Origin of the sequence: Shewanella sp. BF02_Schw, assembly GCF_014596695.2 — a bacterium.
Taxonomy (GTDB): Bacteria; Pseudomonadota; Gammaproteobacteria; order Enterobacterales; family Shewanellaceae; genus Shewanella.
This window is the reverse complement of record NZ_JABKAW020000005.1, coordinates 56,709-114,379: the sequence shown is the minus strand read 5'-3', so window position 1 is coordinate 114,379 and position 57,671 is coordinate 56,709. Positions and strand designations below refer to the sequence as shown.

Genomic DNA, 57,671 nt, shown 5'->3' with positions numbered 1-57,671 from the left:
CATCTTTCAGTAATTCTTTATACTGTAATAGAAGATGGACAGATAGCGAACAGAGCAACTATGTTCAGAAGAGATAGAATAACAATGGATGAAACAGGTGTCTTGCCAAACATAGTAGTGGCAAGATATCCAGAAGTAGACATTCAGTTACCTAGTTACATTCTATAAAAAAGAAAAAATAACAGGCATAGCTTGTTATTTTTTTATAATACATTGATAATGTACTTAACATGTACTTGATAGGTTAATTATGCTTAGTGTATATTTTGTTGGAATCAATATTGATAAGTTCAGTGCTAAAAGAAAATGTGACAAAGGAGATATTCTTCGTTATCAATCAGGCATTTATTTTGATAATGAGCTTAAAAATTCAAAATCAGATGTTGAACTATCAAGAAATATAAAAACACTTCATTCTAGTGTCAAGTTCTATGCGCCTTGGATTGTCTCCTATATAAACCCCAATAGTACCCTAGTTGCATCAAGTGCCTATTTTAAATCTGCTTCAGAAGATAATACCATTTTCATTGATGGTGTTACTAATGGAAGAAAGTCCATTATCGGCTCTAAAATCCTAGATGACTACCCACATCATGATGTTGATTTAAGTATCAAGGTTGAGCGACTGAGGCTTCCTGACCAGCTACTTGGAGATGAGGTTGAGACCTCTACATTGTCTGATGACAATTTAAATGAGTTAGTTGATGTCGCTGGTGGGTCGGTTGATAAAATCGCCCTTCGTGAGAGTCTTGAGTCATTTACAATAAAATTCACGAATTTTGATAGAACATTCTCGGATATTGTTCGTTGGGACAATTCAGACCCAAGATCATTGAACGATTTAGATCTGATTGCTTACCTAAGTGAAAATGACGTTGACATTACTACACCGGAAGGCAGTCAAAAATTTAAAGCTCATTTAGAAAATATATATACCAGATGCTCATCCAAGCAGATACTTCAAATCAAAGATAGACTGAATGGCATTATGGCCTTAATGAATGAGCCTTCTGTAAACGCTGCCCTCAAAAGGATGAATTTTAAAGAAGCATCAAAAAACTCAAAGCAAACTTATGACGTATATCACTTCAATGATAAAAAATTTAAGTTGTATAATATTGATGGCACACGATGGGCCGCAAGTGGTGATAACTGGATTATCCCTTTGGAAAATGGAACTATCGGTACAGGTTTGCCAAAAGCAATATCAGGCATGCTCCCAGAAATCCACAAAATCGATAATAACAATTTCGAAGCTTTTTTTAATAAAGCTTCAAGGTTCATGTCCAACATCCAAGTCGTCGATATTAAAAAACACATCGGGTATTTCGACTACCACACACATTATCTAAATGATTCACAGGTTTTTAATGGGAAAGTCATAGATGTGCCAGATCTATCTGATAAGTTCGCATTTAATATAGCAGCGCTTTCAATGCAAGAAGGTTTACCAAAAATTTCAGGTGTTCAAATGAAATTGCCAATGAATTTGGATTTGGTTGATGACCGGTTTGTACTGAGTGTGGCCCTGAATAAACCTTTCACTCATATTTTAAAAGTCCCTGGTATTGACCAGCAAAATTTCGTTATGGGTGAGTGGTTTGGCTTGAAAGCTGTAGAGCATGCTGGAGTTACTAGCGTTGCAAAAAATCAAATTGCAGAAATTATGCAGGGTGACATTACCACCTACGGACTAATATCTGAAAGATTTGATATCTCAAGTGAAAAGAGCGTTAAGCTGCGTGCCATTGATTTGCTATCTATTATGGATATGGGTCCAAAGGATAAATACGGGAAATCATCTGAGATCGTAATGCAATGTGTTAATCATTTAAACCATAATAAAATCACAGCTAAAACTGACGTTTATACTCTCATGGCAGCAAGTGTTATTTGTGCGAATACAGATTTGCATTTAAAGAATATGTCACTGATTAAGGATGAACGATTTGGCCCGCTCACAGAAAACAGCACAGCTAATATTGCTCCAATTTATGACGTGGTTGTTTCGACTGTAATGCCTGGCTATGAACATGAAAAGCAGGCTCTGAGTATTAACGGCACATTTAAGCCTCAAATGGTCGACTTAATCGAATTTGGTCAAAAAGTTTTGAACATAACCAAAGAAGAGTCAATCAAGAGGCTGGAAAAAATATGCTGGGAAATGTTTAAGTTTACCAAAAATTGTCAGCAACTATATCCTGACGTTGCGGCTATAAAGCCATTGAATCATGCGTTAAATGTTTGTGGTGAAACAGTCCTAAATAATATAGTTAAATATGCTCCAAGTTTATCTACTGGTGAATGGCTTGATGTTGGAGTTGAGTACAAAGAGATTTCGCATACTGACCTGATTGGGTACAAAAAACTTCCTTCATTAGTTAACGATGCAAAGTTAAAAGAAAGCCAAAAGCAAGAGTTAACAGACAAACCGGTTCCATACGAGTTTCAACCATTCTAATTTTCCAATTCTATCCAGCCCTATAACTAGGGCTGTCATGTTTCATAGTTTATCTCTAAAAACCATCACTATTTCATTACCAAAAATCTGACCTCGCTGCGAACCATAAAACTCTTTAATTGAGTTAAGATCCCTAATCGTTTTGGGTTTTTTTTCTATTAATTCATGCATTGTCTTGTTGCTGAATACGGTTAGTTCAGGAATTTTTAATCTTTCCGCTACCTTGGTTCGTATTAAGGAAAGCTTAGATTCGAGTGGGTTACCTAAATCAACCCTTTGATTATTGAATATGGGAGCATCATTTAATTCAGCTGGCTCGTATGTTGTTGTGGATTTAGAAAGGCTCAATGACTGGTATGGATTGCGATACATTTCATGGCTTCTTTCATTGGTAATATTATGTGTACCTTCACTATTGATAGGCGAATTGATCATGGATGGAATTCGATTATTCCAGTGGCCTCCTGCCTTGATGTGATGGCAAACTGAACATTTTCCACATTTTGCTTCTGAAACTACACCAATATGCTTATTCAATAAGTCGGTTTTGCAACCATGAGTAGATAACATCTCGACTAGTTCTGTAAGTTGCTTTGAAACTTCAACATTAATAGAGTCAATTTCAGGTGGTAGAGTTCTGTTTAAATTTAGAACTTCAAAATTAGCCTGGAACCCTTTTTTGAAAAAGACTTGTTTACTAAGGAATAGCATACTGGCCAAATTTTCTAATGCCCTAAATACCGTTTTGGCCACCATTGGAATTTCGTTAGACATTTTAAACACGAGATTTTTGTCAAACTTGGTATGGTCTAATTTTTTTAGGTAATCGATGATTTCTTGATGATCTTCTATAGTCGGGAATTTGCTGTTTAGTTCATAAGTCGCTTGGTTGAATGCGGTAAACTCCGGGTAAATGATATGACATGAGTTAATGACGTTATCTAGATTGCTGGTGGCTCCAAGAAGCGTACATAAATGAGTGACTGACAAAGGTAGTTGGCAAATGATTACTGTGTCTGCATTAGTCTCTGTAATATGAGAATGCTTGTTAGAAATGAATATACCTGTTTTCAATTTATCGAATTGCTTTATTGCTTCTATGCCATTATTTTCTGGATAGTCAAACACATTTATAGTTTTGTTTTGCTTATTCATTTCATTGAAGAATAGCTCTGATTGCTTTTTGTCTTTTACGATAACGATGCACTTTTTCCGCGTGTTGGCGCATACATTTGCGCACTCTCGTAAAATAGCAGATGTGTTTTTAACGCAAATGGACTCAAGAACTATCCCAGGGGAGTAGTTGAATATAAAGTGTTCAACATTATGAATGCGTTGCTTTTGTACGATAGCAGTAATTTGCTTTTTTGATAACGCATAACCGATGTACACCCTATTGAATACAAACGACACTTTTCTTGTTTTAGTTAATTCAGACTGAACAGAGTTAAGCTGCAGATAAAGAAGATCATAAACTGGGGAGTAATGAAGGTGGTCTTTAGCAAATTTCTCAGCGTTGACAATAACAACGGTAATTTTATTGTCTAAATCCATAATAGACATTAAAACACTGTCTTTGGATGCTTGATCTGGTGTGATGAATAAAAAACGGAAGTCTTTTGCTCTAAAGCCATCTACCCGTTGCTTCACTTCATCTGTACTCAATTGACCGTGAATATAGGTAGTAAACACGCCTACCACAGCAAACTGTTTGCAAATATGCATCATTTCGTCAATCGAATTTATAATAATTAAAGCCTGCGTAACTTTGCTTGCTAACTGAGCTAGTACAAGTCGTTCAATATTCTGATTTTTTGGGCCTGAAATTATAAACTGAGAAAATGAACCGGTACCATCTAAAACAGTCCTTTGGGCTACGTTGATATCCTTGATGTTAAAGCATTTATTTAAAATATTTCGCGCACTAAGTATCTGCTGCATTTCTCATCTCACTTTACTTATCAGGTTGCAATAGAGTATATTACAGCAAGTACAAAAAAACACCTGGATTATCACTATGCCCCTAGAACACGCAAATTTATTAAAGCTTTGGCTAGCTCATCACAGAAGGGTATCTAGACTACAAGATGTGCAAAAAAGCCTAAATTCATTGATGGTTCACTACAAATTAGAATGTATCCAAAAAAATAGTAAATCCATTACCACTCTTTCATTGATTAATGATGCAGTAGCGGAGATGGAAACGCTCCTTGACCAAAAGTTAACATCAGAAGATGTAAATGTTCCTGATTATTCAAATCAGGAACAGGAAAAATTGGCAGATGTTGTTAATCAGCAAGAGGTCAAAGGTAGACCGGTAACGTTAGCTGAGAGACTTGAATCGCTTAACTCGAACCATGATGCGATGCAAGTTAACGCAAACACAATGAGTAAAAGTATGGCTGTTAACCATAACCTGCCCGATGATTTGACGAACTATCGTAAATCAGCATTTTAAAGTTACTTTAAGGGGAAGTATGTTGCGACTTAATGATAATTATGGGCTTGATGACAGAATCGCCAGGATAAATGAAATGATGAAAGCCGAAGAGCGCACATTGGCCTTAATAGATAAGGCTGTTTTGGTTAAAGATCAAGAGATGTATAGATCCTTTGCAGCGCTTAACTTACAGTTAGATGATTATAAAAGATCTATTGATGGCATATTTCAAAAGCTTTAAATTGGCTCCAAACACAATGCGGAATGAACAATAATATCGCAGGTAGGTATTGATTCTCTCAATATAATTACTCCAAACGGTTAGATCATTGGTTGGGAGAATGAACATCCTATCAGCAGCCTTTAGCAATAAATGTAATTCATACTTTTATTGTTGATAAATCAAATCAGGATTTACCTTACTCACAATCTAGCTTATAAAGATTTAAACTAGAATCGATAACAGCATATTTAGAATTTATTTTGTATGATTTTGGCATAAATTCTTTAAGGCCTGTTACCTCAATCTCATCACTGATCAGAATAAAAGGGATTGGGCATGTGAAGTTAATTGGTTTGTCATTAGCCCGCCTAATATTAACTGATGGTTGAGGTGGTATTGGGCGCCTAAGCCTCAGTTCGACATTGGCAGGTAACATAGATAGAAGTTTATAAGTCATGCCAAGGGACTTAACCTTTAAATCGATGTTAGCCGAAAAATCTGCAGATTTATTTAACCTTTCCGTCATACGATCAATTTTTTGCATCATGTCAGTAACGTTGGTTTTGTCAGATAGGGTTTTTGATGACCAATGAAAATCGATGCTACTGATGCTGCCCTCATTAATGAGTCTAATTTGTCTCGTAACTTGAAGTTTGATTAGGTGGGGAAAGTAAGTAATAAAAAATTTTTCCCTGTCAAAAAAAAGGTCATCATCTAACGTTACAACTGCTTTGAACAGATCCGCAATTACCTTCTTCTGTGTATTTACTTGACTGCATAGGTTAATCAGAACTGTGAGGTTGTCATCAATATTATCTTTAATTGAAATCTGGATGAAACCAGCTGCCCTATAGGTGTTCTTTGATGTGGTGCCGGGATGGTTGTAAAAATCGAGATATGACTTTTTAGCTTCTGTATAAGCTATAAAATCATCGAAATATGTAACTTTAATTGCCTCTTGCGGGGCATTAGTCAGCTTTGCATTATTCTGATTTTCTAACAAAGCCTCTTCAATTTGATACACCCTGCTTGATTTGATTTTTAAGTTGTCTAAATGCCCATTTAGTTGCTCAACAAGACCCTTAAGTGTGGCTAAGTTGAACTCAATACATTGTGAGTAGGTTTTTTCTGAAGTGAAGGTGTTGGGTATATGCATGAGAAACCTCTGATTTGTTCCAATCAAGCTTAAACTATCTGGTAAAGAAATAAAAATATGCTATCATGCAATATACTTGTTGTATACATGATAAGTAATCGAGTATCTTAATTGAATAAACTGAATTTCCACATTGGTGATTACATTGAATCTTTTAAAAACTGCGTCACTAGCGCTTTTGGGGTTTGTTGCCACAGCAAACGCAATGCCAAACAGAACTGAGCTGGAAGTGTTTGACAACTGGAAGGTTGCATACTTAGAGCCAGAAAATGAGTATTGGGCTTACACCGAACTAAATAATGGTTTTAATGTGGCGCTGGTGGCCAGTAATGATGTCGTAGGCCCAGGTTGTAGAGTAACTAATGTAGCTGTCTTCTCCGATGTTAGAACGCTAACTAGAGATGACATTACTTCAAGGTTGATGTTTGGCGAGTCTGGTGAGCACTTCATTGAAGGACGGTTAATTCAAACTTCCCGACCTTGGGCCTCTCTCTATAGCGTTGTAAATACACAAACAAAATATATCGATGATTTTATTGAAAGTGTTTATTTATCAAGTGATCGAGCGATAACTATAACCATTAATAATGAAAATGAATTTATTGCAAAAGATGTTGCAAACATGGCGGGTCTCAATAGTGCGTATATCCGAATGATAGAACGTTGTCAGCTTGGAGAAACGAGAAGGTTCAGACCCACAGTTGGATTTAAATAAATGAGCGAATCAATTGATGCGATGCTCCTAGCTTTTAGTGCCAGCCTGCCTGAAAACGCAGACGAAAAATTCAATGAAGCAATTGATGATTACTCATTAAGTGATTTAACAAAACTTGATGAATGTGACGAAGATTCAATAGTTAGCCTTATAGGTTGGTTTAATGGTGACAATGATTCGATTCGTTTAATTTTAGAATCGTGCCAACAAAATAACACTTTGAAAAATTATCAGAATCTTTTGGTCCGAATTGCGTTTAGTTCCGCGATTTTGCATGAATCGGTCATCTTGATGTTAATAAAATATTGCCCTGATTGGAAAATCATTGTTACTAAAAGCAGTAAAGGGTTTTGCCCAATAACATTTCTTTTTGCACGAAATCGAAATGAACTGATAAACCTGTTGTTAGAACATGGTTTGAGTAAGAGTGATTTGATTGGTACCAGTGAAGGGAGCAAAGTATGACATCAGCAGAATTCATAACATCAAAAAAATGGATGACAGTTACAGTATTGTTTTACTCTGATGACGATTTATTTGTTTTAAAAAGCAAGGTGCTGATTGACCAACCATTGTCAGAGGTTGGACGACCCATTTTTGAAGAACGATTTAGAAAAGAAAAAATTATTATTGCTGTATTGAAAGGTGAGGTTGAAGTGATAAATACACTTGGACAACGATTTGAACAACAAAATGAAGTCTTACAAAAGGTGGTTAACTATGAATAAAAATAACGATCATTTAGAGCAGAAAGATGTGAGTGAAGTTGTTAATTCAACCTTATCTGTTGAGGATGAAATGGCAATGACCTGCCGGAGTGAAGATGTTGCCGAACAATCCGAAGCTGATGAATCACAGAAAGATTTTAATGCCAAAAGTGACGAGTACAGTAATAGAATGCCTTTTGATAAAAGCGAAGTAGACGACCACTTTTAGGGAAATAAACCTAACAGCCACTAATAAACTAGTGGCTGTTTTTTTATATGTTAATGGTGGGCATTGTATTTCGAGAACAAATGATTGGGTCAACACGGTCTGATGCTGACCATTTTTGACATTGCAATTGGATGCATCGGTTTATGAATGATGTAGGTTTAATTGTAGATGCTAGCCAGCGCACGTAAGAGGGGTCTGAAAGGTATACTTCTTCGAGTAATAACCCTTTATACTTACCAAACGAAAGTTTGATGTCTTCAGCGTTGAATACATGATTATCATAAACATGAATTGTATCCGTTTTGCTATTCAACGACATGCGCTTAAGACGCTCAATTGCAAGCTCATTTGATACATCTTCGCTATATGATAAGTAAGATAGCATTTGTGTGTCAGGCATAACACGGCGGCCATTTGCTTGCGGTCTGGTCAAGTAGCGCATTAGTTTGTAACTGCCAGTATTGCGACAAGTTTTATTACAGACGTATGATGCAACGGGAATGTGTGTGAAGTAACTCATAAGGCCTCTTAACGATAGTCGAATAACTTAGGCTTGATAGTAGGCTTAAAGCCTGCTATTGTCAATACTCAATACACTTATTATGTATCCAAAAGGTAAATATGAAAAAGTTAACTATTGCACTTATTGCCATTGCGCTGTCATTCACTTCAAGTGTTTATGCTAGTGGGAATATCCAAAATGAGTCATTCAGTAAATCAAAAAAGATATTGATGAAGGTGTATATTGACGCGCCCTATACTTTTTATTGTGGATCGAAATTTGACCAAAGAAAGAACATAACTTTGCAGCCTGGTATCAAGGTAACAAAGTACGCGAACCGTAAAAAAGTCGAATTCGAGCACGTGGTCCCGGCACAGAACCTAGGGCAAGCGTTCCCTGAGTGGCGAAGTGGTCATAAAGAGTGTGTAGATAGCAAAGGTAAATCATTTAAAGGCCGAAATTGTGCAGAGAAAATGAATCAGGAATACCGTTATATGGCTGCTGATATGTTTAATTTGAAAGCTTCAATAGGTTCAGTAAATGCCGCTAGGAAAAATTACAATTTCGAGATGTTGCCAACTACGCCGTCGAGTTTTGGTACTTGTGACTTTAGAATTGAAAATCGAAAGGTTCAGCCTCCTGAGTCAGCAAGAGGTGAGATCGCTAGAACATACATTTACATGGATGAAAGCTATACAAAGTTCAATATGAGTAAATCACAAACTCAATTGATGGGTGCATGGAGTAAGCAGTTCCCTGTAACAGCTAACGAATGCTTAAGAGCTAAGCGTATAACTAAAATACAAGGTAACCACAACTTGATAGTTGAGCAGAGTTGTAAACAGTCAAACCTATGGTAAGTAACTTTAAATTAATAAATAGGAAATCAGCCATGTCATTAATACATAAAGTGGCCAATATATTTTTCTTGATGGTAATCACTATTTCAGCGGCCCAAGCCACCAGTGAAGGTAGATTAGAACCATTATCATTAAAGTCTATCAGTGGTATTTATACCGCAGAGGTTTATGAATTAGATCCCGCCAGAGTTAGCAAGTGGTCTAAGGCAGTGGGGGATTTCGAGTCAGCTTTAAATGCAATCAAAAAAGAAAGTAATTCAGAAATCCAGCTATCAAAAGCAATTGTGTTAATGAAAGGTAAAAACTTTTCTAAGATAATAGTTGATGCTAAAGATTTCAACGAGGATAGAGTTAAAGCCAAGTTGAAAGAGCATTATCAAAGACAATTAAGTGCCGCAGAAGTGAACAGATTTGCAGCTAAAAAAAGACTAGCTGAATACCTACCCACATACACAAGAATTGCGGAAGGATACCGCAGAAGTGTTCAAGAACGAGCAGACCTAAGTGATAAAGCTGCCGGTTTAACGGCAGACTTTGATGCGGCAAAAAGAAAAGCAATTAATTCTTTAAATGAAATCGGCTACAAGTCTGACGCTAAAAATGCTCTAGCGACAATTATCGGTGATAATCGGTTTTACAAGACTAAATCATATCCTGAAAAACGCTTTGGGAAAGTAAAATCCTGTTATGCGTCAGCCAAAGCAAATCCATCAGACACAGATGTTATATATTCAGAACCCGTCTATATAGGTGGTAAGTCATACTGTGCTTCGTTGGATTTAAGGGCTCAAACAATTAAAAAACAGGTAGACAAATTAGGACCAAATCAAATTGCAAATATCCAGATGGCACTGAATAAATACATAATAAACCGTAAGTTAGGCGGTAAGTTAAAACGTAACCGAGATGGCTATTTTAATGATCATCCAGAATTGATAAATATTGCCAGAAGATTTAAAAGTGCAGAAGTAGATAAAAAAAGGTTTGAAAAAGCGTTGCTGTCATTTGACAAAGAAGTTGCCCAAGTAATGCAGCCTTCAGAAAGCGAATTGTCTGGGTTACTTGCTTCATTATTGATAAAATTAGTAGATGATACTGTTGAAAACTATAAATTGAGCATTTTAACCTCCAATTTAGTTCATGTTTCAACCATGGCAAATGATGGGAAATTTGAACTTAGTGATGATTATCCGTTCAACTTAATGGTGCTTGAAGGGCGTGGGGTTGCAGGGGTCAAACCGTTTGTAAAGATAATACCTACCACAGATAGCAGTTCATCTTCTGTAAAGCTCCTAATGTCGGATTTGTTGACACTAGATCAACTTCAGCATTTTAATACTGAAAGTAACAAATTATAAACAACCAGATTATATAAGGGGTCAATTAAATATGAATAGAATTGGAATTATAATACTAGTCATTGCATCATATTTAATCTCTTTCTGTTGTTTAGCCAAAGAAGAAGTCATGGATGTTTATGGCAATGGGGATTTGCCGCCAATAACTTACCTTGAAAATGGCAGGATGCAAGGGCTTGGCTACGAGTTAACAAAAGCCATATTATTTGAAGCGGGAATACCTAGTAGGATCAACTTTGTACCATGGGCTAGAGCCTATTATAGAGGGAAAAAAGGGACTGGTATGATTTTTGGTATCTATAAAACTGCTGAACGAGAAATGATATTTGATTACTCTGCAGAGTTGTGGACCGAATCAGTGTTACTAGTCACGGCAAAAGGAAAAGAGTTTTATTTTAATTCGATAGATGACCTTAAAGGCCGCATCATTGTAATGCAACAAGGGACTGCGCCCAGTAATCAGTTTGTTAAATATCTAGAGGATGGCGCTTTAAATGTGGTTTTCAATCGCTCTCCACAAACCCGGTTAAAATTTTTATTAGCTGGCAGAGCCGATGTAGGTATATTCAATCCAGGTTTGCAGGCAGTGGAAATGAATGTGTTGGCAGCTGGTCTCAGCATGGATCAGTTTAGTGTATTACCAATGCCTTTGGCAGTGTCAAAAAAATATATTGCCATAAAAAAAAGTGAAACATCGAAACAGACAATCAGTGACATAAATGAAGCGATAGAAAGGCTGCATAAAAATGGTCAGATTGACAAGATAAAAACAAAATACAATATCAAAGCATAATAGGTCCAACTTTAATGCCTGAACAATAAAGTGTGCAGACACAGTATTGATTGAGTGGAATACGATGAGTTAATCCTTAACAATGGAAAGTTGGCCATAGCTATTACTAAAACTATTCTAATTTAGCTCGTAGAAAATGGAACTTTAAAAGAGAAGTATATGAATAACTATTTGAATAGGTCATTAGATCATCTTTGCGTAAATGACGACAAAACAGCAGTATTCACTACATTTAAAGCGGTGCAAGATTTATTTTCCTCAGATTGGCTAAATAGATCCGATGGCCACAGGCTTCAAATATTATGGGCTAGAAATGACTACCTATCTTCAGCGGAATTATATTCATTTGGAAAGTCGATAAATAGATTGCTACCTAATTGTTTTACATGGCTTCAGTCTACAGCTATAGAGATAAAGAAAAACAAGGAGACCTCTCATGGACCTCTCATGGACTTATCACGGAGATTATTACTATAGGCTCTTTATCCTCAGAGGACGGCATCATTACCCCTTGCACCAAATCTTATGAGACTTATGATTATACAATTGAGAGCAAGTCTGGTTATAAGTATAAAGTATCGATTAAGAATTTTGACATATCAGTACATGAAAGAGCTTTTATTGAAGAAAGTAAGATCATTAATAAGATGTTTCAAAACCTCCTTCAACATTACCAAATGTCAGGTTCATTACGATTAGTATGTGAGATTTCACTAACTCGAAAGATGACTTTAGATATCTGCATTTTTATAGCTTCCAGTATCAAAAGCTATGGCCATTTCTACCCAATATATGGTTGTATGGTTAGCTTTGTTCCGCTTTACGGATACGATAGCAGCCTTTTAGTGAACGGCTCAGGTACCGTAACTGTGCTATCAAAACAACATAGGAATGAGCAGCGAAATATAGAAAGCAAGATAAAGTCTGCTAATGACAAAATGTTGAAAGATCCTGTTGACGCAAATTCCATCAAGCAATTGGTGATAAGGCTGGGAGAAACAACCGACATCAACAGAATCAAATCATTTATACAGGATATTGCAGATGATTATGAACGATGTGGGTTTGATATGTGCTTAATATTTCAGTCTTCGGTAGTTGCGGATTTAAAAGATAATACCTCAAATATAAATACAACAATTGCCCCAATAGGCCGTTCATTTTATCCGGAAACTGAAAGCATAAAAGAAAAATTAAAGAACATCGGTTTTATAACGATGTCGTTGGGTATAGGAACTGTATCGACTGGAAGTATGCCATTAAAACTAGTGGTCGATGGTCAGTTGGACGAGGGTGACGTATCAAATTATTATGTACTTCAACAGGGCGACATCTACTTAAAAATGAAGAAAGACGCGAGTGGGCTTTCAGCAGTGCTTTCGCATCCAGCCCCAGGGATAGCCGTTCATGCAGTGCATGAGAACTTCACCATTAAAGGCGCAGTTTTTCCCGTAAATAACAAGCTGCTAATTGTATAGTTTCATGTGTAGGTCTTTTACAATCAAGGCCTGAGAAGTCCTATCCACTTGTCCAGTATCCATCAAAGATAAGGCCTCTTGCCAGAGGCCTTTGACGCTATCAAACCCCTATCTTAATAAGTTCTTAGATCATTTAAACCGGTACACGTTTTAATTCAATAATCAGCCATTAATCCGATTCAATATAATAGCGATACCAACTGCAGTTTTGCCGGTGGGCATTGTAAAGCCTAAGCAGCAAACGCTTTACCCTTTACAAGCACGAGTAGGGTGGTTGAGTGGAGAGTTTGAAGTGAGTCTTGATAAAAGAGCTGTTGTGGAATGGGTTATAGGAAATAGCTGCCAGTTTTACATCGGGAATACTGTCATTCTCTATGGTACCAGCCGCCCACGCATGGACATAACGGACCTTTTCTTTGCAAGCTCTTAAGCGAGAGGGCTCACTGATCTTGAATGTCACATAATTAAGGCATATGGAATCGGCATGAGCGACAGAATTGTTTTTGAATATACCGGTTGTGGCCACAACACTGAATATTGAGTTATTGAGGTTTCGATAAACCTTCAAGGTTTGGCCAAACTCAATTTCACGGTCCCGAAATAGATAAAGCATGATAGTAGGTTTTTTGACAAAGAGAAGACAACATTCCCATATGGGGGGAGTCAATTAAGACCATGGCTGAGGATGTGTTCCGACTCAGGTACATGAGACCATGACATATAAAGGAAATTAAAAGACAACATTCCAAACTAGAGTATGACTAAGGCACAATGGTAACCGAATAGCTGATCTCTTCGTTGCTGACGTTTTTAACAGCTTTTTCTTCCTGACATCAAATGCATCATGATGGCTGTGTTCTCGGGCGCAAAATGGACCTAATAAGAGGTAATGAAGAGAAGGGTATTGTCTTGCTCTTAAAATAATTGTTTTGCTGTTAATTTAAGCGCTTGGGTTTTAGATTAAATCTTGGTTTTGAATTCGATTCTACCTATATAATTTTATTATTCATTTAAACCAGGTACTTAATTTAAGTGTGATAATTTAATCGTTTAAATATAAACAGAATTAATTTAAACGATTAAATTAACATCAACATACCAATTAAAAACTAAAGTTACTTTAAATTGGTTTCAATAAATTAGAATTAATTTAAGAGCCCTGTGGCCCTTATCTATCCATTTTTTCTTATAAAATTATTTTAAAAGAATACGCGGGGGCGGGTTCGAACTACGGCAAGGGTAAGGGTAGACGATGAAGCCAAAAGCTAAAGCAAAAAGAGCGTCTATCACAATAACGGCTTGAGTCGAAGAGATCATCCACCAGCTACAAGCCCTTGATGTTATACACCAGATGGGAATGTTGTCTTTTGACTAATAGTTTATATGAGGTTGCTCCGACTATTCAGTCTCATTAGTAATGATGACGTTAAGTATCATACTCAAACGAGTGCCATTAGATAGTCTTACATTGATGTACCTGTATTCACAACTCAGGTAGCACTGGCCTCAACGACTCAATCAATAATGGTTGAATTCATGATCGATGTCTGTAGTATTAGTGCCAGTGTTACAGAGCGCTCGTTAGCCGACCTTTGGCGAAGATCACAACGCATCATCTGGCAAATTTACACCAACCTCAATCCTGTATTTCATTAAGTAAATTCTGTGAGTCGGTAACGGTATTACTTGTTAATGAGGTACATCATGTCAAAAGACCTACTGCGGTTTCCATCCGGCAGAACTGTTCATAAAGTGAAGCAAGAAGCCAAAAAAATTAAAAGTGCCTATCTAACCAATACCGATGCGTTAAATGCTTTAGCTGTTCAGCATGGGCTCGATATGCCATGGGATAAAGCAATCACCTACTTAAATAAATATTGGAACTCTTGGTTTGGCGTCCATATTTACCAAGAGCAACCTGAATGGCAAATCGATGTAAGGTATGGACGCTTTGATAATGAGGGTGATGCCCAATCCTTTTCGAAATCATTCAATGGGTCATTAAAATGGGTCGGTGGTGACAACCCTCTTATAATGATTGATGACAAGACTAGTGTCACATATGTAGTTAACAATTCAGATGTAAAGCTTTGGCGAACTAAGCCACAATCAATGAATAAGATTATGATATCTCAAGATGATTTAGAGCGTGTGTATGCTCCCATTAGTAAATGGCCAGAACTGTTCCATAATGAAAAACCGACTTTTGGCTCATTGGCATATGCTGCTGAATTTGGTGATGACAATGGCTCAGAAAAGGGCAGTGTTAATGCTGATGCCCCAAACAAATACGGCCAAATTGAAAAGATTGGATTCAGAATAAGAGGTGAGCAATCAGGTGGGTCGCTTATACAAATCACACATACTCATGACCAGTTAAACAGTAGCTATTACATCGTTACTCTGTTTTCAGTTGATGAAATTTCATCAATCATTGCGGCATTATCGGAACTAGTCCGATTCAATGACTTTATACCTGGTGATGACAGTCCTGCTCCCTTATCGCCAATGCTCGTAAGTAAAGTGCTAGAGCTTTGTTTTGAACAGATCGTGATAAGTTGTGAGGATTTTGTTTACTCATCAACAGAAGACACTGACATTGATGTGAAGGTGGTAAATATATTTGAAATCGAAGATGCGTTTAACCCGGCTGACGAGAACTCTTCGATCTTTCGAAAAGCCATCAAAGATAATAAGCAAAATGTAATATCGGCATTAGGGCAATCGGAATGGCTTTCAGTTGATATTTTGGCTAGCTAATATCAACCAGACTTACAATTAAGCGTTAATAACCAGAGCACAGTTGAAGCCTAGGTGTAGGGTTATATAGAGGTCTAACATGATATAAGCGTCAATAAATATCCTGTATAACCCATGCTAGCGCACTTCACAGCTCCACTAATTTACACAGTTGACAGCATAAGTTTTTGGGCTTATAGTTTATTTACTTTTCAAGTACCTTTATAAGTAAATGCCTATGCAAGACCTTGTAAATGGAATATCAATACTCTAATATTGATATCAAAAGCCCTGACTCGAATCAGGGCTTTTTTTTTGGTTTTTTATTTACTTATCAAATACTTTTCCTATAGTGCATTGGTTAAAGAGGGTATTCAGACATTGTGAACTCCTTTGAATCCAGAGCTGACGCAAGTATTGCTCAGTAAGTTCTATCTCAGGAGTCTCATTAGATGAGTTATTTCTGTCAACCTTCCTCCAATTGTTCTATCTGGTACAGAGACCGCTTTTGTGGAAGTAGACTGTGTTTAAAAGGCAATATACAGCACGATTAAGATGTGCAACAATAAGCATAATAAACACTCTCTGCTAAGGATATGTTAAGTGAAACAAATATTTTTGATTACTGCCTGCATGGTATTTTCAGGCTCAGTATTGGCAGAAAATTTGCCTTCATACCTATATAACTACACAGTCTCCCAAAAATTCGCCTCTCTCAATGAGTTTGTCATTACTGACGATAATGGAGGTTTACTTAAGCCATCCAAGGGGAACACCGTTTTCTCTGTTAATGGGGTTGAGGTTAAAACAAAGTACGACGCCGTAATGACTACCAGTTCTTACGTGAAAGAAGGGAAATCAATGTTAAGTGGTAACTCGGTTGTGTATATAACCACTGAAGACCTTCTGGTTGTATACCTCAATTCGGTAGCGTGTGGCCAAGTAGAATTCTCAGAAAAAGATTTACCTTTATCTTCTCCAATGAATTTAACTAGTCCCAACGGTTGTTTAATCAAGTTTTCAATGTCTATTAAAAAACAGTAGACAAACTAAATTAGAGTGGGAGATGGCTCAATTAACGCAAGGTGTTAGTCGGCCTATTGGGGGCTCTTTATACGTTAGATTTGGCAGTTTCAATGCTGGAAACTTGTAGAGTTGGAAAAAGCTATGTCAAAATTTTATTCTAAGGATTTGGAATTAAAATAGGTAGTTACTATAACTTCAGTTGCATATGGGTATTCATTTAATGATGCCAAAATTAACTGATTTGGTTGATATGATTAAGGCTTAGGCCGAAAGGGATTTGATATGATTTCTATTTGGAAAAATACACTCTCGAAAATTTTGATTTCTGATCCCATTGAGTTCAAAAGTAGAAAAGCATTTACTGCATTATGGGATTGGATGTATAAAGCTAAATATAATGGTGCCTGCCATGATTCATCGGTTGTGCTGTTTATATTATTTAATGAACTAGATATCACTAGTGAGTTATGTATTGGTGAGATACAGCTTGAATCAGGTGTCGTTACTGATCACTCGTGGGTTGAGTCTGAAGGCTTGATTACTGATATAGCGATTTCTATGCCCAATAATCCAAACCATTATCACGCCCCTTTATTTTTCGGGAAAAGCTTAGCTGGTGGTCGAGTTACCTGTACCTATGGAAAGAGATTTGAAGGCTTGTCTATTGATAGTTTGTATATTTCAAATCAAAATATTGGGCAATATCTCTCGATGCATCCGTGGGGGGAGGATTTTATCTTTAAAAAAGCCAAAGATATAGGCAAAACCATTGGGTTGAATCTAACTATGCCTAAGTTGAGACTAAAATATTCCGAAGTTAAAAGATCATTTAGATCCGCATAGGGATTGGATTATCCAGAGGTGTTAGATGGGCGAGGCAATACAAACGATAAGTGGCTATAGCTATGGACTTAACATGATGAGAAAACTGAACTCAGTAATAAACAAAGGGCACGACCTTGAGAATCTATTAATTAATAATAAGAAAAAGTTAAGAATAAGTTCAGACGGTTTTGTGTCTGTAAATATGCAATCCGAGGAAGCAAAACAAGCTTTCATCATGCAGATTAGGTTGATGAACAGACTTCGCCCATAGTTCTAGCTATCTAAACACTTACTGTTTGATTTATCCTTCGAAGCTAGTTTGAACTATGTTTAAATAAAGACCTTTTCTGTTATTAACAAATTCTTGGGGTTGATCACAAGCATTGTTTTACCATGGTACGCTGCATCGCTAAAATTCAACTCATAATCAAAAATGGCAGATATGCCTACTGTATACAGCAATTGATTGATTGCCCTATCTCTTTGACTCTGGCGTACTAAAGCATCGGCGCCTGGAGCATACCTAAGCATGGCAAACTCCATTAAATTATACCAATCTCTATCACAAGAATGGGCAGAGTAAACCAAACTTAATTGTTGAAAGGCTTGAATTACAGCGTCACCTTGTAAATCTATCGGTATTCCTCTTGTGGCCACTATTGCTGAGTTTGATAATTGGCACCCATAAATAACGCCCTTATTGGAACCGCGGCATCGGTTAATATGGTATCGAGCACCTTGAAACTGTTCTGTAAAATAAAGGCCCGACACATCATCAGTCCCCTCACCATACGAGGCAAACTTAAGGTCAAATTCATCAAAATCATGTCTAGAGCCATGAAAAATCATAGATCCTGGTTCATATAACATACACAGTCACCTCATTTTGCCGCTGGTGGTTGTTGTGAGCATAAATTCAGCTATAAACTTCGTCCAATATGAATTTTTACTTTTTACACTATGATATTACAACACCTACATTGTGTGCTACAATATTTTACGATTCATTAATTAATTATATTTACTGACAGTCAGTGTAAGGGTTTCTCATGATTTCATTAGTAATAATTTTGTCATCATTATTAATGGTGAGTGTTATGTATATTTTGCATTTAAGAAAGGGAAAGCTGAAAGAAGCCAGCGTAATCAGTGAAAACACTATTTTTGAGTATTATTTCGACAAAGACAAACAAAACCTGGTTCTAAATTTAAGGGATCTCAGTTTTACTAAAGTAGAGCTTTCAAAGTTTGTTAATGTGCTTAATGAGCTAAACCTTGAGATGAGCCAAGAGGAATTGCCAAGTGAATAGCTTTATTTGGGAAGTGCATCTCAGCGGAAAGAGAAAAAAAACAAACCTAAAAAATAACGGTTCAGCGGGTCAGGATAAATCGATTACAAAGCCACCAGCATTACTTCTAAATGCAAAACTCCCTGCTATTTACTGGAATAATGAAAATTATTCATTGATACTCAAAGAAATAGACGAAAAAGGCGATAGTGTTACTTTTCAAAATAAAACCATTACCGGTATGCAGCAAAGCGCATTCGCAGATAAGGTCAGAACTAACACTAGAGTAATCCCAGAAAGATATTTTGATGTGATTGATTCAGTAAAATTGTTATTTAAAATTGTGTTAAAAAAATCAATTTCAAACTGGAGTCAATTAGAAGCAATACCATTCTGGGTGGTTATTATGCTTCTCATGTATTATTTGGGTAACTCCGACATACGAAAAATTGCTTCGCTATTAATTGATATGAATGCCAGCGTTTATACTCTGTGTATGGGTGTGTTCGGGTTTGTTATCGCCAGAGTTTTCCATTTACTGTTTCCTGCAAATTTGGAAAACCAGGTTGCCAAGGCCATAGATAAATTTGCATTGCTTTGTTACAGCTTAACCATAGGCGCTTCATCTTTTGTTATATGCCAATCAATCATCGACCAAGATAAAAGCATTCTGACCCTGTTAGCGTTATGTCTACTATGTCATTTTACACAATATTTTTATCTAGAACTTAAGGAAAGGTTATCGCGATGCTATCAAATTGGCTTGATAACACTCATAGGGCTGATAGCTGTATTGGTTTGGAATAAGGACCGAATATTGGCTTTCTTGTAGTAGGAAAGAGTTATATCAAGCGTTGTTAAGCTCTTTTAATTTTACATAACGGGTTTTAAAAGACTTATAGGTAAGCTTGCTTATCACGCGGGATGCCTCAAGAACCAAACTGTTGTATGCGTCCACTTCCTCCGCGTATTCTCTATAATGGACTGATACTTTCACCGGGTTCAACTTAAGCATACGATTTAACATTGGCAATAGTAACGCTTCATCATCTGTAGTCCTAGCGGTTTTAAAGCCTGTACCTTTTGATGGTATCAGTGAAGATAAGGAGCCATTTGATTCCAAATATTGCTGTCGCCAGCGGCAAATAGTCCTCCAATTTACAGCGTTATCCATCTGCAGTTCAGCGGGTAAACTCTGTAATAGTGGGGTAATATTCTTATCGGTCCAGCCTTTGTCTATATTTCTGTCTAAATAGGCTATAAGCCGATAGCGTCTAACTGCAATGGCCTCTTCTAACATATTCATATCAGCTGTCTCATTTGTAACTTTATTCACATTAGGCATACAAAGGTATGTATTTCCACCCAATTAAAATCACATTTCAGCATAAATAATACATCCTTTAGCTTGTTTCGTGCAAGATAGCGTATGAAATTAGAAAATTATTTTCACTCCTATTTTAATCTAATTGACATTTTACCTTTCAATATTTTGATTGTGGCTGAAGACATTAGAATAAGAATATTACGTATGACTTTAGTCGCTTTTATCACTGGTAATTAGGCCTGCGATATCGCATAGTTGGTTGCTCATGGAGTAACCCATTAAGGCACAAGTTATGATGCTAGAAAGGTATGCAGACGTTTTGGCCCAATGTAACGCCATTATTACTGAACAGTTTCAAGACGTAGAAATTTTTGTGCCTCAATTCATGTCCTTTGCCTCAAGTATTGCTGATGATTTTAAGCGCAATTATATTAAGAATCCGTCTGCAGCAAGTAAGTTCCGAATGTTGAATGATATAAATTCTAATGAACCTATTTCCTTATACCTCGACCAGAAGAATTTTGAAGATTCAAGTATCGCTAAGCTCATGTCTTACGAGGATTTTACCGATTTATGTGTAAAGTATTTTTGTTTTTCCGAAATAGAGAGTAAGCAACCTACAATTCAACTTCACAAACAAATTGATTCTGCTGGACATTCATTTTCTCTGCACTTTAACTGGCAAGGCTGTGAGGTTGAATTTAATGCCGATGCTGAGACTGATGAGCACAACGCCCTACAATTCGATTCGTCATTTGTAATGGCTAAAATTTACCATCAAAAAAATTCCTTTTCACAACTTCTTCCACCTACGGACATAAAGGCACCTATTGTTGGTGTTAGTAGCGGTTTTATTGATAGCTTTGGCTTTAAACAAAACATTACTACGCAAGCTAGGGGGGAGTTTCACCATAACTCAATCGAGGACCGAATTAGAGGTTACCAAACACTTGGCGCAATGAAGCATTTATTAAATAACTATTTTAATGCCAGCTTTATAAATGAAGCTGATGACTTTGCGCCTATGATCCCTTTAATTGGGAGTTACATTGCTAAATATCAAACAGAACGCTGCAAACTAATTGATTTAGAGTTCGTCAATGCAGACTATACGGGAACAGTTGATAATTGGATTGAGCTATTTAAGAAAATTGAGACTCTTGGGTCAGCTGTTTATCAACCGGCCATGTATGAGCATTCGGACTTTAAACCAAATGAAAATGACCTAAACACCTTTAAAAAGCATATGTACAGGATGGCATTAAGTAAAGGTAATGACCTGATCAATCCAATAGCCCTTTACGCGCTAACCATGGCCATCGATGTTAAGTCGCTTTATTCAGAAGCAAGCAGCACTGTTGCCCGCAGTTTGGCTAAATACGATTTAGACATTGATGAAGTCAGGAACAGCATAGAACTTGCCAACACAATTGACATCGCAGTAGAAGGGCTTACATTCCGTTTTCGTGAGGATATTGCAACATTGAATGACAATCTTGACCGCTCTTTATAGGCACAGGAAAAGTCCGTAAACAGACTAAATCCTATTCAGGTAAGCAACGTGAGATGTAAGCTAGGCTGTTAACTAGGATTAGTGGCTATGGTCATGATGGTTTGAATGTCGGTCATCAGGCAATGCTTATTGCTGCACTAAGTGATAGTAAGCAAAGCGTTGAGAAAGTTCAGATACCATCATTTGAATTTGAAGCTTTTTCCGTTAGACGTGTAGAATAATTTAGAGAGTGACATTAGCTGCTGTAAATAATTACTAAGTATAGGAACATGTATGCCAACATTTAATGTAATCCTCTTTAAAGGCAAAGACAAAAGGGAAGATGTTTTATCAGCTAAAAGTAGGCAGGATGCTAATGATAAAGCTGAAAAAAAGTACCCTGGGTTTATTGCCGACACTTCATTAACTGCTAAAATCGGCTAGTTAACACATAGATAACATAAGTTGGAATGAACGCACTATTAATTTATTAGCTGCGCTAGGCATCAGTAAAATGCGCTGGTGGATTAAAAGGGTGAAACAAAATATACTTAACAGATAATGAATAAGTATATGGCGGTTAGGGTGCATAACTTCAATGGTATCGAATCAATGTTTTCATTTAACCCTATGCCTAATAGGTATGATGAAATCATGGCTGGTGGCCAATCTATAGAAGATGCGATCAATGACAGATTGCAGCTATTAACGCAATCTGAGATACCATTAATGATTGCTGAAATGAGACTACGCTTCAGACAAGATCATGAATCAGTAATTGGCCCACTCCTCAATAGCGCTATTTTTAACAGACTTGCAATGGAACGGTTTGCAAAATCTCAAGCCTATCTTAACTTAGAAGATATTAAGCAAATAGCACGACAATCCAGAATAGAAAACCTCTCATTTGTAAATAGAACATTCAACTTAGAAACATTGAACCGTTGGTTGCTGCTCAACTCCATAAATGACAACTGTATAATCAATATTGATGGCTTTAACAATATGGATTTAAAATCCTTCACAGCTGTTTTTACAATCCAGCATCCTGACTTTTCAGCGCATATAAATGGGGAATTACTACTAGCGGAAGGGGATATTTCATTTAACACAAAAAGAGTATCGCTGTCTTGGAAGACATTAAGCGAGCAAGCTTTGATGAGTGTTTCAGGCGGGTCATTATCAGACCGCACAGACCAACCTTTTACGGACTTCAGTGACGGTGAGCTTGCGCCATTTAAAAATGATGTTGACTACTCAAAAGCGAGACTATTGTGTCTCAGAAGCTATTGATATCTTTAAGGTGAATTACCAAGCTTTTGCTTGTGCTCGTGCAATTCTTATCAACCCCAAAAATGAAGATAAGCAATTGATAAATGCTTTCCTAGATAGCATAGAGGGTAGTATCAATTACGGTTTAACCACCACGCCAACATACATTATTAATGACCAATCAGTTAAAGCATTGTCAAATGCAGACTTCGTTTCTAATGCTGTAAAGTTTTATTGCACTGATGCCAGTAATTTTACGAACGAAGACAGCTTTTCATTGGTTAAAGCCGTTTTAACGAAGATCATACTTAAATCTAGAATGCCTTTCGATGGAAGTGATAATAAGTTAGATATTGGATACCTCAAGCTGATTCGGGATTTAATGAACACAGCTGAGTCAGAAAGCCTCGTATCTGACACTATTTTTGACCGCTCAATAATCAGAAAACTCAATCAACACGCCTCTGAAATTGATGACATTGACTCATGCATTGCATTGGGGGATTTCATTGATACCTATATCACTGACTGCTTCACGCCACCAGCTGCCAATGAAAACGACACCGGACTTATTGATCAGCCCAGCAATTTCATGAATTCACTTTAATTTCAACTTCAACGATAGCGTATCGATTAACAAAATATTAATTCAAGAGTGATAAACATATGTCTAAAGTTACTTTAAATGAATTGTGGGATTTGACTCTAAAGCAATCAATCGGCCTTAGTGGGCAATACGAAGCGTTATTGAGGCAGACACAGATACTTATGCGTAATACTGCTAGGGAGGCATTAGAGGCTTACCCTGATAGTGTTACAGGCTACTTTGAAACAAAACTAGCAGGGGCATCTCTTGATAAAGCCTTTAGTATCCCAAGCATCAAGTTTATGGATATGTCGAGAGAAGTAATTATATCGTTTAATGAATTTAAGGAACTAAATGAAGGAAAATTCAACAATTATTTTGATGTGGAATTTCAGAGGTGGGTCACGTTAAAGCAAGTGATAAATGACTGCGAGTTAAGCGCTATTGATGCAACGTATAACTTCGCTAGCCCGGACTCTCAAATAGTCACATTTACAGATAAACGGTTCAGTGAGAAAAACTTTAGTGCAAGAGTTGTTTTCAACCACCAGGGAAACGAGGCAATCGTTAAATATAGTGCAAACTTTTCCTATTGTCCTGCTCAACATTTTGAGATGGAAACGACAGATGTCGCTGAACCCATACATTGACATAATGTACCCATAGTTTGACAAATCTAACCCATTCAATGACATAAAAATGGCTTTTGTAATTATATTACAAAAGCCATTTTCTTTAATATCAGTATCTTGAGTGATTAATAACCCATACATTGACAAATTTTTGCATGTTAGTACGCTAAACATACTGTATTTGTGCGAATTTAACTCATGTCCATTTTCAAGTTAGCTTTGCTAACACAGAACTGCCCCTTTATTCGCTAGAGTAAAAGCTCATTCACTATCTATTAATGTGCGTTTGCCCTAACAAATGTAATCCGAATTAAGTTCATCTAGAAATTATGCAGCACTGAGCAATCCAACCTCTCAACACTGTCGCTAACTTATTGATTATAAGTTAAAGTAATAAATTAATGGCGGCATTGTGTGAGGAACATAAACAGCAGCTAGCCGTCTATGTAGCGTTAGACATTTTGGAGGACAAATGAAAGTATCAGTGTCGAATGAGCAGCAAGAGAGTTTCTTGTATGTAAGTGGTCTATCGGTTACCGAAACAATTAAATTATGTGAAAATGTCGAAATTTTACCTGCTTGCTGTGATCCGTCATCAGACTTAATAATTGAACAAAGTGGTAGTGAAGTTGACTTGGGCATCATGGCTATTTTTCTTCGTAGAGTTGGTGCTCAAGTAAAAGTATCGGGTGCTACAGGAAAAGAGTTAGCTTCAAGGGCATGGAATGCTCAGTGGGACGTGGTTATTCTCAGTGCTTTATTTGACTGTGACGCTGTAGTAAATTTTCAAAGTGATACACCTGCTGAACTACTCACTAGCGATAGTCGTCTTGCTGTAACTAATCACCATATGAGAGGAAGTATAAACTCTCATTACCCAGTAGGGGCTGAAGATATTGACTGGCTAAATGTGCATTTCCATAATGCTAGACATCTTCTAGGTGTTGATAGATTCAGTGATGCTGTAAGTGCTCGCTCAAGTTACAGATGGCATCCAAACCCAAGGGCACAACTAGCGGTGTTGTGGTCAGGTATTGAGGGGCTGTTTGATATCCAAGGTGAAACGGTTTTTAAACTAAGCTTGTATGTTGCCAAATTCTTGGAACCTAACGATAAAGAGCAAGCAAAGCTTCTCTTATCTGATGTTAAAAAACTATACAAAAGTCGCTCTTCCGCTATCCATGGTTCAAAAATTAAAGGTGATCGAAATCTTCTGGTTTCAGAGTCTTCAAAATTACTTGAGCGTCTATTGCGTAGGTGTATAGAGGTCGGCTCTATACCAAATATTGAAGAACTTACCTTGTAATAAGCACATGCCAAACAGGCCGTTATAGGAAGAAAATTACGGGGCATTTTTGCCCGTAAACGGCGCATTATAAGAGGGGGGGAAATGAAGAATAAGAACAAATCTAAAAGTTCAATAGTAGTAGGATTGACTCCTGACGGTTACAAAGTTTCTGATGTGAGAATGACCAAGCCAACATTTCACTATGCTAAAGACGGTAATGGTTCAATGTTGGTTCAAGATATCGATACCGTAAAACTTAACCGCACCCGCCAGATTAGCTACTTTGTACCAAACAACATTGGTATGCTGATGAGTGTCAGCTCAAAGGCTTCAAATCGGGCTAAAGAAATCTTTGATCGTAAGTTTAAAAGTACTGACTATGAGCTAGATGTAACTAAACTTTTTGGAAACAAAAATGAGGCCATAAGTACTATTTCTACAGATGTTTATGACTATATCGAAGAGATTCAATCTGCGATTGTTTTTGCATACACAGCATTAGAAGCCTTTGCTAATCTTAGTATCCCCAAAAATCATGTTTACCAAGCTAAGAAAAACTCAAAAGGTATCATCGAATCATACGATAAAGCTGCTATTGAACGCTGGCTTAGCCTAAAAACAAAGATCAAACATATACTTCCAGAAGAATATGAAACAACAACGGTTGAAAAGCAAAAATGGTGGGGGCAATTTGTAACCCTTGAAGAGTACCGAAATGAGATCATTCATCAAAAGTCTATTGGTGCAACGGAGTTCTACAAGGTGTACTTTAAAGATTCAATCTTTAATATCATTAAATGTATTGAACCAGTTATATCTTTTTTCTATGTAACTCATCAAAAAAACGGTAAGACCAACGAAGTTTGGCCATGGTTAACTGAGCACACTGATATTCCATCAATGGGGTTTGAACAAAATCGATTTGAAGTTGTTGGGAATGTGCATCAAGGCTTTAAGAAATCGTTATAACAAGGCTCTCAGATTTCAAGCAACTTTTTCTAATCTTAGAACAGCGTGTTAGAGAAACAAAAAAATACAGAGACCAAACAGTACAAATCTATGAGCTTCCTGATGGTCAGGCATTCGATATCACGTGGGGCAAACCTGATCTAATACCAATTGTATTAAGTATTTGACCAATTCAGAGCGCCTCAGACTTTTCAATTCAAGGCGCATTTATGAAAAAAGGGTTATTCCCTTTTGAACCATTGCAAAGCAGAAGTGGAAAATCTGATGCGCTCACGTAGTGTGGGTTTCAAAGCCCTTTATGCTTCGTTGTGGGCTTTAGATATAGAATAACTATTATCTTCAATCCCCCATCTCGCCTAAAGGGCTTTGAATTCTCGCTGACTGGTCAAACTTTTAATGCAATTGGTATAAAAAGGCTTTAAGATTGTTTTTCGTTAATTGGAAAAGGTTTGTATAAGTACAAGTACGATAAAGCATTTGATGGCCAGATTATTTGTGAAGTGATTTACATAGATACCACTGATAGAGGGTGGAAAGGGTACAGAGAGTTTGCAGTAAAGAAAATGGCTAAAGAGTTATCTGGCACTAAGGTCGAAGGCGAAAACCCTAGTGTTTTTCAGTGGGTATTAGGTTCGGAAGACCCTTCCGGTGCGAGTTGTGGACAGTTGATCTTTTACGGAAATCTCGTTGTGTATTTGGCATTCGTTCCTAAGTCGTTTAATGTAAAAAATTACGTTAACTTATTTGATATTGCACAAACGGTCTCAAAGACCGTATATATAAAAAAAGACGGCCAACAATACCGGATAAACTAAATCCCAAACAAGGTATTGAAACGAGATTTAAAGCGGGAAGATTTCGGGTGAATCCAATTTCGCTATTACTGTACTCAATTTGCGACTTAGGTAAGTATTTCCCCCTTAATACAACATTTTCAATTAGGAGGTAATTGTTGGAAAAGTGTAATTTGTGTCGTATTAAATCAGAGTTATGTAATTCACATGCAATACCTGATTCTGTGTTTAGATCCTTGTTTAAAAAAGGGAATGGTCAGGCCATTAAACTATCCTCAAATGAACGTTCTCCAAACTGTAAATCACAGGATAGTTGGGCGACCGAACAACTATGTAATAGATGCGAAACTAAGCTAAACATCAATTATGACCAATATGGATTGAACTTGTTGCGGGGTAAAGTTGGAGAAATTGAAAAGGGTAGTGAAGGTGTTTACTTCTTAAATATTGATACTTTAAAGTTCAGAAGCTTTGTTCTGTCTGTTTTTTGGCGTGGTGCAGTCTCTGAACATGAAAACTATAAAACCATTGAAGTTTCATCAGGGTTCTTAGAACTTATTAGGTCTAGCTTGGTTAGATCTGCTAAAGTCTCAAAGAATTCATGTACAGTTTTCGTTCAAAGGTTAGTAGACACTACAGAAGGTGGATTCAGCGAGTCCAACCTTAGAGAATTGGTTGTATCTCCATTTCCAAGAACTTATGAGGTTAGAGGACATCTGTATAGTTCTATTACAATGATATTTTTAGGTTTTTGTTTCGAGATATTTCCTAGTCCCATACATAGCAGTGAGAAGATATCTCAGTTTGCACTTGGTAGCTGTAAATCAAGCTATACCTTTCCATATCTCGAGATCACTGAAATACCGGAGGTATTGGATTTAATGGTTAGTAGCTTACGGAAAGTGAATCAAGGCTTAAGCAATGTGTGAAGGATGCTAAGTCTAGTCTCCCGTCCTTATATCACTCTGCATTCGGCTACGCACACGACTGAATAATTGAATAGATTGCTGTGGTAGGTTATTTTTGGCCTCCCAATTATAGGCCGGCCATAGCAGGACCTAGTGTTTCCGAGCTTCGACATACTTATAGTAATGTGATAACGAAATAATAAAGCATTAGCTCTAAGCAGTTTCTGTCCAGATACGTCTTGGAGTGATCAGCCTAAGACGTTATTGCCCCTTTAAGTGTCAGCGCCAGCAATTCGTTCAATACAGGACTAACCTCTTTGCAATACTTTCTCTCATCAGCCGGAAAGGTAAGTGTTTCTGTTAAGCGACAACTGTTCGATATAATAATTTTTATAGAAGTTTAATAAGCCTATGATTATTAAAGAGTGATAATTGTATTTTTTCAGTTAAACCACTATAATGGCTTGGTTAAAAACCAGAAATAAGGATATTTGCATTCCATGAAAAACCTCATAATTATATTAACCATTACTCTATTAGCAGCATGTGCATCTACTAAAATTAATTATGCTCAAGAAGCATCAAAAATTGAGTTAGGGATGACTAAACAACAGGTTATATCATTACTTGGAACACCTAAAAAAACTTCATTAAGAAAGCGAAATGATTCAGTTGTTGAAGAGATGTCTTATTGGTCAGAAAAATCTATTGGATTTAGCACTTTTGATAATGAAATGATGGCAGACGATAGAGTTATGGTGGTTGTTGTTGATGGAAAAGTAACCGAATATGGCGATCTTATCATGAATATGAATCGTGCCATGGAAAAAGCAATGGATAACAATCTTAAAATGATGAAAGCAATGCCTCAGCCAGAAGTCAAAGTTACAGTAGAATCAAACTAACTAAACTATCTCATTACTTAGATTTTTTTGAGCTTATTTGATTCAGTTAATCATTGTGCATGGCTCGCTTACTGACTCTTTTATGCCCCATTGTTAGCCAGCAGCAATGTCGTTAGTATCAAGGCCAACGCTTACATATGTCACCTAATCCACTTAAAAACTAAACCTTGTAAAATATCAATAGGTTAAAGTAGTATAACCCTTATTAATCACCCACTATAAACGATAGCTATGAGTGAAAAAGAAAAACCTTGGGTGCTGTATTTTTTGTTCGTAGTATTTTTTTGGGCAGGAACTGAATCCCAAAACCCAGATATTAACCCTTGGCTTTATGTCAAAGACCTAGCTGGTTTAGCTCTATCTATGTCTGCTCTATATTTAGCAAATAAAGCACTATTTACTTGGAAAGCTCAACATGCCTATTGCGAACGCTATCGCACCATTGTTGAATTAATTAACTTGGCTACAGAATGCAAAGAGAATATTGACACTTTGCGTCACAGAAATATTTCTATTGTAGAGTATGTTAATACTAAAAACTCAGAATGGAAACCTATAGCCGAAGCATGGCCTTCTGCTTCGCATGACCTGCACCACTCTTCAATCCAGCTACAATCCAAAGTAAACAGGGCAAAATTTTTTCTATCGGAGGAAGACTTCAAGCAGGTTAAGAGTTTCCAGCAAAAATTATTATTAGAACTAGTGCCTTACAGAAGAACTTCACAAGATATATATAAGACATTTACAGATATTGAAAACGAAGTAGATCATCGAGCAACTAGCGATGCATACAGAAGTTCAGAAAGAATTGCTCCAAAGGTGCATAGCCCACTAGGTGAGTTACTAAATTACTTAGGGACCCTCATAGAGGAACAAAAGGTTAAAAGTTAAAAGGTTCGGGGTGAATTAGGGGGGAGGTTGATGTACTTTATCTCATCTCAATTAACCGCATTAGAGCAATTAACCTAACCCACTTTTGTCCAGGTTCTTGACAGATAAGCGTATCTGAGTATCTCGCATTATTAATCAACCTCATGATAATGTTTAATAACATGGTATTAGAACTGCGTACACCCTAGGGAGAACTTAATGAAAAATTCAGGCACGCCTTTAGAGAACCATCAGAAGAAGATGCCAGTTAGGTGTGTTTGGGTCGCGGTAGTTTAGTTAGGGTGGGAAGACGTCGCTAACTCAACAACCACAGTTGAAGCTCAATTACCTGATAATAAGTAATAGAGAACCGAACATGCGATACATAATAATCCGATAATTGCCAAAATCAGGCCAAGATCTATGTGTTCCATTCTGTCCCTTAACAATCCTTGTTAATGATGCTGAAAGTATAGCAACGGTAGCAAGTTAATGGTAACCACAATTATCACGGTTTTATTTACTGGAGCAGTTTTGGGCATTACCACATGGCCAAATTGAGACTCTGGGTTTTAGCTTCGCTCAACTAATATATGGCCATATCCTACTAACTACAATCGTGATGACCAAGCAACTAAAGAAGGAGGTCATCATGGTGATGTTAAACCGAGGACAGCGAAGCGGCGTCAAAAAGCCTTTTCGACTTGAAGAAATTTGGCGTATTTGAACCAGACTCGAGATTGAGAATAGTTTGATGCAACTAGCGCTGCTCAACTTGGCAATTGATAGTAAACTGAGAGCAAGTGACTTAATCCCTCTCAAGCTTTGCGATGTATCCTCACAAGATAGGATATTTAATCGAGTTAAGCATATTCAGAAGAAAACAGACATTGAAGTTCAATTTGAAATAACGACAAGAACTCAACAAAGTCTGATGAAATGGATTTTGATTGCATCGTTAAACGCAAGCGATTTTCTTTTTCCAAGCCAAAGACGAAAGCAACAACCAATTAGCTACTCGTACTATAGATATCTTGTCAGAAAGTGGGCATCAGATCTTGGACTAGATCCTAACCTGTATGGAACTCATTCGATGAGGCGAACTAAAGCGACACTAGTCTAAGCAAAAACGAAGAATATTCGTGCTGTACAGCTGCTACTGGGGCACACAAAGGTAGACAATACGATTCGCTACCTTGGCGTTGAACTGGAAGATGCACTCTTACTTTCAGAGGGAACTGATTGCTAGCTTTAAGGAACCCTAGATCTTAGGGTTTCCTTGGCACCAAGTGCCCACTTTAACAAGTTGCTGCCCCAAAATTTGTTTCGAGCAATCAGAATGTCGGTTCATACGTTTGTCCGTTGGCCAAATTTTAGTAATGTGTTACTAAAACAAGATACTAACATTGGTTCCAGTGTTTAACTATTGACCAGAATGCAATAATACTACAAAGTGTCTATATAAATCAGTCGCTTTTAGGTTTAGTTAGTTCAGCATCATATGATAAAAATAATCACTTTCTGTAGACATTTGCTTTCAAGTTGGCTCAGTTATATTGTTTCATGGCTTGAAAGTTTTGACCATTCGGATATAGAACAATCCAAATTCGTGGATCTCGCACCAACTGATGAGGCAGACAAGGCTGGTGTATATACCGAAGCGATTCTGTTTGCTACGAACAATGCCAAGGTCTCCAACATTGCCCTAACTGGCCCCTATGGTTCGGGAAAGAGCAGCATCATCCAATCCTTCTTGAAGATGTATCGGCGACCTGTGCTTCAAATCTCTCTAGCTTCCTTCGTTCCCGAGGCTGATTCGGGGGGGGATAAGGTGAGCCGTCAAGAGATTGAGAGAAGCATCCTGCAGCAAATATTGTACGGTGCTGATGCAAACAAACTTCCTCTGTCGCGCTTCAAAAGAATTCAGTCGCCCGGCGTTTGGTCGTTTCTTAAATCTCTTTACATAATGCTTGGAATTCTCGCGCTTTGGTACGTATTTCGTCAGCGAGAAGATATCATCAGTGGTAAATTTCTTGTTCCGTTCGAGCCCAGCAATTGGTTCCATCTGGGGATATTCTTGCTCGCGGCAACATTCCTCTGGGCGACACTACATCACTTTTATGTGGCGAGTTTTGGTCTGTCACTCAAGAGCATTTCGTTAAAGGACGTTGAGATTAAACCAGCATCTGATGATCAGGCGTCCATATTAAACCGCCATCTAGACGAAATAGTCTACTTCTTCCAATCAACCAAATATGATCTTGTAATCATTGAGGATTTAGACCGATTTAATAATGCAGATATTTTCGTCACACTCCGCGAAATTAATAGTCTCGTGAACGAGAACGCAGGTGTTAAACGTACTATCAGGTTCCTCTACGCCATGCGTGACGATATGTTTGTCAACACCGAGCGAACCAAGTTCTTTGAATTCATCATTCCCGTCATACCTATCATCAACACATCGAATTCGATCGACATGGTATTGGATCAGGGAAGTAGACTTGAGCTCGACGGACGCCTTGAACGGCAGTTTCTGAGAGAGGTCTCACGTTACCTGAACGACCTGAGATTGATTCGAAACATCTTTAATGAATACGCTATTTATGTGGCTCAATTGGAAACAACTGGAGAGAATCTGCTTGATGCCAACAAGCTTCTTGCGATCCTGATCTATAAAAACGTTTATCCAAGTGACTTTGAGCAACTGCACTGCGGCGCGGGTAATCTCGCGAAAATATTGAACTTAAAAGACGAACTAATTAGGCATGGTGAAGCAACGTATAGGGGCGACATCGAGAAAATTGAAAAACAGCTTGAAGTCGCAGAACAACAAATCCCTCTTGACTTGAAAGAGTTACGGCAAATTTACGCTATGGTTCTGATTGAAAAGCTTCCAGAGAATTTTAATAAAGTTTCTATTGATGGGACAGGTTGGATCTCCTTTCCACAGCTAGTTAGTCACGATGCATTCGATCAACTGATTGAATCTAAACACCTATCTTGCTATAGCGCCAATGGTTATCAACAGAATGTAAATATTTCCAAATTGCAAAGCGAGGTTGATACTAAAAGATCTTACCAGCAACGCAAAGTAGAGATAGAAAGCAAGGCTACTGATAATAAAAACAATAGCTTGCGTAAAATAAATGAGCTGAGATCAAAGATTGCAACGCTACGCACGACTAAGCTCAACGAGCTGTTGCGTTTTAACGCCAACAGCATGCAGGATCATTTTGAAACCTTCGCTGAAAATGGAGCACTTGCCCGTTTTCTGCTCCTAGAAGGCCATATTGATGATACTTACTATCAATACACCTCACTCTTTCACTCGGGCCGTTTGTCGCCGAATGACAACAAGTTTTTGATCCAGATAAGGGCATTTATCACACCAGAGCCAGGTTTCCCTATCGATAATCCACAAGAAGTTATTGCCGCTATGCGAGATGAGGACTTCCGACAAAGCTATATCTTGAACGTCAAGCTTATCGATAGCCTCCTGAGTGACCGTAGCAGTTACCGCGCCCAATTGCAGAAGCTTTTCCAGTACCTCTCGTCGAAGTTTGAGAACTGCGAGGGCTTTTTCGATTCCTATTACACCAGTGGCATCGATGTTGCCGGACTTCTTTCAGGTTTAGCCAATGCATGGGATGGTCTTATTCCAAAAGTCATAACCAGCCCTAACAATATCTCCCACGTCACACAATTGGTCGCGTGCCTACCTGAAAACTCGCTCAAAATGCTCGCAAAGGATTTTGACGAGCTACCAGAATTTGTTTCGGCGAACCTTCCAGAGATTCTGATTAATTTACCTGAACTAGCACCGGAACGCCTTGCATGCCTCGACTTTGAAGTCAAAGATCTGGCTGCAATCAAAGAACAACCTGAAATTGTACGCTTCATGTTCGAGGAGGGACTTTTCGAACTTACGATCGCAAACTTGGAATACGTCTACCAAGTTATTTTAAAAGAGAACGATCTCGAGCCACTACGGACGAGGAACTTCACTACTATACGTTCGACGAATAACACAGCCTTATTGGAGCGGGTAGAACGCGATTTCGAGCGCTACCTGTGTGATATCCTTTTGGAGCTTGAAGGAAATTCTGAAGAGGATACCCCCGCTATTTTAGCTGTTGTTTGCCAAGATACGCTTGAGCAAGATGATCTTCGGGAGTTTCTTGAACGGCAAATGATCCTGTTGCCAACCCTAGAGGATGTGCCTGAGAGATTGCACCCGATGCTGTTCCGGTTAGGTAAGATTGAAGCAACTTGGGAGAACTGTCTTGCTTTCATGGAAGATAACGTGTTCGAGGCAGATAGCCTGATTGGATATCTTGATCGAGATGTTGTTCGTGAAGTTATCTTGGAACACCCTATTCCTAGTGATTCTGCTTCGCTGAAGCTGCGTCAGTTCCTCCTCAATGCGGGCTCGCTGTCTGATGCAGCCTACAGAGAATATGCTCACGCCCTGCCGAATTCGTTCAAGAACCCCCCAAAAGAAGTCGAACCAAACAAGCTTCAAATCCTGATTAATGAAGGAAAAATCACATTCACTAAGGAAAGTCTCGATGCGCTCGCTGATCACTGTGATTTGCAGGTTTTATTCGTCGCGGCCAACATCGATTCATATCTTGCGGACTCTGACAGCTTTGCACTCGACGATGACTTTCTAGAGGATCTTCTTCGATCTGAAATTGATAATACAGCCAAGCTTGGGATAATTGAATTGATGGACCTAGAATCGCTCGTCGGCCTACCTGAGCGATCTGCACTAATCGGACCGATTATTGACAACACCGACGCCAATATATCCAACCTTAATGCAAGTGTTGCGCAATCCCTGATAAGGTATTCTTCGCCCAAAGCAACGCAAATTTCACTTTTTAACAAATTTAGCTCTCTTATGACGGATGACGAAGTACGTCATGTCTTGGCCAATCTACCTAAACCATTTTCCGAAATAAAAACTGGATACAATTCGCCTAAATTGAAAATTACACCCGAGAATCATGGTTTGGTTAGATGGCTTAAATCAAGAAATATTATTTCGTCATGGAGTGAGAGTTTCCTCACTGACGATATAAGAGTGAATCTTTATAGACGCTGATAAGAGAACACTACATAGATAGATATTCACACTTAACAACTAGTTTTATACGAGTTCTCGTACTGACATAGTATAGCGTAACAAGCCACACCATTATTGTGGCTGTACCAATGGATCCGCTTCGCTCGCCTATGTGCTTAACGTTAACCCATATAAATATTAATCCGAAGCTTTAGAATTAGAGCTAAGAATCTAGCGCATTTATGTCCAGAAATAATTTAAGCAAGCTTTAATGTAGTGGGTCAGTCTTCATTGACCCACTTCGCCCTATATTGTAATAAAAGTACATGGAAAAGTTGTAGTTCTAGAGGTTTTCATAATTTGTCAGTTTATGGTTATATTTTATGTCAGGATATGGTTGTAAATTTTAGCTAAGCAATTGAAAATAGTTTATTGCTTATGTCAGGTTATGCTTGCAGCGACAACAGAATCGGCCGTGAAAAACCCAATACCTTTAGTGCTCATTAAATATTTGAGTGATTCAAATAGCAAAGCGACACCGAGTTTTGACGAAATTCAAAACAATAATGATACACGGTTAGCCTTATCTAAATGCTTGTTAATGGCCAACATAAATAATACGTATTTATTGGGCGGTAGCATTCATGAAAGTGATCACGCTATTACCAATAAATTTTATAACAATATCAACAGTATTAGAATCATCAATGCCGCAACCAAGATGAGTAGCCAAAGCATAAACGACCAGCCACCAAGAAAAGTGGAACCTAGACAAGTACAGGCGCTTAACGACTTCATGGATAAATGCTGCGGGGATAATTATTATCATTTCGAAAGTTACGCTTTTTTGAGCTCTCAAATGATCAAGTTAGAAGACATTGAAAAGCTGCAATACCTCTATCAAATTATGACAGAACTCAGTGATGAAGCTCTGGAAAATCCAAACCTACAATCCCAGTTAACTTTAAACAAAGAAAGCCTAGAAGAACTTAAACAGTCATTTCTGCTCAGCGCTGACATTGAGAATGTGTTAATCCATCAAATCGTAAGGCCTGACGTAACAGAAAATATACCAGAATTAGAATTGCCAAACTTAAACTCACTATAAATGGAAGTGCATATGGCTAAGATAAATTTAGACGAATTAACATCTCAAGCTGTTACACACTCAAACAGCATTAGAGGCCGTTACCGTCAATATGAGATTGATACCCAAATGTTGCTTCACAAGCTAGCGGAACGATACTCTCAAAATCACAAGCCTGCACTATTAGGCGACAATTAACTTGGCCGGTTCGCGACAACTAGCTTGTCCGGTTTTGGTAAGCTCTAGGCATACATAATTATTGAGAGATTTATATGCCTGGAAAAACCATAAATCAATCACAGGTTAACCTATATATGTCTTATCGTAATCAACCTAAACAGACTCAATCATCTGCAGCGGCTAAAGCAGGATTTTCATCCCGCACAGCCAGACGTATTGATTCAGGGCAGCACAACCCCCCTCCATTACCGCGTCAATACGCTACTCGAAAAGATCCGTTTAATGGTCTTTTTGAACAACATATTGTCCCACTGCTTGAAAAAGAACCCACATTACAACCCATTACATTATTTGAAAAACTCGAAGAAATCGCACCGGGGCAATTTGATCGCGCGCAACTTAGGACTTTACAACGCCGTATCAAGACATGGCGAGTCAAATACGGACCAGAAAAAGAGGTGATTTTCAGGCAACAGCATACACCTGGAGCGATGGGGATTTCCGATTACACTTGGGCTAATGAATTGAATATCACCCTCGCTGGCAGTGCATTTAAACACAAACTTTATCATTACCGCTTGGTTTTCAGTGGCTGGACTTACGTCGAAGTCATCTTGGGTGGCGAAAGCTTTGAGTCATTGTCATCCGGGCTGCAGAATGCCTTTTGGCAAAGTGGGGGTGTACCCAAAACCCACCGCACAGATAGCTTAAGCGCTGCCTTTAAAAACCACACACAAGCAGAAGTCCTCACAGAGCGCTACACCAAGTTATGTCAGCATTACGGTGTAAAAGCCACTCGAAACAATAAAGGTATAGCCCATGAAAATGGCGCAATTGAAGGCCCTAATGGGCATCTAAAGCGAAAGATAGCGCAGCAATTGCTATTGCGCGAAAGCCGTGACTTCCTGGATTTAAAGCAATACCGAGCATTCATCGATGCCATCGTCGCTAAAATAAATCGTCAATGTCACACGCGTTACATTGAGGAGTGCGCGTACTTGTCCGCCTTACCCGTCCGTCGAACGAATGACTTTTGTGAGCAGTACGTCAAAGTGACATCCAGCAGCACGATTTCCATTAAGCGTGTGACGTATTCCGTGCCATCACGGCTCATTGGCGTGACCTTACTGGCGCACATTTATGATGACCGCATCGTCCTCTTCTATGGACATGAAATCACATTAACCTTAGCGCGAATACACACGCAAGGCGCAGCACGTGGCCGCTCAATAGACTATCAGCACCTTATCCACGCATTGGCTAAGAAGCGCAATGCGTTTAAAGCATCACAACTTAGAGACGACCTTATACCTAAAGGCGATTTTTGGCAGTTATGGCAGGCACTCACCCGTGATGGTGTGACTGATACAGATTGTCATTATATGGTCGATTTACTGGTCATCGCTGCCAACTATGATTGTGAGGCTGCATTGGGCCGCTTCGTTCTCAGCGCATTTGAAGCAGGAAAAGCGGTAACGATAGATGAATGTCGACGCGTTTTCAGGCCTGATACGCTATTTACCCCCATGATTAATCGTCAACAACATAGCGTTTCAAGTTACGACGTACTGTTAGGAGGGCGCAATGGCTAACCCACTGAGCTTACCTATATTATTACAAGAGTTACGATTACCCGCGATAGCAAAAGCTTGGCCTGATATCGCGCTAAAAGCGGTGAAGGAGCAATGGGGGCCTGAGCTATTTCTCGCTCAGTTATGTGAAATAGAGGCCTCACACCGACAAGAAATACGCCTAAAGCGCTTACTGAAAGACAGCCAATTACCCATAGGGAAACAACTATCACAGTACGATTTTAGTGAAGTGACAGGGATTAGTGCCGTTCAAATCAAGCATAAAGCCAGTGAGCTCGGGTGGTTGAGGCAAGGCCACAACATACTGTTATTTGGTGCAAGCGGTCTGGGGAAAACACACCTAGCCGCCGCGTTAGGCTATGCCCTTATAGAGCAATCTGTTCGAGTTAAATTCACAACAGGAACCGCCATGGTGCAGCATCTACAGAAAGCGCGACAAGGTTTAGGACTAGAAGATGCGCTTAAAAAACTCGATAAATATGAGCTACTGATTTTGGATGACATTGGCTATGTAAAAAAGAGCGACAGTGAAAGTCAGGTTCTATTTGAACTCATCGCACATCGATATGAGCGCAATAGCTTGGTGATAACGACGAACCAGGTATTTAGTGACTGGGACAGTATCTTTGGCGACAATATGATGACGGTAGCTGTGATAGACAGGCTGGTGCATCATGCTGAAATTTACCGACTTGAAGGAGATAGTTACCGTAAAAAACAAGCTATGAAATTAAACGACAAAAGCGGCCAACTTAATTGACGCGCATAGGACAAGCTAGTTGACGTCTAACACTGCACTTAACCGCTATTTTAATGATAAGTTGGCTAATTCTGGGTCTGTGTCTGATGCACTAAAAATACAAAACGAAAACGTCTTAGATGTGCCTAATGAGTGCTATATCGAACTTGTGCAGATGGGTTATGCCACAGTAGATAATAAAAAGGAGATTGGTTACGTAGTTAATACTAATTATGAACTGCTTTTTCCGGTTGGCTTTTTGAAACTCAACTTCTTAAATCAAATAATGTGAGGCTTACAGACACTTCTAACGTGGGTGGTAAATCAATAATATTCGAAGGCAAGCTACCTTGCGGGTTAGAAACGAAATTCTCATTCCTACTCATTAATCAAGATGAAAGCACAAAAATAGCAATAGGAACGAGCAATCAGAACCCTGTGATTATAAGCGGCACCGCATTTAATATTTATAGGGATCTGGTACCGGATGATATTAAGCATAACGTGCCACTTTCATGTGCCGATATTATTATTGACGAGCATGACAAGGTGATTGGCTCTTTCTCTGACCTAACTTCGAATACCCACGGATATAAAAGGCTTGAAGAAATATCAATTATGCCACTACTACTGGAAGCTTTTGCAAATGAAGGGGCTCTAGGGTCTGCAGATAAGAAATTAGTAAGCCGTTTTTTCTCTCAACTAAGCCTGGACCATGACCATTGTATTTCAGAGTTAATCAATGAGAGCCCAGTCTTCACAGATGGCACTACGTTAGTAGACTGCATAAATACATTGCTAAATACTTTTCAGCCTTTCTCCGGTAATACAACCCTCATCCAAGCGTTGTCATACTCGATTATAGATCGACACAAGGAGTATGGCCTAAGTCGAGATGGTGAGTTTGCCCAATTGAACTTCCTAAATTATGTAGAAGATACGATGAATCCTTATCTTACAAGTGCTAAAAAAGTCGCCCAGATGAACAATGTTAAAAGCTTATTGAATACTACACAAAATGAACGCAATGAAGTTCGACATTGCCACCAGCTAAGCCAAATTGTCGACATAAGCATATCTAATCAAATCGACACAAAAACCACAGATGGCGAAACAAACGAACTTTTCATGAATAATTCACTGTAGTTAGCAGGTTGGTAGATAAATGAATCAAATGAATATTTTAGAAAAAGTCTTATTTCAAGCTGGTGCGACAAGCGATGAGCTAAATTCACTACTTGCATCGACAACAAACAGCCAGATAAATACTATTTTCACCGAATTCTTACGAGATGTTTTCAATGATAAGCATGAGCATTTTTACGATGCTAAGCAGTATTCGAGCGGAATTGGAATGCTGGTGGGATGCGCTGTTGAGGCTGGTAAAAGTCAAGACTATTTAGATGAATTGGATTTCTTTTGTACACGGAGTTATGGCGCGACAAAAGATAACGATTTATCAACCGAATTACTTGTAGAGCTTTATCACTTGGTAAATGCCGACAATACAAACTTTGAAACATTTACTCAATTAAAGCTTTTAATTGATATGCAGCAAAATATCATTCAACCCATTGTAGAAAAAGCAGCTTGTATGAGCTTCAGCATGGACCTGGATGCCTTTATCGTCAACTCAGCATCACCAATAAGTGCCAGTGACAATGGGCATGAGCCCGATACCTATAATGAAATGCCATCTAATGCAATTTAGTATTAAAAACTAGACTATTAGACCTATGTGGAGAGTTTTAAATACTCAGTTTCAAAACCCATAATGAATATTTACAGCACATAATACATGTGTTAATCTTTTCGATATCAACATAATATCATTATGTTCATTACATTGAGGTGATATGTATGGCAATTACGTTTTATAACGTTAAAGAAGGCGAGTTCGTGCGATTAATCGAGTCCCAATCTATTAGCAAGATTATTGCGCAAGAAAGTGCCGATTCACCACTTAAATTTCATGTAGTGGGCATAAATCCGAAGGCTGAAACAGCTTATGCTGTAAGGCATGGCCGTACAAACGTCCTGAGAACATGGAGGCTAGATAATCTGGGGATGTTCTTGAAGGAGTTGCACGTAACCTCATGGGAAGTCCAATATAAATATTAATAAAAAGTAGGTGCAAAATGGCTAATTAATATGGTTTGGATGTCAATTATTTTTCTGGAAAGCTCGAAATTATACTAAGGGATATCTCTAGGTACACGCCGGACGAGCTATCAAGGGCGCTTGCTAGATTGAGTGTATCGGCCGATGAGGAAGTGCTTTCAGAGCCAGAGTTCATGCACCTTATTAAAGTGCAAACTGTCAAAGGCGATTTTAATTTAAATACATAATATTAAAGAACTCAGTTTAGGTAGCCATAAATGCTAACAAATCTAAGTTCATCCATATAATTAAGTTGGTGATCTATGGGACAGATTAAGTGTAATTACGAACAAATTGCGGCTAAAACAATCACAGCGATTGATCGAGAGGTTATGATCTACAACCAATGGACCAATGCTTTTTCATGCGCCATTGCTGAATATCGAACTAAATATCTCGAAGAATACCCTCCAAATCTAGCATCAGCATTTCATGAGTTTACTAATAAAATCATTTTAAAACCGGCAAAGCCTGGGTTTGCTAAGGTTAGTAACGCAAAAAATTTCAACATTTTGGATTTGACGCTTTGCTTTAATGCTGATGCATTTATGGAAGTTGAAAAGCTAGGGATTGACCTAGTAACGTCGATTAAGAAAACATATCAAGAATGGTATACGATTGAACATTATCTTAATGATATTGAATTAACTAAACTAAAGCTTACAAAAAATATTAGTGATTCATCCTATTTGCTCACTATTACAGATAGTGATGACAATATCTCATTCATCTCAACATTCAATGCTGACGGTTCGCTCAGTAACAACCCAACGTTAACATGCTATGAGTTCTCCTTAGTGACCAGTCCAGAATTAAAGTTAGAAGCAATAGCGTCTATTCCCTTATTTAACCACGAGCAAAGATTTGAACCTGTAACTCAGCTAGCGCTTAAGGAGCATATTGATAATTGCCATCAAAAAACACCAAATGTTGAAGTAAAGCTTTTCATCTTAGAAATGTTTGAGCAGATTTTAAAAGGTGAGAAAGTGGATTTAGTTGATATGGCAAAGCTTATCACTAATGTTCCGGCTTCTGTGATGGCTTTCTGTGCTGAGAATTACAGCAACACACGAGTAATTGCAATCGAAAATACGAAGCAGTGGCCTGAATCGCTAAGGCATTTACATCAGTTACTTCTAAATGCCGATACTAGTGAAAATTACAATTATGTCGTCGACGATTTAATTGCAGGTGTAATTGGACATCTAGCTCAAGATGAACCTAAAATAGAAATACTGTTAAATTTGAACAAAATTAAGCATGACGGAAGCATATTTGGAAATTATCTCAATGATGACGCGCCTAAATTTCTTATGTTAACCGGTGCTTGGCAGAATAAAATGAGTGAGTACGAAGAAAAGCGAGCATGCTTTGATCTCAGTAATACAATAAATCATATTTTAGACCAGGAAATTTATTTATCTAACAGTGAGGACCATGAGATTGAAAGTGCTTCCTACATACCCAATTCAATATAATTGCTCAGTAATCTAAGAATGTACTGATTACAATATGTTAATTTTTTCTATTAAAATCTAAATGAAGATATCTGACTTGGGGAGTCCGTCAATACGTATGTTCAAGCCCATTAAGCTTGCGTGAACTATAATCTCTTCTCCAGGCTCAGCATCGTGAAGGTCGCGCAGCAGAGATCAATCAAGCACCTCCAGTTTAATAAAAATGTTCTTCGTGAAAGCTTAGGCAACGACACCTACTAACAAATTGTGCGTTCGTATTAAAGTTTGATAAATCATAATTAATTCTGATCATTTATAATATAGTTTGATAATTTCTGGATTTTTGCAGGCATAAACGGGTTAGGAGTAACATATTTCTGCCCCATTATTTGTTTCGACTGGATGAGGAATCAATTTGCCTAATCGTGATTCGACCTACTTTTATTAATTTATAAATGGAGCTAGCATGTGATTTTGTTTAGTTCATCTTATCTTTATGATTCTTTCAAAAGTTCGCACTCGCTTTTCACCTAGAATTATTATAATCAATAACAATCAAATGATTACACCTTGAGTGTTAGGCTTTGAAATAAAGGCTGGTTACACCAATGGTCTTAAAATTTAAGAAAAATCGTAAAATTGCGTCCTTAATCAGCTACTGCACAAATAAATGAAACCATCGATAGCTTTTCAGCTTAAGATGACAATGCATATGAGGGACACTAAACAGTATGTACTTTCCGGTCTATAATAGAAAAGAAACAATAATGTTATCTAATAAAGTATTGGAATGGATGAATAAAAGAGATTTTCCGATTGAGATGAAAACAGCCCTTTTTCCTTAATAGAGAACCGAAATAAATGACCGTTTTATACCACCCCCCTTATGACAGCCCAATAGAAAATCGTTTTGCAATGTGGTTCGCCAAGTATGCTGACGACAGCATAACGTTAACGTCGCAAGTGAACGCGAGTACATTATGTGGCCTGTTTGTGCTGGATTTCGTTTTAGAGGACGACAACGGCTACCGAGTTGGAATAGAGTGTGACGGAAAAGAGTACCATTGCGAAAACCGTGACGAATGGCGCGATGCTATGATACTGGGCGGTGGACATATCGACGTTATATACCGATTACGTGGTGTAGATATCAACTATCGAATCGAAGACTGTCTCTATTTGCTGGCTAAATTAGAACCATCTTTTTTCTCCGAACGCAGGCTTCATGGGCTTGTAGATCTAGCCAGTGATGAAGTTTTGCGAAGATCGCCAATTCATAAAGAAAGCATGCATGTCATTCGTTATCAAAATGGTCCAGATATAGAGAGTTTAATCATTGAGGTAAGACGAACGGCTATAAGTAAGGACTTTAGATGGTTTTGGCGTTCACTTTATGAGTACGGGTTAAGTGTTGGCGGTGGGCACTTGGATGATGTAATGCTGAGCTATAGGGAGAAGCAAGATCAACGAGGCGATGACTTTATTTAGTTACTCATAAGAATCTAGTATCGGCAGGCTATATTGTTTGATCATTTACATTAAAGTTTGTCACTTTTTTCAGCTAAACGCCACTTGGTGGTGAGATACTTACTTATTTTGTCAAAATATGTGTCAGTTAGCATCGCTTGCACGAATCTTCTTATTTATGGGTTACAGGCCATAAGACTGATTATCTAGCTATGTATATTTGATGTAACTAATTGTATCATTTATATAAACACGGAAAAAGTCATAGTTCAGCAACATGTGCGAAAACTCTAACCATGACAGCAAAATATAATACAGCCCATTTTGGAATAAATGTGCATACTTAACTCTCAGTGATACAATTTACCAAATTCTAGGGCTAGAAATTGACGTAAATAATCCAAAAGCGGCTCCATATGAAAGTGAGTGTGAAGCGGAGAATTCTCTTTAATTGCTCCCATCCTTCAAATAGAACTGGTTGGTTTATGCTAAATTTCTTACTAAATAAAGTCAGTCTAGGTATCACAGGTTTCGAAAGCGCTGCGGCCACATACTCTCAATTACCTTTATCTTTGCAAATGCTATTAATTGATGCGCCAAGTTCAACATCAATTTCTATTATGGAAGACGGTTCCCTGACAAAAATTGGGATCTATTCCGGTGATTTACTGATAGTAAATCAGTCATTAACACCCCAAACAGGGGATGTTGTATTGTGTAACTTAAATGGCGACATTATATGCCGCTTACTCGATATTGAACGAAAATCACTATTTAAAATTGAGTTGGTACCGGACCTAATTATTGAAACAAAAATTCAAGATACTGATGATTTTACTGTTATGGGTGTTGTGCCATCTTCCATACGAATCCACGTTAAAAATGACAACAGATTCAGGGATTTTACGCTTAACGGGTTAACTGTTGCTGATGCTCTGTTTGACCTGGATGAACTATTAAACATTAATCCACAAGCCACATTCTTCGCAAAAGCAAGCGGAAACTCAATGCAAGGCTCAGGCATATTCAATAACGACCTTATTATCGTAGACAGAGCATTAGAAGTAACTAATGAGGCTGTGATTGTTTGTAATTACAATGGCGAGTTTGCATGCAAGGTCATAGACACTATAAATCAAACGTTACTCTCAACATCATGCGTACACGAACCCAAACCAGTTAGGGAAATTGATACATTTAATGTGGAGGGCGTTGTGCCAGTTTCCATTCGAATTTTAAGGCCTCTACCACAGTTAATTTAACTAGATTTAGGTTATTTTGAATGACTATATTTAACTTTAGTCATTTACATAAAGTCAGGACATTTAGAATCTCTAACAGGTAACAAAAAAAATTGACATATCTTACTTGACCGTTTCCGATTGTTGGTTTCTCCGTTTGACGTATCCACTATAAAAAGTTCTATTTCCGCTATGTCTTGAGCTCGATAAGACAAGAGTGCTGAAAGCTATAGTGTAAAATGGCACTCCCTGAACTGACAGCATTCACAAAAAAACATCTCAGGATGCTGTTTTTTGCCAGTTTTCCACATTAGGATTTCCTATATGGCCTCGAAAATTATTTTTTAATATATTGACTTAATTTTCAGTTCACGATAATTTGAAATTGCGCTTTCACTTGCGCGTGTATTCACGCCTACATTGGCGAAGTCTGGATTTGGACAAAGTGATGTTTACCACCATGTAGAACCTCTTACAACATGCATTGCATGATTGTGATGATAGGCGTGATCATAGTTATGACGGAGAAATGTATGTCTGTTCAAATGTTTCCATCTGGAATATCAGTAACCCAAGCAAAAAAAGATGCTAAGAAATTAGCTAAATCAAGTGGTTTACAGTTATCTGAAGCCCAAAACTTAACTGCATTCAAGCATGGCCGTACATCATGGGCTGCTTTGGTTAACCAATTGTCTACTCAGAACTCATTGTCGCTACATTTTAATCAGGGTGAAAAAAAGCTTAATTTTCCCAAAGAAAAATCATTTACAATTGTAGAAGGAGTATCGGGATCGGGCAAAAGTGTGATCTTGATTGAAGCCGCAGCTCAAATGAACAAAGCTGGATACCCAGTCGTCTATCTCACTTGCGACTTATCAAAGGTCTCACCGTCGGACTTGGCAGGGCAAGCTGTCATCCAGCAACAGAAAACTAATCCTGACCTATTTCTAGTTTACGACTTTTTAGATGAAGACCTTGATTTAGCATCATTTTGGTTAAATGGCTCCATACTGATTATTGATGAAATTGCAGCTTTTTTTGAGAAATATTCATCTGATTTAGTCAATGACTTGCTTAAGGCTTCAAAGCATACAATCGTAGCTTGCCAAGAAATTAGAGACATAGATCGTCACTTAAGTAATTGCAATATCTCTAATGAGTGCATTCAAATGTTATTTTTAAATGATGTTAAAGCAACTCACTTCGGACAAAAAATAGAGCGTGAACGAGGCAAGTTTGTCGAGTTCCTAGCTGTGAACGATGAATTGACTCATAAATTTTCTCTTAGCTTAAATGAACATCAAATTATCGGTATTTTTAACCAATAAAATTAAACGATTGAAGCATTACTTCAGCTAATGCTTCTTTTCCTACCTTTATGGTGCTAGCCAATAGTAATTATGGCCTCTAGCACTTCACCTTGTCTTGAATTCATTTAACTGACACTATAAGCGCACCAATTTTGCTTATGGTGCGTTTATAGTGAAGGGAAGACCAATTAGCAACAGCGAGCTTTGGGACTATTTGATCGGTAAGAATTGCGGTCGTAAATCAGAGTTTAAAGAATGTAAGAGTTGGCAACAATGCAGTTGAGACCTTTAACACTGATTTTCAAACTGAATGGCTCTATTAGTAAATAATTAATCTGGGAAAATGTCTTCTTATTATTTTCTTACCAGTGTTTGAAATGGTCAAAACAGCAGTGAGTATGAAGTAATGCCCCTTATATTACTAAGGCGCATTACTGATAATAATAGGGTTGGATATCGTATTGGTATTGGTTTTGGTTCGAGTTAAATCAGTTAAATCAAGATACGCCTTTACGGTAGAATGACTTGGTAGTGGCCATTGATTAATTAGCAAAAGCATGGCATTTTTCACACGTTGATCAGACATTGGTAACCAATGGTTTAGAAATGCAAATTCAATATTTTTTGAATCTATTGTTGAATCTGATGGGTTATCTGTCTTAGGGATTAAATAGCGACAGCCTGATGACTTTTGTGTCAAATCCTGATAATGGTTTGCATCTATAAGTATCGGGTCATGTTTGTTAAATCGGGCCATTACTGCAACGCCCATTTCACCACTTGCATATATTGAAGTTGTTAATTTATGAACCGGGTCTGATAAATTGTCGTAAAAGTAAAAAGCATTGAATACCCCACATTGGTGAGCATTAGCAATTGGTTGGTTAGTATGGATATCAGGATTAAAACCGTTCGATTTTCGAGAGGTTAACATGAAGTCCTCCCTAAATAGTTGCTGCCAGCCTTTTTTATCGCTATCCGAACTTCTGTTGTAACCGGTATACGTTTCAGTCCGATAGAAATAGTTGTTTTCATTTGGACTTTGAGAATAATAAGATTCAAATCCATTGCTAACAGCAAGATTTTTCAAGTAATCAAATATATCTTGCGGGTTCACGTTAGCTAAAAAACCATGCATTCCCTCTGCCTTTAAATCCAACTCACCATTACAAACATCAACTACACTAAAGGCTTCCCAAGGTTTATTGTTTTGGCCAAAGCGTTGATTTATAGATTTCTTAAAAATCCCTGATATATCTTGAAGAAAACCCATATAACCTCACCTCTAAAAAATGAAAAGGAAAAATGAAATATACTTATGGGGTACCTGATAGTCAAATATATTTATTTTTTGTAAAATGATAAATTTGCTAACTACCACGCTTAATATAATTTTGAAGCGTTCTTGGGTCTTGATGGCCAGTTCTGCCCATTATATAAATATCGTTCTTATCATTCTCGGCCAGTTGAGTAACACAACCTGAACGTAAGGAATGAGCGCCAATCTTCGATGCAGGCAAACCGGCTTTAAGAGCATAATGTTTTATTAAACGATAAATGTCATTTCCACTCATTAAGCCAGTGGCCTGTTTAATTTCGGGATCTTCTTTATAAGTTCGAATTGATTTCTTGTCCCTTGTTAGTGTTCTAAATACATTACCTTCAGTTAATTCTGCTTCTGAAAGCCATTTTTTTACATAATAATAGGCAGAAAAAGGCTCATTTATAGGCAGTTCTTTCCACTCTAACTTATTATCTTGGTTGGCTTTTGAATGCAACAGGTGAATACGAAGGGCATCACGGCGAAAGGAAATATCTTTAATCAAAAGCGAACATAATTCAGAGCGACGAAACCCCCCCTGGAGACCGAGAGTAACAATCGCTTTATCTCGAATTGCTTTTAAATTTACGTCTGGCCCAATAGCTTTGATGATCATTTCTAACTCGTGATACATGATTGGGTCTTGCCTTGTATCCTTTATATCGCGACCTTTTAACCGCTTCAAACCATCGAATGCATCGACATTCATTTTGTGATCAGTAGGAGACATATAACCATTCTGATTATGGAAAAATTTGATTGCGGCTAATCTAGTCGCAATAGTGTTTACGGCAAACTGCTTTCCATCTCTACTAAGACAGTGTTCTGATTGAAATGAGATAAAAGCAAGGACTGTTCTAGGATCTGCTGGTATAGCCCTAACATTGTTTTTATCGCAAAAATCGTAGAAAGATACAATATTAGACTCGTAAGTTTCAATCGTTTTAGATGTCCGGTTATTAGCTATCAGGGCTTTTGCTGTATCTGAAAATGCATTAAAGGAAGAGGGCATTTGGTCCTCATACACAAATTCATCATCCTTAGTTAAAGCAACTTTACCTCTATACTTAGTTAACTTCGACATATAACCCTCAATAGCTGATAACTCAATGGCTTAAGTTTACCTCTACGTATCATAAATACAAGAGCCCGCGGTGAAATATACTGAATATTGCTAAAACAAAAAAACCTATGTAGTATTTAAAAAGTGCATTTGCTAACGTTTAAAGATACATTTTTGTGAGGCGCTTATGATCAGATTTAATACACAGGATATTGCCGAAATAATGCTGAAGGAAGGGGGTTATTATACAGCGGCTTCATTGGCTATTCTTCTTGATATTTCATCGAAGAAAGCATCTTGGTACCTTTTCAATGTTAGGACATCTCGAAAATATAAAACCATTGATACCGGATTACCCCTTCGAAAAGTTAAAGTTATATCAATTGACGGTAGAAGATTAACAAAAACTGATTTATGGAAAATAGCACTTGGGAAAAAGCAAGTAAATTAATGCCATGGAAGTTGATATGAACAATCGCGCCGCAGTAGCAGATATTCAATATGCACTTAGTACAGAAGAAGGTTTAGTCTTTTTACGCATATGGAAGTGAAGGGTCGTTCCAAACTATCCGTGATGAATTGCCTAATGTGCCTGATGAAGAGTTCATTTATGCTGACCCACTGTGGAAATCACAAAATGGTGATTCAATATCCTCCAAGTGATCTTCACAATAACTCATGGGAAGAAGCACGAAAATATTTAGGCTGGAATGATGGTTTTTTCCATGCGCCACATATTGAAAAGGGCGTAGAATAGATAAAAAGGTATCTTGAGGTGTTCAGCATGGAAATGTTCTACTCGTTAATACATAAGCAAGATTGGGGGGGGATATTGAGATTAACTACAAAAACCCAGGAAAGGGCTAAACAAAATCCATTGGAATGGAAGGGCATTTGCAACACACTGGGTGAAGAGTTTGTAAGGTATGCAGCTAATGAAAAGCCAATATTGGTGAGCAAATTGTGCTCAAAGTATTTACTAATGGCGTCTGAGAAATACCTATTTTTAACCGATGAACAACAGATAAAAATTGAAGAAATGGGCCTTGAAGCAATGAAGGTCGACAACTTTAATGGCATACCAAACTACTTGAAATTATGTTCAAAAAGTCAGGTTGCGCTAAACTACAAATGGCACAGAAAAGGGAAAGACCAGGTTGCTAAGACTGTTAAAATTCAAAATTCACCAATGCTTCATTGGTTAACGCCATTGTTTAAAAGTAAGCAAGGACAGTTTTTTTATCAAGCACTTAGAGATATATATCCAACTTTATTTACATATCCAAACGTTGCCTTAAAAAACATCTTTGACTACGAACAGATTGAAAATTCATTAACAAAATCTCAACAGGATTTCTATTTCAAGGGGGTAGTCGACTTTGTAGTTTATGAGCCAGATGGGTTGCAAAATCCGCTTTATTTCTTCGAGTTAGATAGTGCCTACCATGATAATGAAAAAGCCATTCGCAATGATTTATTAAAAGATGCAATCTTTGAATCGGCAGGTATTAAATTGCATAGGGTTAGATTAAATGGAAGGACGCTTACTGCAAAACACGACTTTAAGCTAATCATTCAAAACCTATTACGACCAGTGGGGTCATCATAATATGCAAACAGTCAATAAAAAAGAATTAGATCTTGCAATCAGAACTAAAGATTCCCAGACATTAAAAACCTTAATTAACGATCATGTGATCAGCCGTTATGATGTTAATCGAATTGCATCCAAGATGTGTAGTATCGGTAATTTAGAGGTTTTCAAGCTTGCTGAAAAAAAAGGGGTAGATCTTTCTTTCGATAATGGTGACTTTCTGACCGAGGCTGTAATGTCCCAAAATATTGAATTGGTTATGTATTTATGCCAACTTGGGGTCGATGTTAATGCGAACAAATCAGCTGCAATAAGATTTTCTGCGGGGAATGACAACTCAGCCATCTTGACTTATCTTATAGAACAAGGTTCTAACATACACGCACAAGATGATTGTGCGCTGTATTGGGCGATTAAAGACAAGAAAAAGCCCAACATTGAAATACTGGCTATGGCCGGAAAATTAAAAGACTCAAACGGAAAGCCTTTGGACGTTTTGAGTTGGTCCAAAAGCGAGGAAATCTTATGCCTTTTAACTGCCCTGCAAATCGATATTCATGTTGCTAACGAACTGCACAACAACAAGCCTAATATTGAGCCCAAGCTAGATGATAAACTGTTTGCCATAAAAGAATTGCAAAATTCCTTATAATATGGTTCATTTGAAACCTGCTCGAATCCACACTGCAGTAAATGTTCTAGATTGACTTGCCATAAAACACCGAATGTAAAATGAAATCATGAATTATTAGAACTAATTTATTTTGACATATTCTACGTATCATAATGACAGTTATGATACGTAGCAATTTATGTGCACACATTTTATTGCCGTTACTTAGCCTACCCGATTAAAATGTTTAGACATATTATTGGTTGTCGATATAATGTGTAGACACATAATCATACAATTACTAAACACCTAATGTTATACTGCAGAAATCGCATAAAGCACGATTTGAAATATCCCCACTTTAGAGGTCAAAATGAACAAAAAAAAGAAGCCATTGTGGAATTACCAATATTCAGCTCCCACAGCTGGCAAGCGATTACTGCTTCTAACACCTGAAGAGTTGCCTATAGCTGCGCCATTGATCAAGAAAACCTTAAAGTTAAAATATGATAGTGATTTTATACCACTAAAGTTTTTTAGGCCATTGAACCAGGGTGAGTATTCAGTTAAGGCATTAGAATTAAGTCGAGCATTGCGACAGTTCAACTCAGAAATAAAGGCTGGTACTTATAAAGATAATGTTGAGGATGAAATCCACCTTGAACTTCATATAGTCAGTTTAGTTAATATGTATTGCAACCAGGTGTTTTCTGATAATGGTTGGAAATATATTAGAAAGTTAATATCTCAAGCTGTAAAACGTGCAAAGTCAAAAACAGTATACTTAGACTCTAATACATTTAATCTTTTAAGTGACTATATTTTAATACATAAACTTGACTCACCAAATGAAGCTATATCTCAACTTTTGATAGATTCAAAGGTAATAAATATTAATTTTGATGATGATTAGTTTTTAAACTATTAAAATATTTTTTTAATTCTTTAGTAATTTTGTGTTAATTATTAAATTAAATAATAACTTGATTCCTGATGTTACTCTTATTGTTTAGTTAAATAAAGCCTACTGAAAACTATATGCTACTAGGCTTAATTTGCTTTATATAGAGTAACTTAGGTCGCTCTCCCGCTCTTCCCTAGTTGATAATGAAGGAGTATTGACTAACTCTTGTTTTATTATAACATTGCAAATGTCATCAGCTAGAGACAAGCAAGAAATTAAATCATCGACTTCATCTTTGTTTTCCTCATAGTATTGTTCCATTTCATAGCTTTCATCGAAAACGTTTTGAGCTATCAAATCGGGATGTCTTATTAAGCTGGCAACAAAAAGTATGGGGTTATCTTAATTATTATAGAATGAGTCAGTAATTGAATACATCATTTTATAATTATTTTCAAAGTCGAAATCTTTCAATGCTAGTGATATATTAAAAATTTCATCTAAACCTAAATTTATTGAAGAATTACCACCTTTGAAAAATTCAACAGCCAGAGTATCGAAATAACCATTAAGCTCTTTATCTACAATGAAACATTTTAAATCATCTAGTGTAAATGATGTTAATGGTTCAATAGCTAGTGCTATGGCGTTGAACACACACAGCGTTTCTAGTTGCGACGGCAATACCTTAGCGTTTCTTACAGGTGGGGCAAGCTCCTTAGAGATCAGATTATATCGGTACATACTTAGCATGGAAAAGCTTAGAGCATTTAATCGACTTATGTTGTCGTTCAAATTGCTTTCTACTTCACGGCTTGATTCGGTTGAAACGAAATCTAAAGAAACAACTTTTTCATGAAAATAAATTTTTGATGATTTTTGTTTAAAATTTGAATTAAAAACCAAATAGTCAACGGGTTCATTTATGTTTGTGGTCAATCTGATGCTAATACTTTCCCTCCGCATTCTCGAACGCAGAGATGAGTCAGTTATGGCCGATTTTAGTAAAATTTGCTCAGAATCGTTGTAAGTTTTTTGTAGGTGCCAACGTAAAAAGTCTTCGGTCAACTCCCTTGGTTCTGGGATTTTTGATTGATCTAGTAAGAGTAATGAGGTTTTATTTAGCAAGTCACTATTGAGCTCGACCATATTAGATAAATGGGAGAATTTTGTATTTCCGATTAGATAAACCTTATTCATGTATTCATTATAAGCAATGTCTAATTCTGGCGCATTTAATCTAACTAACTGTTCTTTAATACTTAATAATTTATTAGATAATACACTTTCAAGCGCCTCGTAATAAGAGTGACATTCCAATAAGTCTGAAACTGCCCTACCGGCGTTTTTCAAGACAGTTGTCGCCTAAATTGTTAAGCAGCTTCTTTGTGTTGCTCTGGATTTAACTCCACAGCGCCTATTGGCTGCCAGTTTCGCTCTTCTTTTGACCATCGCTCTGGATGTTCATTTCTTTTTGTCTGATACAACGCTTTTCGCTTCGCCAGTATTCCCACATCAAGACCATCATGCCTCTGGTTTGGTGTCACAAACTTAATCCTGCTATGGCGATGCTCGTTGTTGTACCAATAAACAAATTCATTGACCCATTTACGCGCGGCTTCTAACGACTTAAACCCTTCACTCGGCCAACGTGGATGATACTTTACCGTTCTAAATAGCGATTCTGAGTATGGATTATCATTGCTCACCCTTGGACGGCTTCGTGAGGTCACAACGCCTAAATCGTACATCTTAGCTCGCATCGTCAGGCTCTTCATGGGCGCGCCATTATCTGAGTGCAACACAACGTTTTTCTTTAAGCATTTCTCTGACCAGACCGTACGCTCTAGTAGTGCTGCAGCTTGCTCACCTGTTTCACTGTCGTGAACTTCCCAACCGACGATTTTTCGACTGTAAATATCTTCTATCATGTACAGATAATAGTGCTTTCCTATCACCGTTGTAGGCAGGTAACTGATATCCCAACTCCACACTTCGTTCGCTTTTTTAGCCGTATAACTGGTTGGCTTTTGATGAACATTTCTCGGCTTAGCTTTGCCTCGGTGGTGCAACATGTTTTCTGCATGCAAGATACGGTAAAAACTCGACTCAGAAGCAATATACTCACCTCTGTCGGCGAGTATAGGTACAATTTGGCTTGGTGGTAATGAAGCAAACTCTTCACGGTTACACACATCAATCACGCCTTGTCTTTCAGCCTGACTCAGTTTATTCCCAGGCTCTGGCCGCGTAACTGTAGGCCTTTTATCTGCGCCAATCTCACCGTCTATTCGCCAACGCTGTAAGGTTCTTGTTGATAATCCAATCACGTCACAGGCCTTATCTTGCCTCGCGCCTGATGCTACTGCGGTGATGACCCATTGCGCGTATTTCTGCCTATCGGTCAGCGAAATCAGTCTTCCTCTTTTTCTTTCCAATAGGCATCGAACTTTTTTCCGAGGACGAGTAAAGCTGCCGCTTCTGCTAACGCTTTATCCTTTCTACGTAACTCTCGCTCGAGCTCATTAATGCGTTTTTTATCGGTCTTCTCCTCAGGTGTTATCTTGGCTTTTCTCGTGAGTGTTGTGCTTGGATTGCCGGCAATACAAGCTTGCTTCCATTCGTTAACTTGCTCAGGGTATAACCCTTTAGCTCGGCAATATTCACTTAACTCAACTGCCGACAAAGAGGCGGTTTCCAATACCACTGAAAACTTTTCCTCACTTGACCACTTATCTGATGAACTGACTTTTGGCACGTTTAACCCTGAGGTATTAAATTGCTTTTGCCAACTATACAGGGTTGAAAGCTTAATGCCTTCTTGCTCTGCAAACTGACGAACCGACAAATCACTTTGACTAAGCTTGTTTAATATCGCTTCTTTAAATTGAACTGAATGCCTTTGATAATTCACTTGCTGTAACTTACCGCGCCCTGTGTATTTGTAAATTAATTGAGGCGACAACTATCCTGACACCTGACTCTTATACACAAATAAATTAGGCTTCAATTGAACTTTATTTATATCAGTCGATCAGATCAGTTATAACGAAAACACCGATTGAATTTAATTATGATGCTGATAAAAGACACTGAAGAATGGGCTAGTCATTTGTTTAAACATGCTGAATTAGGTGATGTACGGCGCACTAAACGCCTGATAAAAATAAGTCATCAAATGGCGAGTAACATAGGAAGTTCTATTGTGAACGCGTCTGGCTCACAGGCCTCTATTGAAGGCGCATATCGCTTTCTTCGTAATGATAAAGTTGACGCTGATAACATCGCTACCGCCGGTTTGAATTCGCTGTTACCTGCACTAACACTGTCAAATACAATCCTTGCGCTAGAAGATACATCAACATTGTGTTACCGACACAATGTGACTAAAGAGCTCGGACATACTGGCGCATATAAACAAAGCTCTTCTAAAGGGATGTTAGCGCACACTGTCCTTATGGTCGATGCAGAAACAGAGCATACTATTGGCTTGGGTGCACAGCATCGTTGGTGCAGAAAAGATGAAAACTTTGGTACTGCTAACGACAGAAAACGCCGCAAGTACGAAACGAAAGAAAGTTATAAATGGCAACGCTCGTCGGAAGAAATGAGTACCCGATTTGCAGATGTGATGGATAATATCATAAGCGTTTGTGATCGAGAATCTGATATGTTTGAGTATATTGATTATAAAACAACAAATAATCAACGGTTTGTAGTGAGAGCCAAGCATGAGCGGGTTGTGAATACAGACGGCGATAAACTAAGTCCCTACATTGAAAATCAATCTAGTGAAGCTTCATATTCGGTTAAGATAAAGCAAAAAGGAGGCCGAAAAGCACGCATTGCAAAAGTAGCCGTACGTTATGCTTACATTACTATTTATCCGCCTAAAAAACACAAGAAACTTGGTGGTATGAATTTAACAGTGATAAGTTGCAACGAGATTGAACCACCAAGTGGAGCAAGTCCATTGTCGTGGAAATTGTATACAGGCGAACCAATAAATAGTGCTTCTGATGCACTAAGGATAGTTAGATTTTATGAACTAAGATGGCGAGTTGAAGAGTTCCATAAAGCGTGGAAGTCAGCGGGCACTCAAGTTGAGTCGTTTCGCATGCAAACGCGAAATAACCTAGAAAAGATCATTGTAATAACAGCATTTATTGCAGTGAGACTTCTCCAGTTACGCGAGCTTGTTGTCGATAAAGATAATGCAAAATCAATTGGTTGCGACAAATTTTTCAATCTTCTTGAATGGAAGTTGTTGTGGTCAAAGACTGAAACCAAAAAAGCACCTAACACAACACCTTCATTACATTGGGCTTATTATGCACTTGCCAAATTAGGCGGATGGCACGACAGTAAGCAAACTGGTGTTGTTGGTTGGGAAGCTCTATGGAAAGGTTGGTTTTCACTGAGCCAACTGCTAGAAGGTGCTCGATTTATGCAAGCGCAACAACAGGAGATGTGATCAAGAGACAGATCCTGACACAGGGGGCTACTCTCGACTATTATACTGAATTCAGAAGTCATAATCATTTGGTCCTAAATTGAATTTGTAAGCGATGAAGTAGAATCATTAGAATTTTCTAGATTTTGAATAGTAATGTCACTTTGGAGTTCGCAATCTATGGCCGCTGCTAGCACCAAGCATTGATGATATTCATCAAGCGCAAATTGATTTGTTTTGGCGAAACTTGAGAATAAATGATGGGCATCTAACATCGTCTTAGGAAAAACCGGGTGATTGGATATTTTGTTATACGCGATTAAACGGTCAGTAAAACCTAATTCTGCGAAATAATGTGCCAACATTTGAGTTACTGCAGACTCAGTTGATGAGACTAATCCACGGCCAATAGCTTTATTACATTCAATATAAATAGCTAAGTTCTCCAGTGGCCCAGTTAAACCATTACCAAATACCCTTTGCACCCGAGATGAATGATAATCCAATAGGGTAAATGAGCCAATAAATCCGCGTATAGAATAATCTTCATCGCTTTCACATAATTGAAGAACTCTTATTAGCTGATTTTTATCGATAATTTTATCACCGCTAAATCCACCAGCAAAGAAGTCAGACATGACTGACCCAAAAAATGCTATTTGTACTTCGATAGGCAATGATTCATCACCGACGGTCAAACCTGAATTGAGCAATATGGTTTTTGTAAATGTTGGATCATGAATTTGGCTTAGATTATGAAAATCTTCCGCGGTCAAAGAGTGTATAGCATCAGACAGTGGCTTTATCACATCAAATACATTGTTACTCATATTGAGTGAGCTACTGCCATTAGATGTATTGAGGATGACTGAGATACTTCGAGGTTCATCGCATGCTACAGCGATCTTAAGATTTGCATTTTTGGCTATGTTTATAACAGCGCTTAAAAGTCTAGCTTTACCAGTGGCCATGAATTCTTCTGAAATGTTAATTCTGCAGTTAGTGTCGGGTAACAAAACCTTCAGACTATCAGAATATTTCAATTTTTCGGCGCCATACCACTGTAAGTAGGATGCTTTTATGGAATGAATAGAATTGTAATTATTAGTGTCGCATCCTTTTTCGAACAAAAAAGTGCATAGGTCTGACGACGGAATATTAATTATCGAATCATCTGGAGCTGATATCGATTTTAGGTCCACATAAATTTGTTCAAAGCCCACAGTTAAGGCTGAATCTTTTGGTTTCCCTATGCATTGTATAATTTCGTTGAAGCAATCATTAAGCTTCGTGTTAATGCTCATGTAATCTGTTTGGATTTTGTTGTACTTAACAACAGCCTTTGATAGCTCCGTTGCAATGTAATCACTCATGATTATTGATCCACTTATCACTTACCTATAAAGTAGATTAATATTAACACTGCAATTTCCATTATTAAAGGCATTTACAATGAACTATGAGCAAAGAATGATTTCCTCTGTTTTGGATATGTCATCAAAACTTGAGTTTTATAGTGAAGATAAAGTAGCTCAGCTCGTTCATGACTTGAACGTGCTCGGGTTACTTAGGGTA

At 37.8% G+C, this 57,671-nt stretch carries 57 protein-coding genes and 1 pseudogene (2 of these 58 cut by a window edge); 49 read left to right on the top strand and 9 right to left on the bottom strand.

Annotation, left to right across the window (positions count from 1 at the left end; translation table 11 throughout):
• Together HNW13_RS18010 and HNW13_RS18005 are read left to right on the top strand one after the other, a co-directional pair.
• Positions 1 to 168, top strand: the final stretch of a protein-coding gene (locus HNW13_RS18010) for a hypothetical protein (protein ID WP_192114574.1). Its footprint begins 483 nt before the window's first position; the window shows 168 of its 651 coding nt (coding positions 484-651); its start codon lies beyond the left edge, outside the window; the stop codon is at positions 166 to 168.
• Positions 169 to 250: 82 nt separating this feature from the next.
• Positions 251 to 2,461: a HipA domain-containing protein gene (locus tag HNW13_RS18005; protein WP_192114575.1), complete on the top strand. Its 2,211-nt coding sequence runs from the start codon at positions 251 to 253 to the stop codon at positions 2,459 to 2,461.
• A 42-nt stretch (positions 2,462 to 2,503) separates the two neighbouring features.
• On the opposite strand, the gene HNW13_RS18000 is transcribed toward HNW13_RS18005, so the two are convergent.
• Entirely contained in the window at positions 2,504 to 4,402 is a 1,899-nt protein-coding gene (locus tag HNW13_RS18000) for an HRDC domain-containing protein (protein WP_192114576.1), read from the bottom strand.
• A 76-nt stretch (positions 4,403 to 4,478) separates the two neighbouring features.
• On the opposite strand from HNW13_RS18000, the gene HNW13_RS17995 reads away from it, so the two are divergent.
• Positions 4,479 to 4,919, top strand: a complete 441-nt coding sequence (locus tag HNW13_RS17995) for a hypothetical protein (protein ID WP_192114577.1) — start codon at positions 4,479 to 4,481, stop codon at positions 4,917 to 4,919.
• A gap of 19 nt (positions 4,920 to 4,938) precedes the next feature.
• On the top strand, positions 4,939 to 5,142 hold the full coding sequence (locus tag HNW13_RS17990) for a hypothetical protein (RefSeq protein ID WP_192114578.1): 204 nt from the start codon (positions 4,939 to 4,941) through the stop codon (positions 5,140 to 5,142).
• Positions 5,143 to 5,320: 178 nt separating this feature from the next.
• Here the strand turns inward: HNW13_RS17990 and HNW13_RS17985 are convergent, their stop codons facing one another.
• Positions 5,321 to 6,280 (bottom strand): DNA replication terminus site-binding protein, encoded by a 960-nt coding sequence (locus tag HNW13_RS17985; RefSeq protein WP_192114579.1) that lies wholly within the window; start codon positions 6,278 to 6,280, stop codon positions 5,321 to 5,323.
• A 145-nt stretch (positions 6,281 to 6,425) separates the two neighbouring features.
• Between HNW13_RS17985 and HNW13_RS17980 the strand changes: the two genes are divergently transcribed.
• From HNW13_RS17980 to HNW13_RS17930, 11 genes are all read left to right on the top strand, one after another.
• A complete protein-coding gene (locus HNW13_RS17980; RefSeq protein WP_192114580.1) occupies positions 6,426 to 6,995 on the top strand; it encodes a hypothetical protein in 570 nt (189 codons plus the stop codon).
• Positions 6,996 to 7,460 (top strand): hypothetical protein, encoded by a 465-nt coding sequence (locus HNW13_RS17975; RefSeq protein WP_192114581.1) that lies wholly within the window; start codon positions 6,996 to 6,998, stop codon positions 7,458 to 7,460.
• Positions 7,457 to 7,723: a DUF2375 family protein gene (locus tag HNW13_RS17970; RefSeq protein WP_192114582.1), complete on the top strand. Its 267-nt coding sequence runs from the start codon at positions 7,457 to 7,459 to the stop codon at positions 7,721 to 7,723. Before HNW13_RS17975 ends, HNW13_RS17970 begins: the two co-directional genes overlap by 4 nt.
• Entirely contained in the window at positions 7,716 to 7,931 is a 216-nt protein-coding gene (locus tag HNW13_RS17965; protein WP_192114583.1) for a hypothetical protein, read from the top strand. The genes HNW13_RS17970 and HNW13_RS17965 overlap by 8 nt, the downstream gene beginning before the upstream one ends.
• A 621-nt stretch (positions 7,932 to 8,552) precedes the next feature.
• Positions 8,553 to 9,293: an endonuclease gene (locus HNW13_RS17960; RefSeq protein ID WP_192114584.1), complete on the top strand. Its 741-nt coding sequence runs from the start codon at positions 8,553 to 8,555 to the stop codon at positions 9,291 to 9,293.
• A gap of 32 nt (positions 9,294 to 9,325) precedes the next feature.
• Positions 9,326 to 10,651, top strand: a complete 1,326-nt coding sequence (locus HNW13_RS17955) for a hypothetical protein (RefSeq protein ID WP_192114585.1) — start codon at positions 9,326 to 9,328, stop codon at positions 10,649 to 10,651.
• 31 nt (positions 10,652 to 10,682) lie between these two features.
• Positions 10,683 to 11,444, top strand: a complete 762-nt coding sequence (locus HNW13_RS17950; protein WP_192114586.1) for a transporter substrate-binding domain-containing protein — start codon at positions 10,683 to 10,685, stop codon at positions 11,442 to 11,444.
• 386 nt (positions 11,445 to 11,830) lie between these two features.
• Complete coding sequence (locus tag HNW13_RS17945) at positions 11,831 to 12,922, top strand: hypothetical protein (protein WP_192114587.1); 1,092 nt, start codon at positions 11,831 to 11,833, stop codon at positions 12,920 to 12,922.
• 1,704 nt (positions 12,923 to 14,626) lie between these two features.
• Complete coding sequence (locus HNW13_RS17940; protein ID WP_192114588.1) at positions 14,627 to 15,682, top strand: hypothetical protein; 1,056 nt, start codon at positions 14,627 to 14,629, stop codon at positions 15,680 to 15,682.
• Positions 15,683 to 16,264: 582 nt separating this feature from the next.
• The gene (locus HNW13_RS17935; protein ID WP_192114589.1) at positions 16,265 to 16,705 is read left to right on the top strand and encodes a hypothetical protein; all 441 of its coding nucleotides are present in this window, start codon (positions 16,265 to 16,267) and stop codon (positions 16,703 to 16,705) included.
• Between the two features lie 264 nt (positions 16,706 to 16,969).
• Entirely contained in the window at positions 16,970 to 17,530 is a 561-nt protein-coding gene (locus tag HNW13_RS17930) for a hypothetical protein (protein ID WP_192114590.1), read from the top strand.
• A 312-nt stretch (positions 17,531 to 17,842) separates the two neighbouring features.
• Here the strand turns inward: HNW13_RS17930 and HNW13_RS17925 are convergent, their stop codons facing one another.
• Entirely contained in the window at positions 17,843 to 18,382 is a 540-nt protein-coding gene (locus HNW13_RS17925) for a hypothetical protein (RefSeq protein WP_192114591.1), read from the bottom strand.
• Positions 18,383 to 18,561: 179 nt separating this feature from the next.
• Between HNW13_RS17925 and HNW13_RS17920 the strand changes: the two genes are divergently transcribed.
• Both HNW13_RS17920 and HNW13_RS17915 read left to right on the top strand, forming a co-directional pair.
• A complete protein-coding gene (locus HNW13_RS17920; RefSeq protein ID WP_192114592.1) occupies positions 18,562 to 18,822 on the top strand; it encodes a hypothetical protein in 261 nt (86 codons plus the stop codon).
• Positions 18,815 to 19,633: a hypothetical protein gene (locus HNW13_RS17915; protein WP_192114593.1), complete on the top strand. Its 819-nt coding sequence runs from the start codon at positions 18,815 to 18,817 to the stop codon at positions 19,631 to 19,633. The genes HNW13_RS17920 and HNW13_RS17915 overlap by 8 nt, the downstream gene beginning before the upstream one ends.
• 15 nt (positions 19,634 to 19,648) lie before the next feature.
• On the opposite strand, the gene HNW13_RS17910 is transcribed toward HNW13_RS17915, so the two are convergent.
• Positions 19,649 to 20,146, bottom strand: coding sequence for a hypothetical protein (locus HNW13_RS17910; RefSeq protein ID WP_208062927.1), 498 nt, complete (start codon positions 20,144 to 20,146; stop codon positions 19,649 to 19,651).
• Positions 20,147 to 20,420: 274 nt separating this feature from the next.
• Between HNW13_RS17910 and HNW13_RS17905 the strand changes: the two genes are divergently transcribed.
• The 25 genes and pseudogenes from HNW13_RS17905 to HNW13_RS17785 all read left to right on the top strand — a co-directional run bounded on the left by HNW13_RS17905 (position 20,421) and on the right by HNW13_RS17785 (position 46,166).
• Positions 20,421 to 21,641, top strand: a complete 1,221-nt coding sequence (locus HNW13_RS17905; protein WP_192114595.1) for a hypothetical protein — start codon at positions 20,421 to 20,423, stop codon at positions 21,639 to 21,641.
• Between the two features lie 273 nt (positions 21,642 to 21,914).
• Positions 21,915 to 22,064 (top strand): hypothetical protein, encoded by a 150-nt coding sequence (locus tag HNW13_RS17900; RefSeq protein WP_192114596.1) that lies wholly within the window; start codon positions 21,915 to 21,917, stop codon positions 22,062 to 22,064.
• A 210-nt stretch (positions 22,065 to 22,274) separates the two neighbouring features.
• Positions 22,275 to 22,913 carry a hypothetical protein gene (locus tag HNW13_RS17895; protein WP_208062926.1) on the top strand — a complete coding sequence of 213 codons (639 nt, stop codon included), beginning with the start codon at positions 22,275 to 22,277 and terminating at the stop codon, positions 22,911 to 22,913.
• Positions 22,849 to 23,499, top strand: a complete 651-nt coding sequence (locus tag HNW13_RS17890) for a hypothetical protein (RefSeq protein ID WP_208062925.1) — start codon at positions 22,849 to 22,851, stop codon at positions 23,497 to 23,499. The genes HNW13_RS17895 and HNW13_RS17890 overlap by 65 nt, the downstream gene beginning before the upstream one ends.
• Positions 23,500 to 23,558: 59 nt before the next feature.
• Positions 23,559 to 24,128 (top strand): hypothetical protein, encoded by a 570-nt coding sequence (locus tag HNW13_RS17885; RefSeq protein ID WP_192114599.1) that lies wholly within the window; start codon positions 23,559 to 23,561, stop codon positions 24,126 to 24,128.
• 454 nt (positions 24,129 to 24,582) lie between these two features.
• On the top strand, positions 24,583 to 25,416 hold the full coding sequence (locus HNW13_RS17880) for a HEPN domain-containing protein (protein ID WP_192114600.1): 834 nt from the start codon (positions 24,583 to 24,585) through the stop codon (positions 25,414 to 25,416).
• Positions 25,417 to 25,500: 84 nt separating this feature from the next.
• The gene (locus tag HNW13_RS17875) at positions 25,501 to 26,367 is read left to right on the top strand and encodes a hypothetical protein (RefSeq protein WP_192114601.1); all 867 of its coding nucleotides are present in this window, start codon (positions 25,501 to 25,503) and stop codon (positions 26,365 to 26,367) included.
• A gap of 449 nt (positions 26,368 to 26,816) precedes the next feature.
• Positions 26,817 to 27,182 carry a hypothetical protein gene (locus HNW13_RS17870; protein WP_192114602.1) on the top strand — a complete coding sequence of 122 codons (366 nt, stop codon included), beginning with the start codon at positions 26,817 to 26,819 and terminating at the stop codon, positions 27,180 to 27,182.
• A gap of 137 nt (positions 27,183 to 27,319) precedes the next feature.
• Positions 27,320 to 28,090, top strand: a complete 771-nt coding sequence (locus HNW13_RS17865; RefSeq protein ID WP_192114603.1) for a hypothetical protein — start codon at positions 27,320 to 27,322, stop codon at positions 28,088 to 28,090.
• A gap of 479 nt (positions 28,091 to 28,569) precedes the next feature.
• On the top strand, positions 28,570 to 28,974 hold the full coding sequence (bamE, locus tag HNW13_RS17860; protein WP_192114604.1) for an outer membrane protein assembly factor BamE: 405 nt from the start codon (positions 28,570 to 28,572) through the stop codon (positions 28,972 to 28,974).
• A 231-nt stretch (positions 28,975 to 29,205) separates the two neighbouring features.
• The gene (locus tag HNW13_RS17855; RefSeq protein ID WP_192114605.1) at positions 29,206 to 29,865 is read left to right on the top strand and encodes a hypothetical protein; all 660 of its coding nucleotides are present in this window, start codon (positions 29,206 to 29,208) and stop codon (positions 29,863 to 29,865) included.
• Positions 29,866 to 30,496: 631 nt separating this feature from the next.
• Positions 30,497 to 31,093, top strand: a pseudogene (locus HNW13_RS17850) (tyrosine-type recombinase/integrase).
• A gap of 252 nt (positions 31,094 to 31,345) precedes the next feature.
• A complete protein-coding gene (locus HNW13_RS17845; protein ID WP_192114606.1) occupies positions 31,346 to 34,954 on the top strand; it encodes an ATP-binding protein in 3,609 nt (1,202 codons plus the stop codon).
• A gap of 436 nt (positions 34,955 to 35,390) precedes the next feature.
• Entirely contained in the window at positions 35,391 to 36,023 is a 633-nt protein-coding gene (locus tag HNW13_RS17840; RefSeq protein ID WP_192114607.1) for a hypothetical protein, read from the top strand.
• A 12-nt stretch (positions 36,024 to 36,035) separates the two neighbouring features.
• Positions 36,036 to 36,200 (top strand): hypothetical protein, encoded by a 165-nt coding sequence (locus HNW13_RS17835; protein ID WP_192114608.1) that lies wholly within the window; start codon positions 36,036 to 36,038, stop codon positions 36,198 to 36,200.
• 74 nt (positions 36,201 to 36,274) lie between these two features.
• Positions 36,275 to 37,774, top strand: a complete 1,500-nt coding sequence (istA, locus tag HNW13_RS17830) for an IS21 family transposase (protein WP_192114609.1) — start codon at positions 36,275 to 36,277, stop codon at positions 37,772 to 37,774.
• Positions 37,767 to 38,534, top strand: coding sequence for an IS21-like element helper ATPase IstB (gene istB, locus HNW13_RS17825; RefSeq protein WP_192114610.1), 768 nt, complete (start codon positions 37,767 to 37,769; stop codon positions 38,532 to 38,534). The genes istA and istB overlap by 8 nt, the downstream gene beginning before the upstream one ends.
• A 19-nt stretch (positions 38,535 to 38,553) precedes the next feature.
• Positions 38,554 to 38,805, top strand: a complete 252-nt coding sequence (locus HNW13_RS17820) for a hypothetical protein (protein WP_192114611.1) — start codon at positions 38,554 to 38,556, stop codon at positions 38,803 to 38,805.
• A 20-nt stretch (positions 38,806 to 38,825) separates the two neighbouring features.
• Positions 38,826 to 39,659 (top strand): hypothetical protein, encoded by an 834-nt coding sequence (locus HNW13_RS17815; RefSeq protein ID WP_192114612.1) that lies wholly within the window; start codon positions 38,826 to 38,828, stop codon positions 39,657 to 39,659.
• Between the two features lie 19 nt (positions 39,660 to 39,678).
• Positions 39,679 to 40,224, top strand: coding sequence for a hypothetical protein (locus tag HNW13_RS17810; protein ID WP_192114613.1), 546 nt, complete (start codon positions 39,679 to 39,681; stop codon positions 40,222 to 40,224).
• A gap of 149 nt (positions 40,225 to 40,373) precedes the next feature.
• The gene (locus HNW13_RS17805) at positions 40,374 to 40,634 is read left to right on the top strand and encodes a hypothetical protein (protein ID WP_208062923.1); all 261 of its coding nucleotides are present in this window, start codon (positions 40,374 to 40,376) and stop codon (positions 40,632 to 40,634) included.
• Positions 40,635 to 40,936: 302 nt separating this feature from the next.
• Entirely contained in the window at positions 40,937 to 42,151 is a 1,215-nt protein-coding gene (locus HNW13_RS17800) for a hypothetical protein (RefSeq protein WP_192114614.1), read from the top strand.
• A gap of 840 nt (positions 42,152 to 42,991) precedes the next feature.
• Positions 42,992 to 43,618, top strand: a complete 627-nt coding sequence (locus tag HNW13_RS17795; RefSeq protein WP_192114615.1) for a hypothetical protein — start codon at positions 42,992 to 42,994, stop codon at positions 43,616 to 43,618.
• A gap of 464 nt (positions 43,619 to 44,082) precedes the next feature.
• A complete protein-coding gene (locus HNW13_RS17790; protein WP_192114616.1) occupies positions 44,083 to 44,859 on the top strand; it encodes a S24 family peptidase in 777 nt (258 codons plus the stop codon).
• Between the two features lie 512 nt (positions 44,860 to 45,371).
• Positions 45,372 to 46,166 (top strand): ATP-binding protein, encoded by a 795-nt coding sequence (locus HNW13_RS17785; protein ID WP_192114617.1) that lies wholly within the window; start codon positions 45,372 to 45,374, stop codon positions 46,164 to 46,166.
• A gap of 403 nt (positions 46,167 to 46,569) precedes the next feature.
• On the opposite strand, the gene HNW13_RS17780 is transcribed toward HNW13_RS17785, so the two are convergent.
• On the bottom strand, positions 46,570 to 47,421 hold the full coding sequence (locus tag HNW13_RS17780; RefSeq protein WP_192114618.1) for a hypothetical protein: 852 nt from the start codon (positions 47,419 to 47,421) through the stop codon (positions 46,570 to 46,572).
• A 97-nt stretch (positions 47,422 to 47,518) separates the two neighbouring features.
• Positions 47,519 to 48,553, bottom strand: a complete 1,035-nt coding sequence (locus HNW13_RS17775) for a tyrosine-type recombinase/integrase (protein WP_192114619.1) — start codon at positions 48,551 to 48,553, stop codon at positions 47,519 to 47,521.
• Positions 48,554 to 48,719: 166 nt separating this feature from the next.
• Between HNW13_RS17775 and HNW13_RS17770 the strand changes: the two genes are divergently transcribed.
• The 5 genes from HNW13_RS17770 (at position 48,720) to HNW13_RS17750 (ending at position 51,652) form a co-directional block, all read left to right on the top strand.
• Positions 48,720 to 48,983: a hypothetical protein gene (locus HNW13_RS17770; protein ID WP_192114620.1), complete on the top strand. Its 264-nt coding sequence runs from the start codon at positions 48,720 to 48,722 to the stop codon at positions 48,981 to 48,983.
• A gap of 159 nt (positions 48,984 to 49,142) precedes the next feature.
• Positions 49,143 to 49,289 (top strand): hypothetical protein, encoded by a 147-nt coding sequence (locus HNW13_RS17765; RefSeq protein WP_192114621.1) that lies wholly within the window; start codon positions 49,143 to 49,145, stop codon positions 49,287 to 49,289.
• A gap of 27 nt (positions 49,290 to 49,316) precedes the next feature.
• Complete coding sequence (locus HNW13_RS17760) at positions 49,317 to 50,141, top strand: DUF2726 domain-containing protein (RefSeq protein WP_192114622.1); 825 nt, start codon at positions 49,317 to 49,319, stop codon at positions 50,139 to 50,141.
• Between the two features lies 1 nt (position 50,142).
• A complete protein-coding gene (locus HNW13_RS17755; protein WP_192114623.1) occupies positions 50,143 to 50,778 on the top strand; it encodes a hypothetical protein in 636 nt (211 codons plus the stop codon).
• A 334-nt stretch (positions 50,779 to 51,112) separates the two neighbouring features.
• On the top strand, positions 51,113 to 51,652 hold the full coding sequence (locus HNW13_RS17750) for a hypothetical protein (RefSeq protein ID WP_192114624.1): 540 nt from the start codon (positions 51,113 to 51,115) through the stop codon (positions 51,650 to 51,652).
• Positions 51,653 to 52,045: 393 nt separating this feature from the next.
• Here HNW13_RS17750 and HNW13_RS17745 read toward each other — a convergent pair whose 3' ends face one another.
• Together HNW13_RS17745 and HNW13_RS17740 are read right to left on the bottom strand one after the other, a co-directional pair.
• Entirely contained in the window at positions 52,046 to 52,996 is a 951-nt protein-coding gene (locus tag HNW13_RS17745) for a hypothetical protein (protein WP_192114625.1), read from the bottom strand.
• 20 nt (positions 52,997 to 53,016) lie between these two features.
• A protein-coding gene (locus HNW13_RS17740) for an IS3 family transposase (RefSeq protein WP_192114756.1) occupies positions 53,017 to 54,557 on the bottom strand; the annotation gives its coding sequence in 2 pieces (ribosomal slippage) (positions 53,017 to 54,092 and positions 54,092 to 54,557; 1,542 coding nt in all).
• Between the two features lie 159 nt (positions 54,558 to 54,716).
• Between HNW13_RS17740 and HNW13_RS17735 the strand changes: the two genes are divergently transcribed.
• Positions 54,717 to 56,117: an IS4 family transposase gene (locus tag HNW13_RS17735; protein ID WP_192114626.1), complete on the top strand. Its 1,401-nt coding sequence runs from the start codon at positions 54,717 to 54,719 to the stop codon at positions 56,115 to 56,117.
• Positions 56,118 to 56,191: 74 nt separating this feature from the next.
• Here the strand turns inward: HNW13_RS17735 and HNW13_RS17730 are convergent, their stop codons facing one another.
• Positions 56,192 to 57,469 carry a hypothetical protein gene (locus HNW13_RS17730; protein WP_192114627.1) on the bottom strand — a complete coding sequence of 426 codons (1,278 nt, stop codon included), beginning with the start codon at positions 57,467 to 57,469 and terminating at the stop codon, positions 56,192 to 56,194.
• A 79-nt stretch (positions 57,470 to 57,548) separates the two neighbouring features.
• On the opposite strand from HNW13_RS17730, the gene HNW13_RS17725 reads away from it, so the two are divergent.
• Positions 57,549 to 57,671 carry the 5' end (the start) of a hypothetical protein gene (locus tag HNW13_RS17725; protein ID WP_192114628.1) on the top strand. It continues 873 nt past the right edge of the window, so 123 of the gene's 996 nt are visible here — the first part of the coding sequence; it begins with the start codon at positions 57,549 to 57,551; its stop codon lies beyond the right edge, outside the window.

Coding starts and splice junctions, on each gene's coding strand:
- HNW13_RS18005 (WP_192114575.1), top strand. CDS start 251: ATGCTTAGTGTATATTTTGTTGGAATCAATATTGATAAGTTCAGTGCT.
- HNW13_RS18000 (WP_192114576.1), bottom strand. CDS start 4,402: ATGCAGCAGATACTTAGTGCGCGAAATATTTTAAATAAATGCTTTAAC.
- HNW13_RS17995 (WP_192114577.1), top strand. CDS start 4,479: ATGCCCCTAGAACACGCAAATTTATTAAAGCTTTGGCTAGCTCATCAC.
- HNW13_RS17990 (WP_192114578.1), top strand. CDS start 4,939: ATGTTGCGACTTAATGATAATTATGGGCTTGATGACAGAATCGCCAGG.
- HNW13_RS17985 (WP_192114579.1), bottom strand. CDS start 6,280: ATGCATATACCCAACACCTTCACTTCAGAAAAAACCTACTCACAATGT.
- HNW13_RS17975 (WP_192114581.1), top strand. CDS start 6,996: ATGAGCGAATCAATTGATGCGATGCTCCTAGCTTTTAGTGCCAGCCTG.
- HNW13_RS17970 (WP_192114582.1), top strand. CDS start 7,457: ATGACATCAGCAGAATTCATAACATCAAAAAAATGGATGACAGTTACA.
- HNW13_RS17965 (WP_192114583.1), top strand. CDS start 7,716: ATGAATAAAAATAACGATCATTTAGAGCAGAAAGATGTGAGTGAAGTT.
- HNW13_RS17960 (WP_192114584.1), top strand. CDS start 8,553: ATGAAAAAGTTAACTATTGCACTTATTGCCATTGCGCTGTCATTCACT.
- HNW13_RS17955 (WP_192114585.1), top strand. CDS start 9,326: ATGTCATTAATACATAAAGTGGCCAATATATTTTTCTTGATGGTAATC.
- HNW13_RS17950 (WP_192114586.1), top strand. CDS start 10,683: ATGAATAGAATTGGAATTATAATACTAGTCATTGCATCATATTTAATC.
- HNW13_RS17945 (WP_192114587.1), top strand. CDS start 11,831: ATGGCTTCAGTCTACAGCTATAGAGATAAAGAAAAACAAGGAGACCTC.
- HNW13_RS17940 (WP_192114588.1), top strand. CDS start 14,627: ATGTCAAAAGACCTACTGCGGTTTCCATCCGGCAGAACTGTTCATAAA.
- HNW13_RS17930 (WP_192114590.1), top strand. CDS start 16,970: ATGATTTCTATTTGGAAAAATACACTCTCGAAAATTTTGATTTCTGAT.
- HNW13_RS17925 (WP_192114591.1), bottom strand. CDS start 18,382: ATGTTATATGAACCAGGATCTATGATTTTTCATGGCTCTAGACATGAT.
- HNW13_RS17920 (WP_192114592.1), top strand. CDS start 18,562: ATGATTTCATTAGTAATAATTTTGTCATCATTATTAATGGTGAGTGTT.
- HNW13_RS17910 (WP_208062927.1), bottom strand. CDS start 20,146: ATGCCTAATGTGAATAAAGTTACAAATGAGACAGCTGATATGAATATG.
- HNW13_RS17905 (WP_192114595.1), top strand. CDS start 20,421: ATGATGCTAGAAAGGTATGCAGACGTTTTGGCCCAATGTAACGCCATT.
- HNW13_RS17900 (WP_192114596.1), top strand. CDS start 21,915: ATGCCAACATTTAATGTAATCCTCTTTAAAGGCAAAGACAAAAGGGAA.
- HNW13_RS17895 (WP_208062926.1), top strand. CDS start 22,275: ATGGCTGGTGGCCAATCTATAGAAGATGCGATCAATGACAGATTGCAG.
- HNW13_RS17885 (WP_192114599.1), top strand. CDS start 23,559: ATGTCTAAAGTTACTTTAAATGAATTGTGGGATTTGACTCTAAAGCAA.
- HNW13_RS17880 (WP_192114600.1), top strand. CDS start 24,583: ATGAAAGTATCAGTGTCGAATGAGCAGCAAGAGAGTTTCTTGTATGTA.
- HNW13_RS17875 (WP_192114601.1), top strand. CDS start 25,501: ATGAAGAATAAGAACAAATCTAAAAGTTCAATAGTAGTAGGATTGACT.
- bamE (WP_192114604.1), top strand. CDS start 28,570: ATGAAAAACCTCATAATTATATTAACCATTACTCTATTAGCAGCATGT.
- HNW13_RS17855 (WP_192114605.1), top strand. CDS start 29,206: ATGAGTGAAAAAGAAAAACCTTGGGTGCTGTATTTTTTGTTCGTAGTA.
- HNW13_RS17845 (WP_192114606.1), top strand. CDS start 31,346: ATGATAAAAATAATCACTTTCTGTAGACATTTGCTTTCAAGTTGGCTC.
- HNW13_RS17835 (WP_192114608.1), top strand. CDS start 36,036: ATGGCTAAGATAAATTTAGACGAATTAACATCTCAAGCTGTTACACAC.
- istA (WP_192114609.1), top strand. CDS start 36,275: ATGCCTGGAAAAACCATAAATCAATCACAGGTTAACCTATATATGTCT.
- istB (WP_192114610.1), top strand. CDS start 37,767: ATGGCTAACCCACTGAGCTTACCTATATTATTACAAGAGTTACGATTA.
- HNW13_RS17810 (WP_192114613.1), top strand. CDS start 39,679: ATGAATCAAATGAATATTTTAGAAAAAGTCTTATTTCAAGCTGGTGCG.
- HNW13_RS17805 (WP_208062923.1), top strand. CDS start 40,374: ATGGCAATTACGTTTTATAACGTTAAAGAAGGCGAGTTCGTGCGATTA.
- HNW13_RS17800 (WP_192114614.1), top strand. CDS start 40,937: ATGGGACAGATTAAGTGTAATTACGAACAAATTGCGGCTAAAACAATC.
- HNW13_RS17795 (WP_192114615.1), top strand. CDS start 42,992: ATGACCGTTTTATACCACCCCCCTTATGACAGCCCAATAGAAAATCGT.
- HNW13_RS17790 (WP_192114616.1), top strand. CDS start 44,083: ATGCTAAATTTCTTACTAAATAAAGTCAGTCTAGGTATCACAGGTTTC.
- HNW13_RS17785 (WP_192114617.1), top strand. CDS start 45,372: ATGTCTGTTCAAATGTTTCCATCTGGAATATCAGTAACCCAAGCAAAA.
- HNW13_RS17780 (WP_192114618.1), bottom strand. CDS start 47,421: ATGGGTTTTCTTCAAGATATATCAGGGATTTTTAAGAAATCTATAAAT.
- HNW13_RS17775 (WP_192114619.1), bottom strand. CDS start 48,553: ATGTCGAAGTTAACTAAGTATAGAGGTAAAGTTGCTTTAACTAAGGAT.
- HNW13_RS17770 (WP_192114620.1), top strand. CDS start 48,720: ATGATCAGATTTAATACACAGGATATTGCCGAAATAATGCTGAAGGAA.
- HNW13_RS17765 (WP_192114621.1), top strand. CDS start 49,143: ATGCTGACCCACTGTGGAAATCACAAAATGGTGATTCAATATCCTCCA.
- HNW13_RS17760 (WP_192114622.1), top strand. CDS start 49,317: ATGGAAATGTTCTACTCGTTAATACATAAGCAAGATTGGGGGGGGATA.
- HNW13_RS17755 (WP_192114623.1), top strand. CDS start 50,143: ATGCAAACAGTCAATAAAAAAGAATTAGATCTTGCAATCAGAACTAAA.
- HNW13_RS17750 (WP_192114624.1), top strand. CDS start 51,113: ATGAACAAAAAAAAGAAGCCATTGTGGAATTACCAATATTCAGCTCCC.
- HNW13_RS17735 (WP_192114626.1), top strand. CDS start 54,717: ATGATGCTGATAAAAGACACTGAAGAATGGGCTAGTCATTTGTTTAAA.
- HNW13_RS17730 (WP_192114627.1), bottom strand. CDS start 57,469: ATGAGTGATTACATTGCAACGGAGCTATCAAAGGCTGTTGTTAAGTAC.